The 57671-nt window shown below is 61.6% G+C and carries 39 protein-coding genes and 5 pseudogenes (1 of these 44 running past the window's edge); 21 read left to right on the forward strand and 23 right to left on the reverse strand.

Features of this window, described 5'->3' with window-relative positions; all coding sequences use genetic code 11:
• The coding region (locus tag CV770_RS10305) for an ABC transporter permease (protein ID WP_104462239.1) at positions 1-765 on the reverse strand (765 nt) is incomplete at its 3' end.
• Between the two features lie 242 nt (positions 766-1007).
• On the opposite strand from CV770_RS10305, the gene CV770_RS10310 reads away from it, so the two are divergent.
• Positions 1008-1970: a helix-turn-helix domain-containing protein gene (locus tag CV770_RS10310; RefSeq protein WP_091956284.1), complete on the forward strand. Its 963-nt coding sequence runs from the start codon at positions 1008-1010 to the stop codon at positions 1968-1970.
• Positions 1971-2042: 72 nt separating this feature from the next.
• On the opposite strand, the gene CV770_RS10315 is transcribed toward CV770_RS10310, so the two are convergent.
• The 3 genes from CV770_RS10315 to CV770_RS10325 all read right to left on the reverse strand — a co-directional run bounded on the left by CV770_RS10315 (position 2043) and on the right by CV770_RS10325 (position 3969).
• Positions 2043-2411 (reverse strand): rhodanese-like domain-containing protein, encoded by a 369-nt coding sequence (locus CV770_RS10315; protein WP_091956283.1) that lies wholly within the window; start codon positions 2409-2411, stop codon positions 2043-2045.
• A 95-nt stretch (positions 2412-2506) separates the two neighbouring features.
• Positions 2507-3358 (reverse strand): alpha/beta fold hydrolase, encoded by an 852-nt coding sequence (locus CV770_RS10320; RefSeq protein ID WP_091956282.1) that lies wholly within the window; start codon positions 3356-3358, stop codon positions 2507-2509.
• 32 nt (positions 3359-3390) lie between these two features.
• A complete protein-coding gene (locus CV770_RS10325; protein WP_091956281.1) occupies positions 3391-3969 on the reverse strand; it encodes a TetR/AcrR family transcriptional regulator in 579 nt (192 codons plus the stop codon).
• 192 nt (positions 3970-4161) lie between these two features.
• Here CV770_RS10325 and CV770_RS10330 point away from each other — a divergent pair, with 192 nt between their 5' ends.
• The 4 genes from CV770_RS10330 to CV770_RS10345 all read left to right on the forward strand — a co-directional run bounded on the left by CV770_RS10330 (position 4162) and on the right by CV770_RS10345 (position 11440).
• Entirely contained in the window at positions 4162-5268 is a 1107-nt protein-coding gene (locus tag CV770_RS10330; RefSeq protein WP_104462240.1) for an efflux RND transporter periplasmic adaptor subunit, read from the forward strand.
• Positions 5265-8375 (forward strand): efflux RND transporter permease subunit, encoded by a 3111-nt coding sequence (locus tag CV770_RS10335; RefSeq protein ID WP_104462241.1) that lies wholly within the window; start codon positions 5265-5267, stop codon positions 8373-8375. Before CV770_RS10330 ends, CV770_RS10335 begins: the two co-directional genes overlap by 4 nt.
• Positions 8376-9028: 653 nt before the next feature.
• Positions 9029-10594, forward strand: a complete 1566-nt coding sequence (locus CV770_RS10340; protein WP_146101265.1) for an amidase — start codon at positions 9029-9031, stop codon at positions 10592-10594.
• Positions 10595-10630: 36 nt separating this feature from the next.
• Positions 10631-11440: a helix-turn-helix transcriptional regulator gene (locus CV770_RS10345; RefSeq protein ID WP_104462243.1), complete on the forward strand. Its 810-nt coding sequence runs from the start codon at positions 10631-10633 to the stop codon at positions 11438-11440.
• Positions 11441-11477: 37 nt separating this feature from the next.
• Here CV770_RS10345 and CV770_RS10350 read toward each other — a convergent pair whose 3' ends face one another.
• A complete protein-coding gene (locus tag CV770_RS10350) occupies positions 11478-12416 on the reverse strand; it encodes a LysR family transcriptional regulator (RefSeq protein WP_091956276.1) in 939 nt (312 codons plus the stop codon).
• Between the two features lie 211 nt (positions 12417-12627).
• On the opposite strand from CV770_RS10350, the gene CV770_RS10355 reads away from it, so the two are divergent.
• From CV770_RS10355 to CV770_RS10380, 6 genes are all read left to right on the forward strand, one after another.
• Positions 12628-13710, forward strand: coding sequence for an ABC transporter ATP-binding protein (locus tag CV770_RS10355; protein ID WP_201759785.1), 1083 nt, complete (start codon positions 12628-12630; stop codon positions 13708-13710).
• 35 nt (positions 13711-13745) lie between these two features.
• A complete protein-coding gene (locus CV770_RS10360) occupies positions 13746-14462 on the forward strand; it encodes an HAD family hydrolase (RefSeq protein ID WP_091956274.1) in 717 nt (238 codons plus the stop codon).
• A 3-nt stretch (positions 14463-14465) separates the two neighbouring features.
• Positions 14466-15785 (forward strand): NAD(P)/FAD-dependent oxidoreductase, encoded by a 1320-nt coding sequence (locus CV770_RS10365; RefSeq protein WP_091956273.1) that lies wholly within the window; start codon positions 14466-14468, stop codon positions 15783-15785.
• A 29-nt stretch (positions 15786-15814) separates the two neighbouring features.
• Positions 15815-16876, forward strand: a complete 1062-nt coding sequence (locus CV770_RS10370) for an ABC transporter substrate-binding protein (RefSeq protein ID WP_104462245.1) — start codon at positions 15815-15817, stop codon at positions 16874-16876.
• A gap of 68 nt (positions 16877-16944) precedes the next feature.
• Complete coding sequence (locus CV770_RS10375) at positions 16945-17757, forward strand: ABC transporter permease (RefSeq protein WP_165637281.1); 813 nt, start codon at positions 16945-16947, stop codon at positions 17755-17757.
• Positions 17754-18539, forward strand: coding sequence for an ABC transporter permease (locus CV770_RS10380; protein WP_104462247.1), 786 nt, complete (start codon positions 17754-17756; stop codon positions 18537-18539). Before CV770_RS10375 ends, CV770_RS10380 begins: the two co-directional genes overlap by 4 nt.
• Before the next feature lie 798 nt (positions 18540-19337).
• Here the strand turns inward: CV770_RS10380 and CV770_RS10385 are convergent.
• Positions 19338-21212 (reverse strand): phospholipase D-like domain-containing protein, encoded by a 1875-nt coding sequence (locus tag CV770_RS10385; protein ID WP_104462248.1) that lies wholly within the window; start codon positions 21210-21212, stop codon positions 19338-19340.
• Positions 21209-24781: an AAA domain-containing protein gene (locus CV770_RS10390; protein WP_104462249.1), complete on the reverse strand. Its 3573-nt coding sequence runs from the start codon at positions 24779-24781 to the stop codon at positions 21209-21211. The genes CV770_RS10385 and CV770_RS10390 overlap by 4 nt, the downstream gene beginning before the upstream one ends.
• 269 nt (positions 24782-25050) lie before the next feature.
• Between CV770_RS10390 and CV770_RS10395 the strand changes: the two genes are divergently transcribed.
• From CV770_RS10395 to CV770_RS10410, 4 genes are all read left to right on the forward strand, one after another.
• Positions 25051-25386, forward strand: coding sequence for a helix-turn-helix domain-containing protein (locus CV770_RS10395; protein WP_104462250.1), 336 nt, complete (start codon positions 25051-25053; stop codon positions 25384-25386).
• The gene (locus CV770_RS10400) at positions 25379-26626 is read left to right on the forward strand and encodes a type II toxin-antitoxin system HipA family toxin (RefSeq protein WP_104462251.1); all 1248 of its coding nucleotides are present in this window, start codon (positions 25379-25381) and stop codon (positions 26624-26626) included. Before CV770_RS10395 ends, CV770_RS10400 begins: the two co-directional genes overlap by 8 nt.
• A gap of 104 nt (positions 26627-26730) precedes the next feature.
• Positions 26731-27747, forward strand: coding sequence for a hypothetical protein (locus tag CV770_RS10405; protein WP_245453716.1), 1017 nt, complete (start codon positions 26731-26733; stop codon positions 27745-27747).
• A gap of 67 nt (positions 27748-27814) precedes the next feature.
• Positions 27815-30439, forward strand: a complete 2625-nt coding sequence (locus CV770_RS10410; protein WP_104462252.1) for an AAA family ATPase — start codon at positions 27815-27817, stop codon at positions 30437-30439.
• Positions 30440-30625: 186 nt separating this feature from the next.
• On the opposite strand, the gene CV770_RS10415 is transcribed toward CV770_RS10410, so the two are convergent.
• From CV770_RS10415 to CV770_RS10465, 13 genes and pseudogenes are all read right to left on the reverse strand, one after another.
• Positions 30626-31744, reverse strand: coding sequence for a GIY-YIG nuclease family protein (locus tag CV770_RS10415; protein WP_104462253.1), 1119 nt, complete (start codon positions 31742-31744; stop codon positions 30626-30628).
• Positions 31677-35081, reverse strand: a complete 3405-nt coding sequence (locus CV770_RS10420) for a UvrD-helicase domain-containing protein (RefSeq protein ID WP_104462254.1) — start codon at positions 35079-35081, stop codon at positions 31677-31679. The genes CV770_RS10415 and CV770_RS10420 overlap by 68 nt, the downstream gene beginning before the upstream one ends.
• Positions 35078-37681: a PD-(D/E)XK nuclease family protein gene (locus CV770_RS10425; protein ID WP_161499982.1), complete on the reverse strand. Its 2604-nt coding sequence runs from the start codon at positions 37679-37681 to the stop codon at positions 35078-35080. The genes CV770_RS10420 and CV770_RS10425 overlap by 4 nt, the downstream gene beginning before the upstream one ends.
• A 44-nt stretch (positions 37682-37725) precedes the next feature.
• Entirely contained in the window at positions 37726-38982 is a 1257-nt protein-coding gene (locus CV770_RS10430; protein ID WP_104462256.1) for a TIGR02679 family protein, read from the reverse strand.
• Entirely contained in the window at positions 38979-39395 is a 417-nt protein-coding gene (locus CV770_RS43205) for an SbcC/MukB-like Walker B domain-containing protein (RefSeq protein ID WP_245453717.1), read from the reverse strand. Before CV770_RS43205 ends, CV770_RS10430 begins: the two co-directional genes overlap by 4 nt.
• Complete coding sequence (locus tag CV770_RS10435; protein ID WP_245453718.1) at positions 39361-43107, reverse strand: TIGR02680 family protein; 3747 nt, start codon at positions 43105-43107, stop codon at positions 39361-39363. The genes CV770_RS43205 and CV770_RS10435 overlap by 35 nt, the downstream gene beginning before the upstream one ends.
• Positions 43097-44443, reverse strand: coding sequence for a TIGR02678 family protein (locus CV770_RS10440; protein WP_104462257.1), 1347 nt, complete (start codon positions 44441-44443; stop codon positions 43097-43099). Before CV770_RS10440 ends, CV770_RS10435 begins: the two co-directional genes overlap by 11 nt.
• Positions 44436-45617 (reverse strand): annotated as a pseudogene (locus CV770_RS10445) (TIGR02677 family protein); the annotation flags it as partial. The pseudogene CV770_RS10445 and the gene CV770_RS10440, both read right to left, overlap by 8 nt.
• Positions 45608-45949 (reverse strand): DUF2397 family protein, encoded by a 342-nt coding sequence (locus tag CV770_RS44200; protein WP_502693593.1) that lies wholly within the window; start codon positions 45947-45949, stop codon positions 45608-45610. The pseudogene CV770_RS10445 and the gene CV770_RS44200, both read right to left, overlap by 10 nt.
• A gap of 318 nt (positions 45950-46267) precedes the next feature.
• A pseudogene (locus CV770_RS43210) lies at positions 46268-46390 on the reverse strand (DNA polymerase IV); the annotation flags it as partial.
• Positions 46387-47112, reverse strand: a complete 726-nt coding sequence (locus CV770_RS10455) for an SOS response-associated peptidase (protein ID WP_104462258.1) — start codon at positions 47110-47112, stop codon at positions 46387-46389. The gene CV770_RS10455 and the pseudogene CV770_RS43210, both read right to left, overlap by 4 nt.
• A 3-nt stretch (positions 47113-47115) precedes the next feature.
• Positions 47116-47565, reverse strand: a complete 450-nt coding sequence (locus CV770_RS10460; protein ID WP_104462259.1) for a hypothetical protein — start codon at positions 47563-47565, stop codon at positions 47116-47118.
• 45 nt (positions 47566-47610) lie between these two features.
• Positions 47611-48006: a hypothetical protein gene (locus CV770_RS10465; RefSeq protein ID WP_201759787.1), complete on the reverse strand. Its 396-nt coding sequence runs from the start codon at positions 48004-48006 to the stop codon at positions 47611-47613.
• 145 nt (positions 48007-48151) lie between these two features.
• Here CV770_RS10465 and ku point away from each other — a divergent pair, with 145 nt between their 5' ends.
• Both ku and CV770_RS10475 read left to right on the forward strand, forming a co-directional pair.
• Complete coding sequence (ku, locus tag CV770_RS10470; RefSeq protein ID WP_104462260.1) at positions 48152-49084, forward strand: non-homologous end joining protein Ku; 933 nt, start codon at positions 48152-48154, stop codon at positions 49082-49084.
• A gap of 147 nt (positions 49085-49231) precedes the next feature.
• Positions 49232-49849: a cell envelope biogenesis protein TolA gene (locus CV770_RS10475; RefSeq protein ID WP_104462261.1), complete on the forward strand. Its 618-nt coding sequence runs from the start codon at positions 49232-49234 to the stop codon at positions 49847-49849.
• Between the two features lie 52 nt (positions 49850-49901).
• On the opposite strand, the gene CV770_RS42530 is transcribed toward CV770_RS10475, so the two are convergent.
• Together CV770_RS42530 and ligD are read right to left on the reverse strand one after the other, a co-directional pair.
• Entirely contained in the window at positions 49902-50069 is a 168-nt protein-coding gene (locus CV770_RS42530) for a hypothetical protein (protein ID WP_201759788.1), read from the reverse strand.
• A pseudogene (ligD, locus tag CV770_RS10480) lies at positions 50069-50971 on the reverse strand (non-homologous end-joining DNA ligase). Before ligD ends, CV770_RS42530 begins: the two are co-directional and overlap by 1 nt.
• Positions 50972-51070: 99 nt before the next feature.
• Between ligD and CV770_RS10485 the strand changes: the two are divergent.
• Positions 51071-51259: a DUF3606 domain-containing protein gene (locus CV770_RS10485; protein WP_104462262.1), complete on the forward strand. Its 189-nt coding sequence runs from the start codon at positions 51071-51073 to the stop codon at positions 51257-51259.
• Between the two features lie 32 nt (positions 51260-51291).
• Here CV770_RS10485 and CV770_RS43215 read toward each other — a convergent pair.
• Positions 51292-51554: pseudogene (locus tag CV770_RS43215) on the reverse strand (hypothetical protein).
• Between the two features lie 1382 nt (positions 51555-52936).
• Between CV770_RS43215 and CV770_RS10495 the strand changes: the two are divergent.
• The 3 genes and pseudogenes from CV770_RS10495 to CV770_RS10505 all read left to right on the forward strand — a co-directional run.
• Positions 52937-53899: an ArdC family protein gene (locus tag CV770_RS10495; RefSeq protein WP_104462263.1), complete on the forward strand. Its 963-nt coding sequence runs from the start codon at positions 52937-52939 to the stop codon at positions 53897-53899.
• 103 nt (positions 53900-54002) lie between these two features.
• A pseudogene (locus tag CV770_RS41985) lies at positions 54003-56110 on the forward strand (ParB/RepB/Spo0J family partition protein).
• A 185-nt stretch (positions 56111-56295) separates the two neighbouring features.
• A protein-coding gene (locus CV770_RS10505) for a strawberry notch-like NTP hydrolase domain-containing protein (protein ID WP_104462264.1) crosses the window boundary here: on the forward strand, positions 56296-57671 show its start. 2947 nt of this gene lie beyond the right edge of the window; only the first 1376 of its 4323 coding nucleotides appear in the window; the start codon lies at positions 56296-56298; the stop codon falls past the right edge of the window.

Raw genomic sequence — 57671 nt, forward strand, 5'->3', positions numbered from 1 at the left:
GTCGCCGATCACGACGACGAGGATGACGTCGTAGATCAGCGTCGAATTGAAGATTCGGGTCGGCATGGAGTTGACGGACGCCGCCAGCACGAGGCCGGCAAAGCAGCCGATCAGCGCCGCGAGGACATATTGCAGCACGATGATGGGCCGCGACGGGATGCCGGTCACGCGCGAGGCGAACGGGTTGTCGCCGATCGCGTGGATGTAGGCGCCCCAGCGCGTCTTGCGCAGCAGGATGAAAACCACGACGCAGGCGATCGCGAACATGACGATCGAGGTGGGGATGCCGAGGATGCTGCCCTGGCCGAGCCGCTCGAACCCGGCCATGCCCTCGCTCCATTGCACGACGTCGAGCTGGAAGAGGGCGGCCTGGCCGAGACCGGCGACGAACAGGCCGGTCGCCAGCGTCGCGAACAAGGGCGGCACTTCCGCATAGGCGATGAGCCAGCCGTTGACGAGACCGATCGCGATCGACAGCAGGCCGGCGGCGAGCAGCGAGGCAGGCAGCGAATGCCCATTCTGCACCATCTGCAGCACGAGGCCGCCGGGGACCGCGAGTGCCGCGATCAGCGACAGGTCGATGCCGCGGCCGATCACGACGATCGCCATGGCGAGGCCAAGGATGCCGAGCACCGCCACGTTCTGCAGCAATGTCAGCATGTTGTCGGCGGAGAGAAAGCCGCTTAGGAAGACCGAGAAGGTCAGGAAGAGTGCCGCGAAGACCGCAAACACGATCTCCTGTTGGCTGATCCGAACGCGCTTCATCGCTTGCCTTCCCTGGGATCGGCATCGCGCGTGCGGGATCGCCGTCTCCGCGCGCGCTTGCCTCCCCCCGTCCCAAATTTCGTTTTGCGCTTGATAGGCGAGAGACCTCAGGGTGGCTTGCGTCAACGCGCAAACCTTTTGCGTTGGCGCGCAAAGAGTCTTGCGCGAAGCTGACAGGAACCTAAGATCGGCCGGCAGTTTTTGTGCGCTGCACAGATATATCTCGACGTAACGGGCCGCCGATGGATCTCGTGTTTACGACCGAGGAGCTAGACCCCGCCAAGCGCTTCGCGGCCTGGCAAGATGCGATCTGCGACCACTACGTCCATGTCGACGTGAACGCGGTGAAGCCGGCCGACTATCAGGGCTTTATCCGCGAGGCGCAATTTGGCCCTGTTACGATGAGCGACGTCTTCCTGTCGGAGCAGCGCATATCGCGGCGCGACCGGCACATCGCAAAGCTCGACAAGGATTGTTACTACGTCCAGTTTCTGCAGCAGGGCAGCATGGACGTGCTCCAGGCCGGCCAGACCCTGGTGACCAGCCCGGGCACTGGTGCGATCTTTTCAGCCTCCGACGCCTACGATCTGGAGTGCTCGGATCGATTCCGGTCGTTGTATCTGGAGATCCCGCGCAAGGAGTTTTCGTCGCGCTTCGCCGAAGGAAAGATGCCGTCGGCGGCGACGATCGCGACCGGGCGGGGTCTGGGCCGGATCGCTGCCGAATTCTGCGCGCTGCTCGCCTCGGAGGCATCAAGCCTGGAGGAGACGGCGCGAGGCCGGCTCGGTCATGAGCTGATGGACGTTCTGGCGCTCGCGCTGGACATGGGCGACAAGGACGAATTCTCGGAGGACGCGACAGCGCGGAACGCGCGCCTGCGCTCGGTCAAGGCCTGGATCGAGGAGCACCTGACCGATCCGGATCTGTCGCTGGAGAAGATCGCCAGGAGCAACGGCGTCTCGCTCCGCCATCTGCACTACCTGTTTCGATCGACTGAGATGTCGGTGTCCGAATGGATCCTGAACCGCCGCCTGCAACGTTGCCACGACGCGCTGATGCGCCCGGAGTTGCGCGCGTTGTCGGTGACCGAGATCGCCTATCGCCTGGGCTTCAGCAGCTCATCGCATTTCAGCACGGTGTTTCGCAGGAAGTTCGGCCACAGCCCGTCCGAGCTGCGCCGGCGGCAGATGACGTCGATTGATTAGGGCGGCGCGCGCCGAGCGCCGGTGATGACGTTCGGCGGCAACCAGGCCCGGCAGGCGGCCGGCCCGCGTGTTCTATTTCTCCACCGCTCCCGACCAGTCCTTGAAGCCGCCGACGTTATAGACCTTCTCGTAGCCCATATCCTTCAGCACCTTGCCCGCCAGCGCCGACCGGCCGCCGGACGCGCAGTAGAGAATGACGGACTTGCTCTTGTCGAACGCCTTGTCGTGATAGGGCGACTCCGGATCCGCGCGAAACTCCAGCATCCCGCGCGAGACATGCACGGCGCCCGCGATCTTGCCGCTGGCCGCAACCTCCGGCGCATCGCGAACGTCGACGACCAGCGTGTTGCCGTTCTTGATCATGTCAGTGGCCTGTTCCGATGTGATCTTGGGGACCGCCGCATTGGCGGCTTCGAGCATTTGCTTGACGCTGGTGGGCATGGGTTGTCTCCGTTGGTGGCCTCGCCGCGAGGATAGCATATCGGTCGCGCTTCGCCTCCTTCTGTTGGAGGAGCATGCCCTGCTTGATCATGCGCTCATTCCGCGCCCAATATCGCGCGAGCCAGCTCCGACGGATTCTCGACAGCCGAGAAGTGGCCGGTATTCCTGAGCGTCACCACCTGCGCGTTGGGAATGAGAGACCGTGTGCGCTCGCGCTCGTCGGGCCGGGACCAATCGCTGTCGCCATAGATGAGCGTCACCGGCGCCGAGATCTGCCGATAGTAGTCGCGGGCCTGGCTCCAGGATCGCCATCCCGCCAACACCTTGCGTGCGGCCCGCTTGTAGCCTGGGCGGTGGGCCACCTTGTCGAACTCGGCGAGCAGATCGGCCGGCAGCTTGCGCGGGTCGTGATATCCGCCGCCCATGATCTTGCCGAGAACGATCTTGTTTTCGAGCGACGCGTTGATCGCGCCGAGCACCGGGATCTGCAGACTTCCGATGATGAAGTTCGCGAGCCAGTTGCCACGTCGAATTCCGTCCCCGTAGCGGGTTTCGTAGTCATAGGGGTTGATTGCATAGACCCGCTTCACGCGGTGTGGGAGGGAGGCCGCCACCGTGAGAGCCAATGCACCTCCGATCGACTCGCCGACGAGCGTTACATCCGAGAGGTCCAGCGCCTCGATGAAGCGTATGACCGCCTGCCTGAAATAGGGCTCGTTGAAGCTTGCGTCCGGATCGATCGGTGAGTGTCCGTGGCCGGGCAGATCGATGGCGTACACCGTGTGCGATCGGGCGAGGAGAGGCGCAAGACTGCGGAAATACTCGAGCTGCGTCCGGATCGTATGCAGGAGGAGCAGCGGAGGCCCGCTGCCGGTCTTGTGAAAACGCACACTGAGCTTCTCCGATAATTTGAGCAAACTCGGCCCGGCTTCGCTCACGTCAAGCATCCGATCTCTCCATGTTTCGCGGGGGTCGTCGTTCAAGCGGTGGCGGCTTCACGGACCAGCGCGGCCGCGGCATCCAGAAGGGCCCGTGCGAGGTCTGTGTCGTTGACCGCGCGCGCCAGCGTCACTGCGCCCACCATCGTCGCGAGAATGGCCATGGCCTTGTCTCTCGACCCCTTGCCGCCGTCCTTGGCGATGAAGCGGCCGAGCACGTCGAGATGGGCCTTGATGCCCGCTTCGAACTCGGCCTTGACGTCGGGACCCTGCCGGGCGGCATCCGAGCCGAGGGCCACGATCGGACAGCCCTCCATTCTCTCTTCGCGATGATCTGCGCTGAGATAGAATCCGATCACCGCGCTGAGCGGATCGTCAGGATTGCGCGCGGCCGCGTCCGACCATCGGCCGGAAGCGCTCTCCAACGCTCGCTTGGACGCCTCGACAGCCAAGTCCTCCTTGGACGCGAACTGCTTGTAGAAGGCGCCCTGGGTGAGCCCGGCCCCCTCCATCAGATCCTTGAGCCCAATTCCGTCGAAGCCGCGCTCCCTGAAGAGGCGACTCGCCACATTGATCACGGTTTGGCGGTTCTCCGCGGCTTGAACGCGACTGACGCGCATCGTGCTCCTCCATTTGGATTTCAGTCGAAATCTATGCTTAACATAGATTTCGAACGACATCTATCAAGTTACCCTCGAACGGCGCCGTGGCTTCCTGAGATCACGTTTCCGTCAGGAGGCGAATTTAGATTGCGATTGAGCTCTAAGTCAATATAGATTTCGATCGAAATCTAAATCCTAGAGGAGACCGTCATGAAAAGGGGTGTTGCCGTTTTGGCCGGTATTTTGATCCCGGCGGGGGTGGCCACGTTCGTCAGTCTTGGCATTTTCGCCCCCAACGCCTCTGCCGTTAGCGACCCAAGACAGGAGCCGCCGATGGTCAGCCTGGCGATGGCCACGCGGGTGAGCGGATCCGACCGTGGGTTCACGGGCACCATCGGCGCGCGGGTGGAGAGCAATCTCGGCTTTCGCGTTGCCGGCAAGATCGTCGAGCGGCTGGTGAATGTCGGTGAGCAGGTCAAGGCCGGGCAGCCGCTGATGCGGATCGACGAGACCGACCTCCGCCTTGCGCTTGCGGCGAAGCGCAACGCTGTCGCCGCAGCGCGCGCAGCCGTCGTGCAGACCGATGCGGATGAGCGTCGATACGCCAATCTGGTCAACGACGGATGGACGTCCAAACAGCGCTACGAGCAGGCGAAGGCCGCCTCGGATACGGCCAAGGCGCAGCTCGCCGCGGCCGAAGCCGAGGCAGGGGTCGCCGAGAACCAGGCGACCTATTCCGTGCTGGTGGCAGACGCGGACGGCACGGTCACCCAAACGCTTGGCGAGCCCGGCCAGGTGGTCTCGGCCGGCCAGACGGTCGTTCGGCTTGCGCAGTCCGGGCCTCGCGAAGCCGTGGTGGCGCTTCCCGAAACGATCCGGCCGGCGATCGGCTCGCTCGCCGAGGCCAGCCTGTATGGCAGCGATGGACGCCGTTACGCGGCGCATCTGCGCCAATTGTCGAACTCTGCCGACGCGCAGACCCGGACTTACGAGGCCCGCTACGTGCTCGGCGGCGAGGCGGCAGCAGCACCGCTTGGCGCGACAGTCACCATTCGGCTCGCAAGTCAGGACAGTCAGTCGGAAGTCCAGGTGCCGCTGGGCGCCGTGCTCGATGATGGCAGGACCACCGGCGTCTGGGTGTTCGACAGCGCCAGCTCGACCGTACACTTTCGCCCCATCAAGCTTCTGCGTGTGACCAGCGAAGCGGCCGTCATCTCTGGATCGAGCTCCAGTGATCCGATTGTGTCCCTCGGCGCTCACCTCCTGCACGAGGGCGCCCGCGTCAGGACCGTCACTGACGGCGGGAGCAAATCATGAGCTTCAATCTCTCCGCGGTCGCCGTTCGCGAGCGGGCCGTGAGCCTGTTCTTCATCATCCTGCTGGCGGCCGCAGGCGCCTACGCCTTCTTCATGCTCGGACGGGCCGAGGACCCGTCCTTCACCATCAAGACCCTGACGGTCACGACGGTATGGCCGGGTGCGACGGCACGCGAGATGCAGGATCAGGTCGCCGAACCCCTGGAGAAGCGGATTCAGGAGCTGACCTGGTACGACCGGGTGGAGACGACCACGCGGCCGGGTTATGCCTACATGACGGTGACGCTGAAGGACAGCACGCCGCCATCGAGCGTGCAGGAAGAGTTTTATCAGGCGCGCAAGAAACTCGGAGATGAAGCGCGCAAGCTGCCGACCGGCGTGCTCGGCCCCTTCGTCAACGACGAATATTCGGACGTGAGCTTCGCACTCTATGCCCTCAAGGCGAAGGGCATGCCGATGCGTGAGCTCGCCAGGAAGGCGGAGGTGATCCGCCAGGACCTGCTGCATGTGCCCGGCGTCAAGAAGATCAATATTTTCGGCGAACGTCCCGAGCAGATCTTCGTGGAGTTCTCCTATCCCAAGCTGGCAACGCTCGGCGTGTCGGCACAGGATATCGTTGCCGCCTTGCAGCGGCAGAATACGGTGACCCCGGCAGGGTCGATCGACACGAGCGGGCCGCAGGTCTTCATCCGGGTCGACGGCGGTTATGACAGCGTGCAGGCGATTGCCGACACGCCGATCGTTGCTGCGGGACGAACCTTGAAGCTGTCCGATATCGCCGAGGTCCGTCGCGGCTACGAGGATCCTCCCACCTACATCATCCGGCACCAGGGCGAGCCCACGATCATGCTCGCGGCAGTGATGCAGGAGGGCTGGAACGGTCTGGCGCTCGGCAAGGCGTTGGAAGAGAGATCCGCGGCCATGGCGAGGACGCTGCCGCTCGGGATGACGCTCGACAAGGTGACCGATCAGGCCGTGAACATCACCTCCGCGGTCGACGAGTTCATGATCAAATTCGCAATGGCGCTCGCTGTGGTGCTGCTGGTCAGCCTGCTCAGCCTGGGCTGGCGCGTGGGAATCGTCGTGGCCGCCGCAGTCCCTCTGACGCTCGCCGTCGTGTTCCTCATCATGCTCGAATCCGGCCGGTTCTTCGACCGCATCACGCTCGGCGCTCTCATCCTCGCGCTCGGCCTGCTCGTGGACGACGCCATCATCGCCATCGAGGTGATGGTGGTGAAAATGGAAGAGGGGATGGACCGCCTCAGTGCGGCGGCCTACGCATGGAGCCACACTGCGGCGCCGATGCTCTCGGGCACGCTGGTGACGATCGCGGGATTCCTGCCGGTGGGTTTCGCGCGCTCGACGGCCGGCGAATATGCCGGCAACATCTTCTGGGTCGTCGGGTTCGCTCTCATCGTCTCCTGGATCGTTGCGGTGATTTTCACGCCGTATCTTGGCGTCAAGATGCTGCCCGCGATCGAGCCCGTCGAGGGCGGCCACCACGCGATCTACGACACGCCGAACTACCGGCGTTTGCGGCGGCTCATCACCTTCGCCGTGCGCCACAAATTCCTGACCTGCAGCTTCGTCGTGATCGCTTTCGCGCTGTCCGGCCTCGGCATGGGCGCGGTCAAGCAGCAGTTTTTCCCGACGTCGGATCGCCCCGAGGTTCTCGTCGAGGTTCGCCTGCCGGAAGGCACCAGCATCGAGACGACGACCGCTGCCGTCGAAAAGCTCGAACGCTGGCTGCATGATCAGCCCGAGGCGAAGATCGTCACCAGCTATGTCGGTCAGGGCGCGCCCCGCTTCTTCTTCGCGATGGCGCCGGAGCTCCCCGATCCGGCCTTTGCCAAGCTCGTCGTACTGACGCCTGACGCCGAGGCGCGCGAGGCTTTGAAGCAGCGGCTCCGGGAGGCGGTATCACACGGCCTTGCCCGGGAAGCGCGCGTGCGCGTCACCCAGCTCGTCTTCGGACCCTACACGCCGTTCCCGGTGGAGTTTCGGGTGATGGGCCCCGATCCCGCAAAATTGTACGCGCTCTCTGAGAAAGCCGTCGAAATCATGCGTGGCGTTCCCGACGTGCGACAAGCCAATCGCGATTGGGGCAATCGCACACCCGTGCTCCGCTTCATTCCAGATCAGGATCGGCTGAACCTCATCGGCCTCTCGCCGGCGGAAGTAGGGCGGCAGCTTCAGTTCCTCCTGACCGGCATCGCCGTCACGCAGGTCCGCGAGGACATTCGCAATGTCCCGATCGTGGCGCGCAGCGCCGGCGGCGAGCGGCTGGATCCGGCACGGTTGGCCGACTTCTCGCTGACGAGCCGGGACGGCCGTCTGATTCCGCTCGACCAGATCGGCCATTCGGAAGTCCAGCTCGAAGAGCCGATCCTGAAGCGCCGCGATCGCACCCCGGTCGTCACGATTCGGTCGGACATCAATGAGGCGACCCAGCCTCCCGAGGTCTCCAAGGACATCGTGAAAGCGCTTCAGCCGCTGATCGCATCGCTTCCGGCCGGCTATCGCATCGAGACCGGCGGCTCGATCGAGGAGGCCACGAAGGCCAATGACGCGCTGGCGACCGTCTTTCCCGCCATGATCGCCGCAACGCTGATCGTCATCATGCTTCAGGTCAGATCCTTCTCGATGATGGCCCTCGTCATGCTGACCGCACCGCTTGGTCTCGTCGGCGTCGTGCCTGCGTTGCTGATCTTCAACCAGCCCTTCGGATTCAACGCGATTCTGGGACTGATCGGACTGGCCGGGATCCTGATGCGCAATACCCTGATCCTGACCGAACAGATCAAGGAGAACCGTGCGGCAGGCCTCGACGACTACCACGCCGTCATCGAAGCCACCGTGCAACGCACGAGGCCCGTGATCCTGACCGCACTTGCCGCCGTGCTGGCGTTCATCCCCCTCACACACTCCGTATTCTGGGGATCGATGGCCTATACCCTGATCGGCGGCACGGCAGTCGGCACGGTGTTGATCCTGCTCTTCCTGCCTGCGCTCTATGCCGCCTGGTTCCGCATCAAGCCGACGGCGGATGAGATCCCTGAGAGTTCGACGGACAAACCGGAGTTGCGAACGGCAATGGCTGCCGAGTAGGGCGATCCGATCAGCCGGCCGACGAGCCTGGCGTCTTCCGATCGCAGCAAGAGAGCTTCTATTCGAGCGGTGTCTTGAACGTTCAAGGCGGCGTAGCGCGCCCGCCTTCGCCCTCAGGGCTTCGGCGCGGCAGCCTTCATTCGCTTCGCTCTTGATGTGTGGCGCCGGCTTGCCAAGCCGAAGCTCGCGGCGGAAGTCCGTCTTCGCTTCCGCTGCGCTCCAGCTACGCCGGACACGCTTCGCTCCTCGGCCTTGCATGGCTGCGCCACGCGTAGCCCGAAGGGTGAAGCGTGGTGGGCCCGGCAGGACTCGAACCTGCAACCAGACCGTTATGAGCGACGGGATAATGGTCGGGTTCGTTGATTTTCCTGCGGATTTGTTGGATTCCGACCGCGTTCGTTGCATTTCGTTCAGGCCGTTTCTGTTGCGAAACTGGTGCGGTCAGTGCATTGGGCACGCATCGCGCGACTAGTCGCGATCGTCCGAGGTGCTGAATGGAGCTTCGTTGCTTTCTGTGACGACGCAGCACTATTTCCGTCTCGTTCTCATCTCGATTCACCCTTTCGGGGAATTGCGACTTGGAATCGCGCGGCGTCGAATTGGCGCAAGCTGTCCGGTCGCTCACCAGCTCCACCAACGGGAGACGAGACATCATGAGCCAAGCCCTCTACGAGAATTCTGAAGGCGAGCCGAACCTGGAGCGCCGCCGTCTCCTGGGCATCGCCCTTGCAGGCGTCGCGGGGGCGGTCCTGCCAGCAGCGTCGAGCTCGGCCGCCGCCGGGCCGTCCGAAAAGGTCGATGTCGACGGCATTGCCTACCTGACGGCCGGCGAGGCGCTCGCGAGATTCAAGGCCAAGACGCTATCGCCGGTCGAACTGTTGCGGGCGCAGATCAAACAGGTCGAAGCATGGGAGCCGACGCTCAAGGCAACGACGTACACCTATTTCGACGAGGCGCTGGAACAGGCACGGATTGCGGAGGGCAAGTACGCGCGCGGCGAACCGGTCCGCCCGCTGGAAGGCATCACGTGTTCCATCAAGGACTATCACTCCGTCAAGGGCAAGATCACCACCTACGGCTCGCGGCTCTACAAGGATTTCGTTCCGGACCAATCCGCCCCGACCGTGGAGCGCCTTCTCGCCGCCGGGGCGATCATGCATTGCCGCACGACGACACCGGAGTTCGCGCATTCAGGTGTGACGGCATCCCTGCTTTGGGGCGTCACGCACAACCCGTGGAACCCAGCCTATACCCCCGGCGGCTCGACAGGCGGAGGCGGCGCGGCCCTGGCCGCCGGCTACACGACCTTGCAGGACGGCACGGATGGTGGCGGGTCCATTCGCATCCCGGCCGCGATGAACGGCGTGTTCGGCTACAAGCCGCCATGGGGACGCAACCCCGACGACCGCGAGCACCCGAATGAATGGCTGATCCATTATGGCGGACTGGCCCGCAGCGTCGTTGATTGTGGGCTGATGCAGAACGTCACGTCCGGCCAGCATCCGGCCGACATGTCGTCCCTGCGGGACAAGGTGGTCATCCCGCCGACCTTCGACGGCATCGCCGGCATGAGGATCGCGCTGTCGATGGACCTCAGCTATTTCGCGGTCGACCCCGAGGTCGAGAAGAACACGCGCAATGCCGTGTCGGTCCTGCGTTCGCTCGGCGCCGTGGTCGATGAAGTCGACATCGGCTGGACCAAGGAAATCGAAGAGACGTGGAACACCCGGTGGCAAGGCGTGTTCTACGCGCTGGCGGGCAGTCTTCTGACCAAGTCCCGCAACGACGTGGACCCGTATGTCATCAAGATCCTTGAAGAGGGCAAGAAGCACGACGTCACGAAGTTCTACAACCTCAATACCGTGCGGCAGAAGATGTACGCATCGATGACGAAGATCTTCGAGACCCACGACGCGCTGATCTGCCCGACGACGGCAACGACGAAGATCGTCGCAGGGCGAAGCAGCGAAGAGCCGCTCACCATCAACGGTAAGTCGGTGAACCCGTTTATCGGCTGGTTCATGACGTATCCCTTTAACCTGGTCGGCACGCTCCCCGTGATGTCCGTGCCCACCGGTTTCGATGCTGAAACAAGCGTGCCCACCGGGATGCAGATTGTCGGTCCAGCCTATGACGACCTGAGGGTGTTCCGCATTGCGTCCGCGTTCGAAGGCGCGACGCACCCCTGGCAGCATCGGCGACCGAAACTGGCCGCCTAGCGTGGCTTGACACATGCGGGCCGCAGGAGGACCATTATGGCCCATGATGAGAGATGGACCTTAATGTCTCTCCCAGCGGCTCACGCATTTTCCACCGCCGACCGCGAAGCTCTGATGGGAAGCTTCGCGGCCGACCTCGAACGGGCGGGTGATCTCGAGTCCGCCCTGGATGCGTTGCATCAAACCCTGTCGGGCCTGGGTTTTTCCTCCTTCGCCTATGGCATGGCCAGCACGCCGAGAGCGCAAGACGGCAGCTTCGCGTCACCCATCGTGAAGACGCGAGCCTTTCCAAGTCGATGGGATCGGCACTGGAGCCACCTTTGCGACCCCTACTACCGGTTCTGCTTCACGACGACTTTGCCCGTCAGGTGGGTCGACGTGCAGGCCCACGAACGCCTGAGCGCTGGCGAGCGTGCGTGCGTGGACCACCTGAACGACAAGAACCTGCACTACGGCATCACCGTTCCGATGCACATGCCGAACGGGTCATTTGCGTTCGTCAGTGCGATTTCGGAAAGCGCGACCAGGTACGAGACCGGTTCTTCACCGACGATCGTCAATGCGCTTTTCGCTTTGTGTCATCAATTTCAGAACATTTCTCTGCGGAGATGGTTGTGGCACCAGGCCGCCGACACCAAGGCATGGCTCAGCACGCGTGAGAAGGAGTGCCTGTCCCTTGCCGCACAAGGGAAGACCTCGGATGACATCGCCCTGATCCTCGGCTTGTCCTGCGAGACGGTACGTTCGCACATGAAGCGCGCGATCGTGCACCTCAATGCGTCGAACAGGCCGCATGCGATAGCGAAGGCGATCCAACTTCGGCTCATCGACATGCCATTCGCCTAGATTTTGCAAGTTGGGGCGTCACTAACCTGCCTTCGGTTCAGTAGCACGCAGCCATCAATCCAAGTGGTGGGTACTGCCGATCGATTGCCACTAGCTCATCCCGCATCTGTACGATGATCCAATCCCGGATCTCAGCAGCGATCGGGCGCATCGGCCGGTTGCGCGGCGGCAGGAATTCGCAGACGCGGCGCGTGGTGGTCAGCCGGTCGGAGGCTGGCACCAGCGCGCCGGTCAGCAGCCAGTGCGAAGTCACCGTCAGCCAGCCGAGCGCGATGCCCTGGCCGAGCAGGGCGGCCTGCATCACGACGGCATAGTCGGTGAAGCTCAGCGCCTTGGCTGCGCCGCGGCGCCCCGTGAGAAGCGATGCATAATCCGCAGCCCAGTCGCCCGGCGTCTCGGCGAGGCGGATGATGGTGTTGCCCTCAGTGGGATCGGTCTCGCCGAGATAGCCGGGGCTGCACATCGGCAGCATGACTTCCTTCATGATCAGCGTGCCGCCGGAGGACGGCTCCTCGCGGTCGCGGAAGCGCATGCCGAGATCGACGTTCTCCACCGGCCCGCGCAGCGCGCCGGAGATCAGCTGGAAGCGCAGATCGACCTTGGGAAATTGCTTCTGGAGCTTGTCGATCCGCGGCATCAGCCAATGCGTGGTGAAGGCGGAGGAGACCGACAGCGTCACCGTCTCGGTGCCCTTGCGCCGCCGCTCGATCTCGACGAGACCGCTCTCGATGCTGCGAAAGCCTTCGAGCACGCGGCGATAGAGCAGTTCGCCTTCCTCGGTGAGCACCGCGCGTCCCGCCTTGCGGTCGAACAGGCGAACGCCGAGATGCTCCTCGAACTGTCCGAGCATCCGGCTCACCGCAGGCTGCGTGACGTTCAGTTCGGCGGCAGCGGCCGTGAAGCTGCCGTTGCGCGCGGCTGCGTCGAAGACGAACAGGGCGTTACTAGACGGCAGCATGCGGCGAAGCTCTGGCATAACGTCATGTTATGAGCGCGGTGAGAATTTGGCAATTGCCGGATTTTGCCAAGTCTGGTGTCATTGGCACGACAGCCTAAAGACAGGGCTTGCGAGAGAAGATTAGGTGCGGTGCACCACTTCAATCGTAAAGGGTCAGAATCCCTGTCTATAAAGCAGGCTTATGGCGCGCAGTGAGGCACGCCGTTGCAGGGACAGGCGAGGTCGATCGTTGGACAAACGAGCGGAAAGCGTCGAGATCAGGTCCGCGAGCAAGGCGTATGGCCCCGTCCGCGCCCTCGACGACGTGTCTCTCAATGTCGGCGCCGGTGAGTTCGTCTCGCTGCTCGGCCCGTCCGGTTCCGGCAAGACCACGCTGCTCGGCATCCTGGGCGGCTTCATCCTGCCCTCGAGCGGAACGATCCTGTTCGGCGGCCGCGACGTCACCTGGATGCCGCCGCACCAGCGCGACATCGGCGTGGTCTTCCAGAACTACGCGCTGTTCCCGCATATGAGCGTCGGCGAGAACGTCGCCTTTCCCCTGCGCGCGCGGCGCTTGCCGAAAGCGAGCTGGCCCGACAAGGTGCGCGCGGCGCTCGCGATGGTCGGCCTTGCCTGCTATGAAGAGCGCGGCATCGCGCAGCTCTCCGGCGGCCAGCGCCAGCGCGTGGCGCTGGCGCGCGCCATGATCTTCGAGCCGCGCCTGATCCTGATGGACGAGCCGCTCTCCGCGCTCGACAAGCAGCTTCGCGAATCCATGCAGATCGAGCTGCGCGCGCTGCATCGGCGCATCGGTGCCACCATCATCTATGTCACCCATGACCAGCGCGAGGCGCTGACCATGAGCGACCGTGTCGCCGTGATGCGGGACGGCAGGCTGATCCAGATCGACGAGCCCGCGCGCTTGCACGACCATCCCGCGGATTCCTTCGTCGCGAGCTTCATAGGCGAAGCGACGATGCTGCCGGTGCGCCGTGTCGATGCCTCCAGCGTCGCGCTCGGCAACGCGCTGCTGCGCAGCGCCCGCGCCATTCCCAACGGCGACGCGCTGATGCTCGCCGTGCACAGCGAAAAACTGTTGATCGACGACGGCGCGCAGGATGCCGCCTGCAACCGGCTGAGCGGCACGGTCACCGACATCGTCTATCAGGGCGAGAGCCTGCGCATCTTCCTGGCGCTCGAAGGCGGCATCGCGCTCAGCCTCCGCCAACCGAGCTACCACCAGGCCTATAGCCGCATCCCGCCGCTCGGCGGCAGTCTCACCGTCACCCTTCACCCCGAGGACACCATCGTCGTGCCCAGGGTGGGGGACTGAACCAAAGCCTTGTTCAACCGAGAGAAGAAGCCAAAATGTCGTCAGCAGCCTCGTTCAGCAATTTCAAGGTTCTCACCTTCGATGTCGTCGGTACCTTGATCGATTTCGAGACCGGCGTGCTCTCGGCGGTGCGCAGGATCTCGGGCAAGTCGCCGGCCGAACTCAGCGACGACAAGATCTTCGAGTCCTACAAGCGCGGCCGCGACAAGCACTATGAGCGCTCGAGCGAGGTGATGTTCCACGTCTATCGCTATCTCGCCAAGGAGCTCGGACTGCCGGCTGACGATGCGTCCTGCGATGTGTTCCAGCTCGCCGTGCTGCGCTGGGGGCCGTTCTCCGATTCCGTCGAAGCACTCAAGCGCCTGCGCACCAAGTTCCGCCTGGTCGCAATGACCAACGCCGACCGCGTCGCGCTCTCCTGTTACGCGCACGCGCTCGGCGATCCCTTCGACGACACCGTCTGCGCCGACGACACCGGCGTGGCAAAACCCAATCCGGAGTTCTTCGCCTACAACAAGGGTCGCCAGTCGGCCTTCGGCTACAAGCAGTCCGATATCCTGCACGTCGCGCAGAGCCAGTATCACGACATCGGGATCGCGCGGAAACTCGGCTACAAGGTGTGCTGGATCGAGCGCCGCCAGGGCATCGGCGGGTTCGGCGGCACGCCGGCCGTGGAGACGCTGACCAAGCCGGACTTCCATTTCCCGACCTTGAAGGCGCTCGCCGACGCGGCGATCGGGCCGGCGGCGTAAGGCATGAGCGGCGGCGTGACACGGGACTGGAGCGCATTGCCATCGGCCAATTCGCTGTGGGAAGCCACGGCGCAGCCGGCGCGCGACTTCCCCGTGCTGTCGGGCGAGAGCCAAGCGGATGTGGTGATTATCGGCGCGGGCTATACCGGCCTGTCTGCTGCGCACCACATCGCCAAGAGCGGTTTGTCGCCGGTCGTGCTGGAGGCCAACCGCCCCGGCTGGGGCGCGAGCGGCCGCAATGGCGGCGTGATCACCGCAAAGTTCCGGCTGTCGTTTCGCGAGATCGACGCCGCGCACGGCCGCGCCATGGCGCAGCGCATGTACGGGATCGCGCATGAATCGACCGATATCGTCGAGGAGCTGGTGTCCGAGTTCGGCATCGCCAGCGCGGCGCTGACCCGCACCGGCCAGGTCAAGGCCGCGCACAACGAGACCACGCTGAAGGCCGCGATCGACGAAGCCAATTGGATGAAGCGCGAGATGGGCGATGCGGAGGTCCGCATCCTCGACAAGCGCGAAGTGCGCGACGAGACCGGCTCCGACATCTTCGTCGGCGGCGTGCTCAATCCCGGCTCCGGCGGAATTCATCCGCTGAACTATCTGCGCGGCCTCGCCGATGGCGTGGCGCGCCGCGGCGTGCCCATTTTCCAGGACTCGCCCGTCGTCAAGCTCAGGCGTGAGAATGGCGGCATCATTGCGGAGACGCCGCGAGGCGCAGTACGCGCAAAACAGGCGATCATCGCGACCAACAGTTATTCCGACCTCACCGGCGCGACTGCGAACATGCAGCGCACGCTGATCCCGTTCCGCAGCGCCCTCATTGCGACCGGACAACTGCCGCGCAACCTCGCCGGGCGCCTGATGCCGACGGGGCGCACCTACACCGAGACCAAGCGCATGATGCGCTGGTTCCGCATGGTCGACAACCGCGTGATTTTTGGCGGCCGCGGCGCGTTCGGCAAGCAGGACTCCCAAGCTGCCTTCGACGCCTTGCGCAAGGCGATGGTCGGGATCTTCCCGGATCTTGCCGAGGTGCCGCTCGCCTACAAATGGTCGGGCCTCGTCGGCATGACGCTGGACTCGGTGCCGCATATCGGCCGGCTCGACGAGCGCACGCTGTTCTCGATGGGTTACAACGGCGCCGGCGTTGCGATGTCGAGCCTGATGGGCCGCTATCTCGCAGCCTTCGTGCGCGGCGAGACGCCCGATGTCGGGCTGCTCGATGCGCGCCGGCTGAAGACCATTCCGTTCTATCCGCTACGCGAGCCCGCCGTGCGCATGGTCGCCGGCTGGTACCAGTTTCTCGATGCGATCGGTCAGTGAGATCTAGTTTGGTGACAGAGGAGGCGAGGATGACGACGAAACGCGACTTCAGATTTGGCTACGCTTTGTTGGGTGCTTCGCTCAGTGCGATCGGGCTTGCCGGCACCGCGGCCAACGCCGCCGAGCAGATCACCTTCGTCTCGCAAGGTGGCGCCTATCAGCAGGCGCAGACGGTGGCGATCCTCGATCCCGCCGCCAAGAAGCTCGGCATCACCATCAACCAGGATTCCATTCCCGACGCCTGGCCCGCGATCAAGACGCAGGTCGGCAGCGGCAAGCCGATCTGGGACGTCGTCGACACGCCGACCGGCAACTGCCTGCGCGGCGGCGAGCAGGGGCTGATCGAGAAGCTCGACTTCTCGAAGATTCCAAACGGCGCGGCGATGCCGGAGGCCTATCGCAGTCCCTATTCGGTCTCCTATGAGTTCTATTCCAGCGTGCTGTCCTACAGCCAGAAGACGTTCCCGAAGGATGCGCCGAATAGCTGGGCCGATTTCTGGAACGTCAAGAAATTTCCCGGCCGCCGCGCGCTGCGCAACCACCCGTTCGCAACGCTCGAGGCCGCGCTGATGGCCGACGGCGTCGCGCCCGACAAGCTCTATCCGCTCGATGTCGACCGCGCCTTCAAGAAGCTGGAGGAGATTAAGCCGCACATCACGGTGTGGTGGACCTCGGGTGCGCAGTCGGCGCAGTTGCTCAACGACGGCGAGGTCGACATGGAGATGGCCTGGAACGGCCGCGTCAGCGCGGTCGCGAAGGAAGGTGCGAAGGTGTCATTCACCTACAATCAGGGCATCCTGCAGAGCACCTCGCTTTGCATCCTCAAGGGCGCGCCGAATCTCGAGACGGCGGTGAAGTTCCTCAACGAGGCCGTCGATCCCGTGAACCAGGCCAATCTGCCGCTCAACATCGACTACGGCCCGGGCAATCCAAAAGCGTTCGACACCGGCGTGATCAAGCCGGAGCGCGCCGCGCAATTACCGAGCGAGCCCGCGAACGCGGCCAAGCAGGCGCTGATGTCCTACGCTTGGTGGTCCTCGCCGGCGGGCGAAGCCGCCGAGAAGGGTTGGGCATCCTTCATGCAGAAGTAAGCGAGGCAGCGTTGTCGACATCAGTGCTAGATCCATCGCAAAAGCATCAGCGCCGTGAGCACGGGCTGATGTTGGCATTGGCGTCGCCGGCGCTGCTCGTGATTCTTCTCCTGATCGTGCTGCCGGTCGGCTGGCTCGCCTGGCAGTCGATCTACCATGACGGCTTCACGCTGGAGAATTATCGCCGCGTCTTCACCGAAGACATCTACTGGCGCAGCTTTGCGCTGACTTTCGAGATCAGCCTCGCGGTCACTGTGATCGCGCTGCTGCTCGGCTATCCCGTGGCCTACCTCGCCAACGCGCTGCCGAAAGGGTGGAGCATCCTCATCCTGTCGCTGGTCGTGCTGCCGTTCTGGACCAGCGTGCTGGTGCGCGCCTATGCCTGGCTGGCGCTGCTCCAGCGCACCGGCGTGATCAACCAGCTTTTGCGTTACCTCGAGGTGACAAGCGAGCCGCTCGCGCTCGTTCACAACACGTTCGGCACGGTGGTTGCGACGGTTCACATCCTGCTGCCGTTCATGGTGCTGCCGCTCTACGCCACCATGCAGAAGATCCCGGGCGATCTGATGCAGGCCGGCGCCAGCCTGGGTGCGAGTCCGTCGCTGACGTTCTTCCGCGTGTTCCTGCCGCTGTCGCTACCGGGCGTCCTCGCCGGCTGCACCATGGTGTTCGTGCTCTGCCTCGGCTTCTACATCACGCCGGAGCTGCTCGGCGGCGGCCGCACCGTGATGGTGTCGATGCTGGTGAGCCGCAATGTCGAGCTCTACAACCAGTTCGGGGCTGCGAGCGCCGTCGCCGTGGTGCTGCTCCTAAGCGTGCTCGCGATCTTCTTCGTCGTCAGCCGCTTCATTTCACTCGATCGCATATTGGGGCAGAAATGATGCGCGCCTCACCCGCACGGATTGCCCTCTACGTGGTCAGCGCGCTGGTGCTGGTCTATCTGATCCTGCCGGTGCTGATCATCGCCCCGATCTCCTTCTCCAGCGCGCGCTTCCTGACCTTCCCGCCGCCGTCCTTCTCGCTGCGCTGGTACCAGCAATATTTCGCCAATTCGGCCTGGATGCAGGCGACGCGGGTGACGCTGACGGTCGCGCTGCTGACCGTCGTGATCGCAACACCGCTCGGCGTCTCCGCCGCCTATGCCATCAGCCAGTCGAAGCTGCGGATCATGCGCGTCATCCACATGGCGCTGCTGCTGCCGCTGGTGGTGCCGATCATCATCACCGCGGTCGGCATCTTCTTCGTCTATGCCAAGGTCGGCCTGGTCGCGACCTTGCCGGGCCTCGTGCTGGCCAATGTGATGCTCGGCCTGCCCTACGTGATCATTTCCGTGCTGGCCGGCCTGCAGAGCTTCGATCCCGCGCAGGAGATGGTGGCGCGCAGCCTCGGCATGAACCGCCTGCGCAGCTTCTTCGCGGTGACCTTGCCGCAGATCAAGTCCAGCGTGGTCGCCGGCGGCATCTTCGCCTTCATCTCGGCGATGGACGAGACCATCGTCGCGCTGTTCATCTCTGGCGGCCAGTATCAGCCCTTGACCAAGCGCATGTTCACCGCGCTCCGCGACGAGATCGATCCGACCATTGCCGCGATCTCGACGCTGATGACGGCGGCTTCCTTCGTGCTGGTGCTGCTCGCAACTGGACGACGCCGTAGGAATGCCTGATGTATCGCGAATATGGCATCAGAGCTAACGCATGGCGAAATGCCCGAAGCCAACGACTTCAGCAGCCTGTTGCTGGAGTAGGAATTACGCCATCCACAAATTTGCGGCTGCGGGGCATCGGTATCGAGGGGCGTCCAGGTGCCGTGCGTCCTGGCCGGTTTGCCGAGTCCAAAAGGATTGGACATCGCCAATCTGCACGTTCCGCTTGCAGGTTCGCAACCATCGAGTGGCCGTTCCGCCCACAGAAGTGCAACCTGCCGCCAGATCTCCTCTTGCGAAAATTCCGCCGAATCTACGATCGCGAGGAAGATCGTAGCCATATCGAAGCCAGCGAAGTAGCTTGAGGATAGCCGAAGCATCACTCGATGCCCGGAAGCGCAGCATTTCTGGTGCTGTGGCCAACAGCTATGAAGTGAAACCATTGATTCGCTGGTGGGCCCGGCAGGACTCGAACCTGCAACCAGACCGTTATGAGCGGCAGACCGTCAATAAGCTTCGTTGATTTTGCTGCATTTTCGTTTGAGTTTGATCGCGTTCGTCGTGGTTTGTTCACGTCGTTTCTGGTGCGAAACTGGTGCGGTCAGTGAGCTTCGGTAGGCACTTTACGCCGTTGGCGACACAGGTCCATAGAAACACGCGATCCATGATATCCAAGACGACCCGGAGCTTGTTCGATGATCTCTGTCAGAAGGTCATCAATTCATTGAACGCGAGCATGAAACGACCGGGCGCGGCCTTCGTATTCCTACCGAATTTTGGGCGAGGCGCACCGAACGTCGTCATCCCAGACTTCGTCAGTCATTTTGTGGCATTCTGGTGCTCACCCTTTGCACCTCTGCCACGACGTCGTCGTCTGCGGCGTTTCGGTAGCGTCAGCTCCTGATGAGGCGCGTTCGTGGGGGCATCGAGAGTCGGCCACCCGTCGGTTAGCCGGCGCCGGACGTTCGCTGCAAGACCAGGGCTCTTGATGTAGAGGCCGATTTCGCCCAATGGAGCATCGGCGCTTGTATCGGCCGACGACCAATTCAAGCTGGTGATGACGAGATGGTCGTCGTCCCAAAGAAGAAACTTGCCGTGAAGTTCACGGTCCTGAATTTGAACAAGCCTGACGCCAGCCGAGCCAGCAAGTGCAGCTAAGTCCTTGGCATCTTGCTTTGTGACTGGTCCTGAGGGCTTCGAGTAGCAGAGAATTCCCTGCACCGAGCGCTTCGCGGCCGCCATCATGGGAATGATCGTTCGGGCTTCTGCCGCCAATCCGAGACGATCACCGCCGACCATAATCGATTTGGTGGCCGCTTCGCGAGCCAGCCGCATGAGATCCGCGTGTTCATCTCCTCTGACAAGCTGTAACTCCGCTTCACCGTCTGGAGCCGCATGGGTGCGCAGTGTTCGGGCCAGCGAAGTCAGGTCGGAGGCTGCGTCAGAGCTCGTCGCTATGTCAAAGATCAGTTCGGCGAATTCCTGCGCGACCCGTGCCACAGCGTGGGGATGTCGCAAGACGGCCGACGTTTCCACGCGATTGAACCCGCTATAGAGCCAGTTGCACGATCCGACTACAGCGACAAACTCTCCGGTGCCACGGCCAGTGGCGTCCGCGATTAGGAGCTTGGCGTGGGAGCGCGTCGTGTAGAGATGAACTCTCGCACGTCCCCGCAGATTCTGGTCTGCTGTGACTCGGTGATTGATCGCAATGGCCGCCTCGAGGTTGGCTTTGCGATCGGTCTCATTGCTGTCCGCACCCCAGAAAATGTCAATCTGAACACCGCGTTTTGCCGCTTTGCCAAATTCCTCCTGCAACTCAACGAATGCGTTCTCGCGTAGAAACGTCGAGTGCATGATCAATCTGGAACGGGCTTGGCGGAGAATCTCGATCAAACGGTCGCGATGATCTTGTCCGCTGAGCACAATATCGTCGGGTCGAATCGGGGCCGCACGCACGCTGTTTCCGGCCATCTCGAAAGCCGCCGACCGACGCGGCGCCTTGATCGTCATCGGCGTGCCCGGCTTCCGGTCCTTGGCTGCCTGACGTATCGCGGCAACGAGTTGTTCAGCGGAATCTTGCGGCAGACCTTTGATGTTGTTGCCAATCACCGTGAACAAGGCGAATTGATCTACCGTGTCGGAAGCGCTGTAGTCGACGCTGGAAAGCTCCTCGTCATCCGCCAGCACCTGATCTGCGGCAGCGTAGAGGTCAAGGCTGGACAAGCGACCCCATCCGCCATCGATGACGAGCCGACGGACGTCATGCTCACGCTCGATCGCCTCGATTTCCGAGGGGCGATATGGTTTCAGATCGCGCAGACCATAGGCTCGCCAAGCGAAAGGCTCCATCGCGAACGATATTCTGCGCGCGACCCGTCGAGTGACGGGCGGTAAGGTCTCGAATGTCTCAACAACCTCGCGACCGGCCTCGGTGGTGCGGAACGAGGCGCCCTTTGGGGCGGCGGCAAGTTCGACCCAACCAAACCGCATCATACGCAGGATGATTTCCGTGATCAGGCGGGCCGGAATCCGTGCAACCTTCGCCAATTCACCGGCGGTGCTGGGCTCAACAGCCAAAGCCCACAGGATCAGGCGATCGACTCCGCTCCAATGGCGTCCCTTGTCGACCCAGACCCGCAGACGCGCCAGCTTGACTGGCACAGCGACACGCACCGCATTCTGGCCGCTCATGATTTTGTGTCCGTCATGAGCGAAGCCGCCGGCACCAACTTGAACTTCGGCGTCGTTCCATCGGGGAGCGTCTCTTTCGCCAACTGATCGAACACCTCCGACATCTTCGCGAGGAATGCCGGCACGCTGCGGTTATCCGTGTTGTGACGACGATATCGCCGGCCCTGGACACGCAGGAAGTCCATGCTGCCAACGATAATGAGTTTCCATTTGGCTCGGCTCAACAGCACGTTCATGCGTCGCCGATCGCGCAAAATACCAAGCGCTCGTCGCCCGACATGGTCATTGTTTCGCACCAGCGAGGCAACCACTACATCGGCCTCACTGCCTTGGAACGAGTCGACCGTGCTTTCGAATCCCGGCGCATTCGTCCCACGCTTGAAATCCACGATATTGGCGAGTTTGCCTTGCAGCGCATCTTCGATCGCACGGCCCAGACGCTCGACCTGCTCGTTGTATGGGGATAGAACAGCTAGCGTTGACGGTTCCTCCGGCTTTTTCGGAGCGGCTTTCAACATTCCGAGGACGGACAGTACAGCCTGCAATTCCGCCGGATTGTGATAGGTGGGGCGTTGTTCGCCAGCGTTGCCCTCACGCTGCACATACGGGAGATCAATGAAAACGATCGGCGACGAGGGCAGGCGCGCGTCCGTGATCGTGAATGGTGGCTGCTCGGTATCGAATTCTGCTTGGCGTTCTTTCGGCGTATCGAGCGTTCCGTCGTAGAAACACTCGGAAATCACGGTGGCGATCGCAGGGTGCATCCGGTGCTGCTGCAGGAGTTCGGTCGCCACACGCCGCCGGCGCTGGTCAGATCGTTTCTGCCGGTCGAGCTCGCTGGTGACCAGGCTCTCGAACAGCAACAACATGCGGCGCGCCGACGCACAAATCTCGCTCAAGACACCATCATCTTCGATCGCTTCCTTGAGATCATCCAGTCCGAAATCACGAAAGATGTTGCCTATGAGTGGATCACTTTCGGCCAGCGCATCCTTGACTCGCGTTTGGTCTTCTAGGAATTCCGCGATCCGGTCGGTGTCAAACGGCGGCAACTGGTTATGATCTCCGATCAGAAGACGTCGCATCGATAGCAGTTGAGGGGCGAGCAGTTCCGATCCGGTTGCCTTCGCGGCCTCCTCGACGATCGTCCAGTCGAACAGCGCGCCGTCGTCGATCAAGCGCTCCAGGTCGCCGGAGTTGGTCGTCGAGAACAGAACATTGGCCGATTGCAGCACGAGCGCTTCGAAAGAACGCCGCTGACGCAGGGTTGTCAGGGAAAGTCTTGCGCGCAGATTTCCGGTCACGTCTGCAGCCGTCGTCATGTCGCGCAGGGATTGCTGTATGGCCCTCGGTGCCCGGCGATAGAGCGAGCTGTCCTTGAGTTCTTTGAGATAGGCCTTTGCCCGGTCTGGGGTCTGTGCGCCGGAAAGGTCGGCGCCATTGTCCGCCTTGGATCGGACCAGGATGACATCGTCGTCCAGCCCAGTTTTCTTCAGCATTTGCTGAACGGACGCCGCGAGATGATCCAGGGCCTGATGCGCCTGCGCGCTAAGTAGAAGCCGGATCGTTGAGTCCCCTTCCAGCGCTCTGCGCACCACCTCGGTCACCAGTTTGGTCTTGCCAACCCCGGGCGGCCCGACAACGAACTGACCGGGACCAGTCGACCAAATCGAGCGCAACGCCTCCTGCTTGGACTCGTCAAGCTTGCCGAAATGATCATCCTCAACAAGCGGGTCGTCCTGGTAGGTGCGCAGTCGTCCCCGCGGATCGGCCAGCATGAGGGCGAGTTCGGACTGGGTGGACAACGTCGTCAGCATGCGAAGTCGTCGCCGGAGGACCTGCTCCGTCCCTGTTTCGTCGACCTTGCGTAAATGAAGCTGTGCCTGTGGCGGGACGACGCCGTCCAGAACCTCGAATTCGTAAAGCCGCCGATTGTTCTTTTGAATCGGACGAATAAAACGCACGCTGGCTGCGGCCCGGACTGTCATGCCGAGCCCGGCAGCTTCGGTGAGTTGCCATTCCGCGTCGACATCGGCTTCTTCGCGGTCGAAAAGTCTCCGCATCAGTTGGTGCGGCTCGCCCACGCCCAGCGCCTGCGAGAGCCGTATCCGATGCTCGGACTCGCTTGCCGCGATTTCAACGATCCGTTTGTCTCCTTGACGCCGCTGGTTGACCAACTCCACTGGCGCGATCTCGGCTGCCTTGAAGAGCGCTTCGGCAATCTGCGCAAGAAGAAGGCCGCGCCGAACGGTGAGCGTCGGATCGTCATCCGGCGTCATGTCAAAGGCCGCGCTCCAATCCAGTGCATCCGACCGTAATTCATTCAAGCGCCGCGACGCGGCAGCAAAACGGATGATCTCGATCCGGTGCGCGGGAAGGTCGGTTGTTTCCCGTCGTCCCAGGTGGACGTCGCCCCTGAAACGGGCGTTGTTGCAGGAGGCGACATTCCAGGTTTCATCGGACCCCGCGACACGCAGGGGCTGGAGATCATAGACCAGGCTTTCGGTCATCAGCAGGAGATCGCCCCTTGCTGTACGGGTAAGACTTGCCCCTGTTTCCAGATCCGCGCGAATGAAGTCGAGCTGGCTTTCGGCGTCGTCGGTGTCGAACGTGTCGCCCGAGGCCTCGTTCAGGATTGCAGAAAGACGGCTTGTCTGCCCGAGTCGAAATGCCAATACATAACGGCCGTTATCGGCGAATGCTTCCGCATCCAGCTCGTTGAGAATAGCGTCAACTCGGTTGGTGACCGTTGCGGCATCGAGGATACGATTGCGTTCCGGTTCAAATAGCAGCCGGATCAGGTCAATTTCTGAGGCACGCAAATCGATTTTCGCACGTCCTTCAATGAACGGAATGTCCTCTTCGTCGAGCTTGTTTGCATCAAGGCCGATGAGATGGGCGATGACCTTGCCCAGCGCGCGCCAGTCGTCGAGGAAGGAAAAGATGACCGAGCCGACCGGACGGCTCTTGGCGATGACATGCAGTGGAGCCTTGTTGAGTTCTGCGACCCGCAGGCAAAACTCGAACCCGCCCAAGCGAAAATCCGGGGTTGTCGCGGCTCCAGTAGAATAGACGGCGCGGCCATCGATCCGGCCATGGACCAACCCCTGGCCGTGAACGGCACCGAGAGCTTCCGCTAAACGGCGCAAATTCTTCCAGAGGAGAACGCGCTGACGCGGTCCGTGTAGGCTGCGGAGCCAATGATCGGGGCGCACAAATCGGGAGGCGTGTTCCAGCGGAGCGACGTCGCTTGGCATGGCAATGTAAAATGCATCGTCACTTTCTCCCGAGGCCAGAACCTCGACAACGACTTCATTCCCCCGCGGGAAAGCACGCACGCGCTCGCTCTGGCGCATTTCATGCCGCCACAGCTCTCGGAAGTCCGCGTCGACCACGGTTCCGGTCTTTGCCCAGTATTTAAGGACCACCGGATCGCCAGTACGACGGTCGGTCGCACGGATCACTGCAGATTTCAGCGCGGCCGTATTTGGGGATGACAGGAAGGTTTCATCGAGCTCGAAGCGTTGCTCAAGCGTATCGAGTTGCCGTTTGGCATTCCTTGATTGCATCAATCTCCCCAACGCCACTTTGAATGCAGACGTCGATATGGCGCTTGCGCGTTGTTCGAATCAGTCACGGCGGAACCCTCACGATCCGTGTTTCTTGTTTTGTTCGCAAGGAGGGTCATGGTAGCCAGCTGCCCGAGTGCGACGAGGCCTCGCTGGCTGTCTCCATTGGGTTAGCGCCATTCCGGCGTAGCGCGGGTAGCCCCGAAGGATTGGCGAAACTGTTAGCTTCGTGCTACATATATTCCAATTTTGTAGTGCGAAGGTGTCAAATGCCGACTCCTCACAATCCTCCCGCCGCTGTGCGGCGCGCCCTGCGCAAGCTGGGCGCGGACATCCATGACGCCCGCCGCCGCCGACGGCTGCCCATGGCGGTCGTGGCCGAACGCGCCTTCACGTCCCGCTCCACCCTCCAGAGAGTCGAAGCCGGCGACACCAACGTCAGCATCGGCATCTATGCCGGTGTCCTTCAAGCGCTCGGTCTCCTCGACGGCCTGAGCCAGATTGCCGACATCAGCAACGATAGCGTCGGGCGGGCCCTCGCCAGCGCCGAGCTGCCCAAGCGCGTCCATCTCAAACGGCCGGCTGGACCGCCCCGTAATGGCTGATTTCGAGGTCCATATCGATCTCGAAGGTCGCACGCGCCAGATCGGGCTGGCGCGGAGCAATCGCGTTCGCGGCGCCGAGACGATTCTCTTCGAATATGACGGCGCGTGGCTGGAAGATCCCGACGCCTTCTCGCTTGAACCCGCCCTCGCTCTGGGCCGCGGCGCCTTCGCGCCGCCCGCCGGCCTTGCAACTTTCGGTTCCATTGGCGATTCGGCTCCTGACACCTGGGGCCGTCGCCTCATGCAGCGTGCCGCGCGCCGCCTCGCCGAACGCGAAGGCCGTGCGGTCCGTACGCTCGCGGAGAGCGATTATCTCCTCGGCGTCGCCGACGAGACCCGATTGGGCGCGCTGCGCTTTCGCTGGGCTGGCGACGATACCTTCCAGGCGCCGATTCGCACGGGCGTGCCTGCCCTGGTCGAGCTTGGCCGCCTGCTTCAGATCACCGAACGTATCCTTCGCGACGAGGAAACCGACGAAGATATGCAACTTATCTTCGCTCCTGGTTCCTCCTTGGGCGGGGCGCGGCCCAAGGCGTCGGTGATCGACCAACACGGGCAACTCTCCATCGCCAAGTTCCCCAAGGAAACTGACGACTACAGCATGGAGACATGGGAGGAGATCGCGCTGCGCCTTGCGGGCCAGGCCGGCATCGTCACCCCCAGACATGAATTGATCGATGTCGTCGGTAAGAAGGTCATGCTGTCGCGGCGCTTCGATCGGCGTGGCGCAATCCGCATTCCGTTCTTGTCAGCCATGGCGATGATGGGCGTCCGGGACGGCGAACGCGGCAGCTATCCCGAAATCGTCGATGCCCTGGCTGAATATGGCGCGCAGAGCAAGACCGACGCCCATGCTCTTTATCGGCGCGTCGTCTTCAATGTGCTGATCTCCAATGTCGACGATCATCTGCGCAACCACGGTTTCCTGTGGCTCGGCAAAGCAGGATGGTCGCTCTCTCCGGCCTACGATCTCAATCCTGTCCCGACGGATCTCAAGGCGCGGGTTCTGACAACCAACATCGATCTCGACGAGGGCACCTGTTCGCTCGATCTGCTGGAGGCTGCTTCCGAGTTCTTCGCGCTGACGCTGGTGCAGGCTCGCGCGATCATCAAGGAAGTCGCCACTGTCACCGCGACCTGGCGCCACACCGCGAAGGCGGTGGGCGTGCGCGGGGCCGAGATCAACCGCATGGCCAGCGCATTCGAGCACGACGACCTGAACCGAGCGCTCGCCTTATGACGAGAACCTTTCTTCACAGCTTCGACCCGCAGACCGCCAATCCCGTCACTGGTCCCACCGTCGACCTTGATGTCGCAGCCATCGAGGACGCCGGTATTCGGGAAGTGCTGCAAACGCCGGGCGCTGCCTATGGCGCATGGTCCATTCTGGATGCGCTGCTCACCCCAACCGGCTCTGGAACGCCCTTCATTTTCAAGGAGCCACTTGGTCAGGCCCGCGAGGTGAAGGTGGCCCTATCTGGTCTGTTCGGGCGCTTCATCGCGCGCGCCTACCTTGAGCGGTACTTCAGCCTGTCGATCTTCGCGCATCTCGGCAGCCGCGTCATCGATCTCGACGGGCGCCGAAAGGTGAAGATCAAGCGCTTGTCCCGAGGTGATCTGCCTGACTGGGTCGCTTGTGCCTCCGACTTGGCCTCCCTGACCGTCGCAGAGGCCAAGGGCTGCCATGATGCAGGAGGTCCGGCAGCGGCATTGGCCCGCGCCTGGAAGCAGGCTGCGCGAATTGATGTGACGGCCCGAGGCCGCAAAGTTACCGTGAAGCGCATCGCCGTCGCGACACGTTGGGGCATGGCCGTCTCAGGCCCGGCTAATGCCCATCTCTCGGTCAAGGACCCCGTGGACGAGGGCGAGCCCATCAAGCCAGAGGAGAAGGACGCACTCTTCATTGGGCTGCTCCGCCTCCACATCGCCAATCTGATTCGGCCACTTGGTCATGTCGAACTGTCAGATGCCCTGAAGCGCATGACCCATCAGCCCTTCGCCAACCGGCTCCAGGCTGACCTCCAGACGGCACGATCGCTGCTCGACGCCGCCAAGGTGGGCGATGTTGAAAAGGCAAGCGCGATCGGCGGGCTTGTCGGTGGAATCGTCACACGCGCCGGACCTGTAAACGATGCCGATGTTTCCGGTGCCGATCAGGAAGCGCTCGCCCGCCTCAATCTCCGGCCGATCTTCGTTGGGATAGATCGGGATCTCATCCGCGCCGCCATCGACGCCGAGCCCGACGCAGTGCGCGTCCGGCTGACCGAGACCGCGCAGCCGGATGACTTTGCACGGTCTGACCGTGCGGGGGGCTGGATCGTGCCGCTCGGCCAGGAACGCCGCATCATCAGAGGGACCTGAGATGGTGATTGCGAGAACGAAACATCAGAAAAGTGCCTGTGGCAGCAGGTAAAGGTCGGGGGAAACTATGGACGGACAGGACGAGGATCTTTCGAACGAAGCAGCAGCTCTTGCCGACATTCTCAAATGGTCGGCGGATTTGCCGGCTTGGCAGCGCGATGCGCTGCGGCGGCTATGCAGTCAGCCCCTGCTCGAAAGCGCCGATTTCATAACACTTGTCGCCATCTGCAAGGCCGCCGAACAGGGAGTGCCCCTCGACGCCAGCCACGTCCGCGACCCGTCGGCCAGCCATGCCGTCGTCAGCCTTGGCGCCCTTCATGGCCTCTCGCACGTCAACGCCCTCGCGCCCGGCGAGCGGCTATCCTTTGGCAAAGCCGGCCTCACGGTCATCTATGGTGACAATGGCGCAGGTAAGTCCGGATATGCTCGCGTTCTCAAGCAGCTTTGCCGCGCGCGTTCGCCGAAAGGCGATGCGATCCTGTCTAACATCTACGCGGCCAGCCCCGGTACTCCCGCCGCCTGCATCGACTTCTTCATCGGCGCACAGAAGCGAAGCGCGTCGTGGACCCAGGGCAGCGCGCCGGACGCCATGCTTTCCGCCGTGAGCGTGTTCGATTCCCGAACCGCCAACGTCCATGTCGAGAACACCAACGATCTCGCCTACACGCCGCTTCCGCTCCGCATTCTCGCCGGCCTCGCGCAGGCCTGTCAGGACGTAAAGGCCAAGCTGACCGCGGAGATTAAGGCGCTCCAGGAGCAGACGCCGGCTGTCCTTTCCAGACCCGAATGCAAGCAGGACACTGCGGTCGGCAAGCTGATCACCGGGCTGTCGGGCAAGACCAAACCGGAAGACATCGAGAACCTCGCCGGCCTATCGCCCGACGAGGAAGCACGCCTGCAGACGCTCACAACAGATCTCTCATGTGATCCGACCCGGACCGTTCGTCAGCTCCAGGGCCAGGAAAGCCGCATCAAGACTATTGTCAGCCAGCTCCATCACCTGGCTGCGGTCGCCACGGATGAAACGTGGACAGAGCTCAGCGAAGCCCACACGCAATTGTCGAACGCGCGCTCCGCCGCAGCATCCGCATCCGCAAATCTCTTCGCCGATGAACCGCTGCCCGACATTGGTTCTGACGTTTGGAAGGTCTTGTGGGAGGCCGCCCGCGATTATTCGCGCGCATCTGCCTACCCGGATCGGCCATTTCCGGTAACGGAAGGCGGCGCCCATTGCGTTCTCTGCCAACAGCCGCTCAGCGAGGAGGGCGCGCAGCGGCTCCGCAGTTTTGAGACCTTTGTTCAGGACGAGAGCAAGCGCCGCGAGCAGGAAGCCGCTGACGCCTATAGTGAGAAGTGCGAGGAGGTCTCGTCGAAAGCCATCTCGATGACGGATCTGCTGGCAATCGTCACCCTGATGCGGGATGACATCGGCCAGGAAAAACTGGCGGCCACTCTTCGCTGCGAAATCCTGCAACTAGCCTGGCGGCTGCGCGCGCTTCTCAGAACTCACCGCTTGGCGGCGATGCCGGCCCTTCCGCCCGCAGCAGTCCCTTCCGTCGCCCCTTTGCGCAAGGTGCTCGATGATATCGCCACCCGCATTGCCGGCCTCCAGGCGGAGGCCAATTCTCCACAGCGGGCAGCGCTCATCGCGGAGCGTGATGGCCTCACCGACCGCAAATGGCTCGGTGTGGTGAAAGCCGATGTGCTGGCCCAGATCGAACGCCTCAAGGCGATCGAGGCGATCGAGAAGGCCAACAAGGACACGGCAACGAATAAGATCACGACCCAGAGCGCCCGTATTGCGCAGGCGCTCGTCACCAACCGCTTGCGTAGCCAGTTCGCCATCGAGGTAAACAAGCTCGGCGTCGCCGGTCTTGCCATCGAGCTTCAGCAGGCGAAAACCAGCGCGGGCGTTCCCTTCTTCCAGGTCCGGCTTATCAACAGGCCGAGTGAGTCGGTCGGTAAAGTCCTGAGTGAAGGCGAGCATCGCTGCGTGGCGCTCGCCGCTTTCATGGCGGAGCTTTCGACCATCGACGCCCAGTCGGCGATCGTGTTCGACGACCCCGTCTCCTCACTCGACCATCTACACCGCGACAAGGTTGCCGCCCGACTGGCCGAGGCCGGGCAGACCCGGCAGGTGATCGTCTTCACCCACGATATGGCCTTCCTGCTCCTTCTTGATGAAGCCTGCCGGGCGACCAAAGAGCGGGAGGCTACACCGGTGGCCTATCGGCTGATCAGTCGCGGCTCCGACAATGCCGGCTATTGTCACCAGGAGCCGCCGGCCAGCGTCATGCCGATCGACAAAGTGATCGAGGGGATGAAAGCGCATCTCGGGAATGTGAAAATCCATCACGAGCGCGGCGGTCAGGCAAAGTGGCTCCGCGAGGTGACGTCCTTCCAAGATCAACTTCGTACCACCTGGGAGCGCGCCGTCGAAGAAGTGGTGGGGCCGGTGATCAGACGCTTGTCGCGCAAGGTCGACACGACGGGGCTCATCAAATTGACGGTGCTTACTGGCGCTGATTGCATGGCGATGCGAGAGGCATTTGGCCGCTGTTCAGCACTCCTCCATAGCCAGCCTGGTGAGATCAATCCGCAGTTGCCGGCCCCTGCGCTCATCGAGAGCGAGATCGATGTGCTGGAAAAATGGATCGCCGACGTGCGGACCCGCCAGGAGAAAGCGGCATGAAATGGTCCGAGCTGAAGCGGGCGGCCAATATCATCCTCGCCGTCTGGTCCCGTTACCGTTCTGTCGTAATCCGCTACGACGGATCCTTTCGATCCTGGCATTCGCGGAACTGATGACAGCTCTCGATCACCATGGCCAACTCCAAGGCTAAACCACGTTGGGAAGAACCTCTGAACACTCCAGTGTTCAAACCACACGAGTGTAGGTTTCACCGGCGACCACGCGCTGAACCTGTTCTTTATTTCTCGCTCCGATTCTCTCGGCTATGGTCTCCGGTGAGTAGAGAGCCGCGAGCTCACGAATGGCGCGCACTTGCTCAACTGAAAGGCGGTCATCCCGCCCGCAGATCTGCGCGATGGCCCAAGCGTCGTCTTTCCATTTATCCGACACCCACGGTGCCGGGAGACCCTTACGCGGGTTATCCCGTAACCAGGCCTCTAACAGCCGATCGCGTTCGTCGGGCATCGGCACAACGCGCTCGGCCAGCATGCCGTTCTCTCGAAGATATTTCAGCCCAGACTTTCCGCCGGGGATCATGTTCAAGCGCCGTGCGTCAGACCAGTGTCCTTTGACGAGCCATTCCTCCGTCGCGTAAAGAGCCTCGAGATCGTCTGTAATCCCCATGATCTTATGGTGGATATAGGTGACGCGTCCTTCGCGTAGTTCCTCGCGGAGTTTGCGATGAAACAGCAGTGGGCTTCCGGCATCAACAGCCCGACGATGCTCTGACCAGCGTTTCTGCCAGCTTCGCGTCGTAACGCCAACGTAAAAGAAGCCATCGTCCGGGTAGGATGGCCCCTCACCAAATATATGCTGATAAAGAACGTAGGATTTCTTCAGCCAGGCCTCCGGTGCAATCAGCAGGTGGGCCGGCGCGGAGAACACTTGGCTAGGCTGTGTGACGCCAAATAGTCGCGGAGAGGTCTCAAGGCGATCCGCCGCCGCCAACAGGACTGGATCCAGCACGACATCAAACCGGACCTCCGTTCCTAACGCCAGTTCACCCGCTTCGAGAGTATGCCCTGACCTAAATTGGTCAGGACCAACCGTTCGAAGCCCCTCCTTTACGCGATTCTGAGGCGCTATGAAGATGGGCCTATCACCCAGTGCAACGAGGTGCACGACCGGTATGAAATCCCCCGGCTTCGCGCGAATAACGCCTCCCTTTTGCCTGGCGACACTTAGCCAATGGGCGCCGTATCCGGTCCTGCACCACTGGCGGAGCAGGGTCTCAATCTCACTCCGCCGCCGGTGCATGACCTTGGGCGCGAGATGTTCCCACCAGTCGCGGCTGATAGTGATCATTAGAGCCTCGTTCGTGAATTATCCCGTCTTCTTCGGGCCGGCGAGCCAATGAGGAGGCCGGATTCTCGACCCACACTATCTCGCCCAGACTCAGAAATACGAGCATTCCGCGCTTGGCGCCTGTCGCCTTCAGATAATCGCTGAGCTGCGCGGCGTAGCGGTTTCGTACTGTAGAACTCGGGGTGATATCCGACTTCCAATCAATGGCCACCTCCACGTGGCCCTCTCTGATCGCAAGCGCATCCGCTCGGCCTGCAATCAGGACACCGTCCTCGGAACCCCAAATCGTCACTTCAGGCTGAAGAAAGGGACGCATCTCCGCTATCTCCGGCAGGCCTAAAGTTCGCAACGCGCACCTCGCCATCTCCGTCGCATCAGGGCGGATCTCCCTCTCGTCTGCGTCCGTTAGCAACTGGGCGAGCAACTCGTCCGCACGTGAAGCCACCAGTCTCTCCTGGGCCTCCAACCCGCCCGTCAGGAACTCCTCCATCAACTTGTGAAGGACAATCCCGCGTAATGCTCCGCCGCCGACCACTTCCATCTGTTCGGCAAGCGAGTCAGTCACGACAACTGTGTCGATAGGATCAGCTAGGCGATCTCGATCGTGGTCGCTCGGACGGCGCCAGACAACGGTCGGTGCGCTCTCGCTCACCCTTCCTTGCTCTGCCGCGAAAATGTCAGAAGATTGCTTGTTCTCGTGTGCTGCCGCTTGCCTCTGGTACGATTCCGGAAGGCCGGAAACATCTAATTCTGGGAGCTCCCCTTGTCGGAGATCGATTGAACTAAACCATGAGTCTTTCGCAGCTTGTGGGATATGCGGAAGGACTAGAAGATCCCGCGCTCGAGTACAGGCTACGTACCAAATTCGCTCGCGTTGATTGGCGTCTTCCCGACTTTCCTCCGCGCGAGCCGCGGCCAAGTCTGGTGGCGCGACGCCTCCAACCATCCAGTGGAGGGTATTGTCGGACTGCCGATGCACGAACTGATCCGGTCGATAGAGCTCAGTCGTTGAATTGATCGGTATCACGACCGGCCATTCCAGACCCTTCGCTTTGTGTATGGTGACAATTTCAATCGCGTGCTCGGCAGCATCGACCCGTCCCTCTGGCGCCCTCACTTTGCGTTCCCACTCCGCCTGCAGGTCTCGAACGAATGGGCGTAGCCCTGCTATTCCATAGCCACGCGCGCGCTCGATGAGGGCGTCCAGGTTAGCGAGCGCACGTGCATTACGATTGCGGTGGCGAGCCGCCATAATCACCCGTACGTTCAGACGTTCAATCGCTTCAGCCAGGATCAGGCTCGGCGTCGAGATGGCTGCGCGCCGCCGGAGGTCTTGCAGGCTGATAAGGATTGCTTTCGCGACGGCATGTTGGATCGCCGAAGGATTGGTCCTTACGCTGAAGAAGTGCGGGCGTCCGTTCATCTCCGGCAGCCCCGCGGTGATGTCCAAGAGTTCCTGGTCGCTCAGCCCGACCAATGGTCCGCGCATGAGCGCACCGAAGGCGAGGGTGTCGGAGGAATCCGCCAGTACACGAAGGAGTGCGAGGATATCCTGAGTCTCCTGCCGACGCATGAGCGACTGACCGGCTTGCGACGATACGGCAAGGTTTCGCTGCTCCAGCGCGCGTTCGTAGCGCCAGAGTTCGGTGTGCCCTGGCGATACAAGTGCAATGTCCCCGGGCTGAAGAGGAGACAATGAGTCATCTGCGCGCCGGATCAACACGTTGCCGATTAGGCGAGAACAGATGTCCGCAACCTTTTCGGCTTCGGCCTCGCGGAACATCTCCGCATAAATACGTCCTTCAGTCGCAACTTGGATCGTAAACCGAGCCACGCACGGAACGGGGTAGGAGCCGTCAGCGACGGTTGGCGCAAGCGCGACGTATCTGGGCTGACCGGTCTTGCCGAAGACCGTCTCAAAACACGAATTAACGTGTCGAATTATCGCCTTTTGAGATCTAAAGTTGGCCGTTACTTCGATGATGGCCCCGCCGTCTTGTGCGCCGATGAGCCGGCGACAAAGTTCATAGATCTCGATATCCGCGCCTCGGAACCGATAGATTGCCTGCTTGGGATCACCTACCAGGAATAGAGAGCCGGGCCGCAGCCGACGATCTTCCCAGCGTTCCACTCGGTCGTCAGTTGCTGCAATGGAGAAGAGGATTTCGCTCTGAATGCGGTCCGTATCCTGAAATTCGTCGACCAATATATACTTGTAACGTCGTCCAATCGCGCGACGGACTTCTTCGTGACGGCGGACAAGGGACCGTACATGCAAGAGGAGGTCATCGAAGTCGAGCACCGCGGCTGCCCGTTTTCGACCCTCGTAGCTTTCCAGCAGCAGATCGAGCGATGACGACAAAATGCAGACCAGCAAGCTCGCGATATGTCCGATCAACTCGTTCCAAGCGTCAGCGGCTATCTGATAGTGCCGGATCGCGGCCTCGCTGCCCGACTCGCCGGGGTGCGCGCCAAAGAGATCCGCTGCATCAACATAAGACTTGAGCTGAAGTCCCTTGGCGAACAATCGACATGGACCGGCATCGCACAGCCGCCACAGGGTCGCGAAATCCGGTGCGCTATCGAAAACGCGTTCATATCGCGCCGAGAGCCGACGCAGCTCATGAGCGATTCCCCGCAAACAGTTGTCGCTGTCGATGCTTGTCTGCCATCGAAAAAAGTCGTCGACGGCCTGAGCAAACACGATGTCGGGTCGAACACTCTGTAACGGAGGTATCGGAGCCGCTTCCGGATGCTCCCGACGGAGCATGGCAAGTTCGCGAATGAGATCGACGACCTTCAATGGGATTTCTTCCGCCAGCACGACAATCGGGTCGTTCTCAATGGCGTCCTCGGCGAGCCTGCGGGAAAACCACGCGGAAAGCTCGCTGCGAAAAAGCGATTCCGCCACCGTTTCATCGACGATGCGTGCGCCCGGATCGAGTCCGGCCTGCACACCGTGGCTATGGATGACGGCCTGACAAAAGCCGTGGATCGTCGTGGCTGTCAGTTCGTCCAGCCTCGGGGCCGCCGCAGAGAGTGCCGCGTGCTGCGCCACGGTGAGGCCGGTAGGGAGCACGGGCTTGACGAAATCGGGTATGTCGCCTGCAAGCAGGGATTCTACGGTCTCCCTGATGCGGCGAGCGAGCTGGCCCGCAGCCAAGTCGGTAAAGGTGATGGCGGCAATGTCTCCGGGCGGGAAGCCGGCCGCCAACATCATTGCGACGCGGCCGGCCATGAGTGAGGTTTTTCCCGTTCCAGCGGCGGCCTCGACAAGAAGGACCGACGTGAAGTCGGTCATGGCGCGAATGCGATTGTCCTGATCGACCAGTGTCATTTTGACGAATTCCACAGCTTGCCCAGCTTCTGGTTGGCGGCGCGAAAGTCGCCCCCTTTGCGTCGGAGGTAGCTTTCACGATCCGCAGGAAGGGCGAGGCGCATATCATCGTAGTGCGCGTCCTGCTCCCACCGCGGCGCGATCCGTCCACTCCGCAGGATCTCTACTGCTGCCACTAGGAAATTGGTGGCCTCGACAATCGCATTGTCCAGTTCGTCGCCTCTCAATTCGAACTTGGCAGGCTCATCAGCGAGGTAGATCAACCTTGCGACAACCGTTCTGACCTCCGGAAGAAGCGTGCGGACCGTCAGTGCGTAGAGCACCCGCTGAAGCTCGCGCCCCTGGCCGAGTACGATCTGCTGACTTTTTGGTGGCGGCTTGGTGCTCTTGTAGTCGGTAATCTGCGCGCCATCGCCCGAAGCGCGGATATCGAGACGATCGATCCTACCGCCGTAGATAAGGTCCGCCTGAACAATGGGAATTTTGATCGTCTCATTCCATGGCAATTCTCTGCCTATTGATGCTTCCTGGCCGAACGGGACCTCGCTCCAGCTTCGTGTGTCGGCCCTCGTCGGCTCGTCAGATGCAAGCCCCTTGGCCGTGCGCCGGGCTGCTTCTTTCACTGTATGCTGCCAAAGTGTAGCTGGCGGTACGGAGCGTTGTAGGGGCCAAGAAGCCATAATCCTCGACGAGGCCGCAGCGATTGCGGCCTCGATCTCATCGGGGTTTGCGCGAGCGAACCCTGGGCTCGGTTCAAGCCGTGCGATCGCGCCACTAACAAGCTCGTGCACGAGTTCGCCAAAAGCCATTGGATCAAGCTGAAGGGGCTCGGGCTCCAAGCGTGTGGAGTGCCATCCCAGAGCGTAACGCCAGACGAAGCCAAGCGGATCTCGCAGAAGGCGCTGCAGCGATGTCGTTGATTGAGTGCGGGCGAGGGCGGCCAGAACCGCGGGATGGTCGGACGCGATCAAGCCGTCGTGGCGAGTCAGAGTTGATTCTCGTTGCCAATTTCGCCAGCAAAGCTGGCTCTGGCGGACGTGTTCGAGCTGCCCTGCCTCGCGAGGCCGGGCCAATAGTCGGTCGGCTTCACTGAATGCGTGTGGAGGAATGCGGTCCCGCTTATGAATGGCCTCGTCCTTTGGCCACAGCGAGCTCGGGGAGAGGACGCTCCCCTTCGCGTTACGCTCCGGTCGAGACAGCACCAATATCTCGCGCGTTGCACTGCGGATGACGTCAAAATGTAAACGGTCGCGGTCTACCGTCGTGAGTCCATGCAATGTACGCCGGTCGAGAAGATGGTCGGGGATGAGAGGATCATCATTCTCAAAGCGAGGCCACAATCGATTTGTCATGCCCAGCAAACGGACAAATGGTCGCGGGCTCGCAGCCAGGTGCGACGCGGGACACCAAACAACACTGTTGGCCGGATCTCGCCCATCACGTACCCGCAATGCCTGCAGCGATAGCGCTACAGCGTGGGGAGGCGCGCTCCGTGATGCTTCCTCCCACATGGCCAAGCTGGCCCCGCTGAGTAGCAGGCGGCCGGCCTCTCGCCCGATGTTGGGTCCCCGTGCAAGGAGGTCGAGAACCGGAAGGAGGACGGTCTCAGCTAGGTCGCCAGCTGCACGATACGATCGGCCCACGATGAGTGCTTCCCGCCACTGATTCAGAGTCCTCAGGCCGGCATTCCGAGGTATCGACGAGAACCAATCTTCTGGAAGAGTACTTAAGAAGGGACGCGCCGGCAGGCGTCTGAAAAGCCGCCAAACGCGTTCCTGGCTCAGGCCGTTCGTCAAGATGTCTGCTAAGGCAGCACAGGCCTGTCCTTCAGGCGTGCTGAGTGCCGGAACGCCATGCGAGAAGTGGAGCGGGAGTCCGGCATTGTTTGCGTAGGCGAGAAAGTGATCGTCCCAGCCCGGCGTCGACGTCGCCGCTATCGCGATCTCCTCAGCCTTTGCTTGGCCCGACGACAGGAGCTGACGCACCCATCGAAGTGCCTCGACGACCTCGGATTTCGGATCGGCACTGGCCTCAGCTAAAAAATTTGCGGGAGCAACCGCCGTGCGTCGGCGAAGCGTGCCCTTGAACCATGCAATCTCGGCTTGGACAGGTGAATCCCAGGAAAGCTCGGTGAAGTGAGCGATTCCATTCAGCAAGGGACGCCACACGGCATCGATCTCCACTATCCCGCCAAGCGTAACCGGCCCGAGCAAGATCTTCGACTGCGATACCCTTGACATCGCGGCGCCGCGAAGATCGCGAGGCAGCCTCCTGGAGGGAGGAAGAAGCTCCCTTATGCGTGTCTCAAGCAGATGTAGATCTGCAAAGCGCCCAACGTGCTGGGGAAGGGATGATAGGTCAATATCTGCACGCCATACTGCGTCGAGCGCCTGAAGCACGGCTCGAGGCATGCCCGGTAGGTTCGAAACGCTGCCAAGATCTTGGAAGCCGCCGGCGGCCAAAGCCGCTTGAATGGCAGGATAAAGAACGTCGGTAGTGACGGGGGCGATAAACCCGCCGGCCAGCCGCGCGGCAACAAGCGGAAGGGTGAGGATTTCACGACCGATGTTTCCTTGCCGTGCAGCCGCTAGCCGCTGCATGCGTATCGCCAATGGCCCGTCTACGACGAGGGTGGAGCGGGCGATCATCGAGCCAAATCCTGTAGCAGTTCATCGGCCAGACTTTCTTCGGCTATCGCAAGACCGTGGGTTCGCATCGCTGCCGTCAGAGCTTCGTCCCAAGAGGCGTGGACCTCAAGGCCAGTCAATGAAAAGCCGGGACGTGGCGCGCGTGCTACTACCGCCAGATATTCCTTTACGTCGAACCGCCACGGGACGGCTCCAAATTCGCGCATCACATGATTGCCGATGCGCAACCCTGGCCAATCGAAGTCGCCATGATAGAGGAGGCGGCCGCCGGCGGTTACCAGTTGTTGCAGGATAACGCGTTGCGCGGCAGCAGGCATTCCCTCGGTGCATACCATCGGCGCACAGTTTGCGCCGAGTTTGTCGGCCGCGATAGCCAACAAATTGGGGTTCTCACAAACGTAGACATTTCGCGATCTCACGTCCCAGAGCGGATTGGAACGTAACAGAAAGCGAAGTGAGGCGTAATTCGGCTCCCCGGACGACGGCGTCTGACTGCTGTCGATGTTTAGGTTCAGAAACAGTGCAGGCCGTGCTAGTTCGTTGACCAGAATCCCTGCTCTAGCCCAAATGTCCCGAATCCGATCTTCACCGATGCCGCGAATGTCGTCGCTCTCAAGCAGCCGATTCTCGTCATCAGTGCGTTCGTCGCGACCCTTCTTGCGCCAGACAGCGAGTACCAGGGTCGCCACGGATTCGCCCATGTCGAGCGCATGCGCGTCGCCTAGCGTTCCGGCGGCCAACTGTGCACGGGTCATGCCCTTGGCTGGCAGAAGCTTGAGAACCGTATCCGCCTGCGCGCAAAGCCGCGCAGCGACGTCCGGGTTACTATTTGATAACCGCTTGAGCAGGCCTGTGCCCGAGGGAACTTGAAGAAAGCTCGAGAAATCCAGATGAGTTGCGAAAGATATCGCCTTCGACCATCTCGCGTTCAATTCGGTCTGAGCAGTTTCTGCGTGGATGATAGGGCCGTCGATCGACTCCAATGCTTCGCGCAACGAGCTTGCCACGCCTGCTCGGCTTAGGGCCGCATCGATCACTTGTACATCGATTTGCATGGAGCCCGAGAAACGTGCGGGCCGACCCATGAGCCCGGCAAGCGCGGAATGCTCGTCCCTGTTGAGGTTTGAAATGCGAAGGCGCTCTATTTTCCCATCAACCGGACCTCGCTCAAAGCGCTGTCGAAGACGCATTCTCAGCGATGCAAGTGCATCGCCGCCGAGCAGACGTCGGAGACGGCCGTCCCCCTCAATCATGCGTCTGCAAACCTTCGATTCGGATCATCTTCACGCTGCTTCGCACGGCCGTCCCACGTCCAACGAGAGACGTGTACTGCGTCGATATTCTCAAGCCTCTGAAGGTGGCAAATGGATACGCCCGGTAATTCGGCATAGCATCCCCACTCGCGTTCGCTTGTTACGACGAAGTCGAGGTCGAATTCACGAATTAGCGCCATGCAGTGAGCTCGCGCAGAATCGTCGATGCCTGCAAAGACTTCGTCGAGTAACACAAGCCGCGGAGAGTGCGGCGAGCCGCTCTGGCTATAAAAGCTTGCGACCGCTGCGAACAACGGAACCGTTAGGCCTAGCGCTCGTTCACCACTCGATGCTGGCCCGGAGAGCTTGCGCCACTGTTTATCCTGCCAACGTTGGACTGTGAATTGATGCATGCCAATGACGATAGTCGAGGGCTCTGCTCAATTGATCGAGGAGACTGCCGCCCGTAGTCGCGTCGGCGTTCGTACGTTCGATGTTGATTCGATCTTGCAGCATGGCACCGACCACGCTGCGATCCTCGGAACTCCAAAGGTCCGTACTCGTGTTCAGCAGTCGTTTTCGGGCGGCATCCAGTCCAACGGGCGCCCCGTCGGCCCCCTCGGCCAGCGGCAGCCATTGCAACCGGAAGCGAACTCCGGTGGATGTTGGTCGCTTGTATAGCTCCTCGTTGATAGCATCGACCTTCCGATCAGCGTCCTGCATTAGCCTTTTAATCGCGGCGGCAATCTCGGCTTGAAGGTGATTTTCGAGTATCTCTCGTTCTCGTGCCGTCAGAAGCTCATGACGTTGAGCAATCTCGCCCTCGAGTCGCTCCTTAAGCCGATCAGGCCGCTCCGGTCGATTTTGGTAGACGACAGTCACGACCAGTCCATAGTCGGCCGTCTGGTCCATTTGGGCCTGGTGGCCAAGCGCGCTAAGTGCGCGGCTGAGTTCGGTATAATCCGTAGAAAGATGACTTTGGATTCGCTTCCATGCTTCGTCGTCATGGGGAACGTCCGAAAGGGCTTGTTCAGCCCGACGTGCGAGCGTCAGTGCCGGTTCGATCGTCCACACACCTCGAGGATCAGGTAGGTCAATCTCCGGAAGCGCGATGGACAGAAGGTCGGTTGCAGCGAATCCCTGCAATCGAGTGATAGCTTGTTGACGCGCGGCGGCTCGCTCCTGCAATAGCTCGTCTGCCGAGATTACCTTTTGATCCGCACGTGCACGTTCTTCGCCTGCGCTGCGCGCAATTTTTCCCTTTTCCTTTGAATCGGCTTCGCTGAGTTCGAGCGCGGTCCGAGCTGCCTCGAGCTTGGCTTGTAGTTCGGCAACCTTCGTGCCCACCGTTTCTTGAAGTGTCTCTAACCGTATCCTCGCCTCGATAGCCTTGCGCCCCTGCTCGACTGCGTACGCAATATTTGCGTTAGCCTCTTGTTTGGCGTCTTGTTCACGGTTCTGTTGCTTCTGCAACTCCGATTGGGCCTGACGCAACTCGCGGGCCGTATGAGCAAGCGTCAGAACCTTTTCTGTCAGCTGCGCAAGCGTCGTATCGACCGCATTCAATTGGACATGATCCTCAGGAAGATGCAGGTCGTGAGCATCCTTCTGAAGGACTGATCGCGCATTGTTAAGGCGTTCGACGGAATCCGCTAGTCTTTGAGCGGCTTGCTCGAGCCGGCTGGAAGCCGCGATAAAGTCGCGGGCAGCTGATGTTGCTTGGGCATGGCAGGCTCGCAATAGGTCGTCTCCAGGAGAAACGCGCCACTCTGTCGCGGCGCGCTCTTGGTCGCGCGCCTGCTCCGCAAAGCGATCTTCCAGTGAAGTGCGTGCTTGCGCGAGCTCGTCGAGTCTGATCGAGATAGCCGCAAGCCTGCGCGTTCTAGCCGCGGCTCGGGCGGCGTAGCCTATGTAGATTGCAACCGGTTTGGACCAAGCGCCGGAAAGTGCTCCAATTCGGAAGCATCCCGTCGGCGATAGCCAGGTCTCCGCCTGGCCGCTATCTAACTCCGTGCAACTCATGCCGAGAAGCAGGTTCGTGACAACGCCCGCCGAGACCTGATCTCCCGAAGGCTGCAGCCAGTGAGCCAACGTTTCCGGCTGACGCGGCCGTTCAATCAGTTCCGTATCATGGAGCCGTCGGACTCCACTCGGGGCATGCATGGTTCCGTCAGGCTCCACCCATGCATCGAGTAGGCCCGATGCTTCGAGCGCCGCTTCGAGCCCGGCACGCTGAGATGCATCAAGACGCTCGTGGAAATCGACAAGCTGCCACAGCGGAGCGCCGGCACGGTCAACTCGGACCCCCGCCGCGCGGAATGGCGGAACGGGCGGTACAGCGTCCACGCCTTTCTCAAGACGCTCGCGCTCGGTCGTTAGGTCCGCCTCTTCGGTCTCGATAGCGCGTCGCTCGGCGATTAATGCCGACCGTCGGGTAGCGAGGCGCTCGCTGGCCACCTGCTGCGCTTCTTGCAACGAAGTGCGCGCGGGGTTCTCCCCCTCCAGGGTGACAACCCACGTTGCGAGCAAGTTCAGAGATCCTTGTGCATCTCGCAGCGTCAATTGTTGAAGAGCGCTGAAGTGCGTCTCCCAAGCACCAAGATGCGCATGTCCCTCAGCTTCAATGGCCTGATCCGCTGCATCGCGTCGCGTCTCAGCCGCCTTCGCTTCTTCCTGCTGCTCCTGATGCGACCGATTCTTCGCGTCACGGTCTCGCTCTCCTTCGTCGACGGTTCCGCGAAGGTTCCTCATGTGCGCAACTTGCCCACGCCGGCGTTCAATCGTCTGCCGCAGATCGTCTTTTGAAGATTCGCAGGCCTGTTCGTTCGATGCAGCGAGTTCGAAGAGCTCTGACCCGGTAAGAAATTCCCGTTTCCAGTGTTGCTCGATGCCGCTGAGCTCTGCGAGCGGGAATGCGGCCTTTCTGATCTCGAGCACTTGGTGGCCTATGCTGGCAACGCGCTCACCCCGCTCAGATGTGGCATTTTGTTCGCTGACAAAGCGGCTCTTCGATGCCTGCGACCTGGCGTCAGCCTGTTCGGCCTCGCGTTTGCGGTCATTGGCTTCTCTTGCGGCAGAATCTAGTCGATTCGCGTCCTTGTTCACCGGGTCAGATAATAAGACCTCTCGGCGTGTTCGGTTCGTGGCCACTATCTCTTCCGCGACGCGATGAGCTCCGTTCGCCTCTTCCTCTGCCGCTTGCAGCGTTTCTAGCTCTGACCGAGCCTCGTTAGCCGCACGACTAGCATTGTCGAAACCCGTTTGCGCGCTACGCAAGCCTCGTGCCTGCCGCCGTGTCTGTGTCCTGGCGTAGGTCCGGTATCGTTCCGTAAATTGGCCGACGTGACGAGCGAGCGCTTGGTAGTCGTGCAACTGCCGACGATCTTCCTCCAGTTGATTGAACGCATCGGCCACGTCCGTGAGAAGGTCGGTGGACAGCGGAGGCAATGCTTCCGTCAGCGCGGCCGACAAATTGGCTTCATCCGGTTTCTTCGACAACTGAGGTTGCCGAAGTTGAATTAGTGTGTCCATCAGCGCGGAATAGCGGGCATTACCCAGCTGGAAAAGATGCTCATCCACGGCACGGCGATAGCTCGCCGCCGTGTCATAGACTTGCCCATGATCGGCTAACGTCTCTCTCAACTTCTCCTTTGTCAGCACAACCCGCTGCGGGCTCGTCAGCCACACGTCCTGACCAACGCGCGAGCCATCGAGAATAAAGAACCAGCTATCGACGTTGGGTCGAGCCGCTACCGCCAACAAACCACTACCCAGAGTTAGGTAGCGTGGCAGTCCGTCTTCCGACAAGCGCCCAAATTCGATCCAGGTGTATCCCATTCGGCGGTCGTGCTTCCCAAGCAGCAGATTCCACGCCATCTTCTTCGTCGCGTCACCGTCTGGTTCGACTCGCGACGACTTCAGCTGGGCGTCAAACAGAAATGGAAGCGACAACGAGAGTACCTTGGACTTCCCGGTCCCGTTGTTCCCACGAAGCAGCAGGTGACCATCCCGAAACCAGAACTCCTCACTATCGTAGTGAAAGAGATCGACCAATCCGAGGCGAAGCGGCTGCCACCGCTCGCGAGCGGGAATGGGCAAGTCCGGCTTGGATCCATTATTGCGCATCGGAATTTCGTTGGCCTGCAGATTTGCGCGAAGTACCGGTTTCCCGGATCTCCGCCTGCCCGACGGCGAAGCGACTGATTGCAGGTAACGGACGGACACCGTTCGCCGAGATTGAGATCAGACGAAGCTTGCGCAACCGCTCTAAAGCGATACGAGCTAATTCGCGTTGCGTGCCTGGTTCCCGTGCCGATTTGCGCCAGTAACGACCATAACGTTCACGAGCTTTCTCAATAAAATTCGTGACGTCGACCTCAGTCGGGATCTGATGTTCTGGCTCATTTCCTTCGCGGAGCCTTCCAGCAAGATGCTCGGCCACCAGGAGCGTGACGTGCGCCTCGGTACCCTCTGCCGGCATTGAAAGATCGGTGAGTGCTCCCGTTTCGTCAGCAAGTGCCAAACCTTCCGCGCGCTGCTCGGCAATGAGACCAGCGGCTTCCGAGAGCCGGGCGCCCATCGCGCCGCGCTGATTTAAGAAATAAGCGCGCGTATTTGCATCGAGTGAGTCGGTGTAAACGACCGGATCATCAAGGAGACGACGCGACAGATCACGCCGTGTGGCGGTCCTACGGCCTTCGTCGCTATCCGGCACATGTTCATTGGTAAGGGCCTGCAAGCGCTGCTCTAGATCTTGGGGCGCTTCTTCCGCAGCCCACGTCGAAGGACCGCGCACCGCTGCAAGAATCCCGGCCAGCACGCGACGCTGGATGTCATAAAGCGCATCGTGCAGGTGTTCGGGAGTCTCGGAAACGTGATGCACAAAGCCCTCTTCCTCACCCGCGACGCGAACAAGAACACCAATGTCCAAGAGGTGGCGGCACACGGCCACGAGCTCGCGTCGTTCATGGTGTGTCTGCAGAGTGAAGCTGAAACCAACGTCATTCAAGGAAGGCTCTGCAGCGAACGCAAGCAATCGATCGCCAAGCACTCGTAGCGTGATTTGCGGATCAGCGCGCTCAAGTACGGCACACGCAAGGCAGAATAGGATATAGCGGCGTTTATCGTAATCCGGGAAGCCACGTGTGGGATCGAGGAGATCGGCAGGACGCTTGAAGAGACGAGCGCAATCACGTTCGACATTGAGGATCCAACCGGTCTCGCGTGCGAACCACTCTCTGAGAGTTTCAGAGTGGCGACGCACAGCCGCAAAATCTGGATGCGCCGAGGTCATTAAAGGCGTCATCAAGAGTGCGCGGAGTGCGGTTGAAACCTCCTCTCGTACATAGCGCGCTTGGTGCAGCCCGATGTTTTGACTCTCGGCGCGGGCCGCCCTGCCGTCCGAGCGTCCGCCGTCGCCACGCCGTGGTTGACCGTCCTGCTGTTCGCTCCCGCTACTCATGTCTCACCTCCATGGAAGTCACGGTGAGAAGGTGGTCGCGACCGGTGAACAACCCTGTTTCGGTTGCGATCTCAGCAGTCGAGTCTGCGTCGAGCGGCTCTAGGCGTACCCGCAACAGGCCATCGCCGGTTTGTCGTTCGACAGTCTCGTCGGGGTGCGTCTGCGCAGGAAGCGTTTCACCCAGAAGGTTGAGGAAAAGCTGAAACCCGTGACGATCGAGCTCGCCGAACTCAGACAGGCGAATGGGCTCCCCGCTCGCAAGACGTGCACGAGCCTCTTGGATTTCAAGATCTTCCTCGGTTAACTGCGCTTGTAACCGTTCTCGCTCGGCCTGACGGTCCTGCACGCGCGGCAGCGGACCACGTGGGGCCATCTCACCATATTCGCGTAAGCGCGGGTGAATACGTACGGGCGGAGCATCATTCCAAGGCGTCGTAGCTGGCAGGTCAGCGATTTCCGCGCCAATCAGGAAGTGCCGTGCCGGATTGAGTGCGAATGCAGCGCGGGCAAGCCGATGTGCCCCGTCCTCGCTGCCACAATCTGCAAACCAATGGGCAAGGACGCGAAAGTCTGCGGATCGATCGCTGCGTCCGCTGCGGCGTTCGTTCAATGCAGCGATAACCGCGAGCAGATGCGGAATGGCCGATCGCGCCCTGGATCTTAGCACCTCGCCCTGCGGCGGATCATTTCCTGGGCTAACGAACCAGCCTCGCAGACCCTTCCATCGCTCCGTCCAAGCATCAAGCGACCGAGCTAGCGCATCCTGTTGTTCGTTGTCTTGCCCGGGAGCCGCATCTCGGGCTTCGCGTTGCGACGCTTGCCGCAAAAGCTCACGAATGACTGGATCAAGCGCGATAAGATGCTGTGCGATGCCGCCCGAGCGGCTGACAAGGTCGCCGATGAATCGATCGAGATAATCGATCAGCCTCTTCTTATAGGCGATAATTGCAGTTGTATCCGAATGCTGAAGCTCGATGCTGCGTCCGATGCTCGCCATGAATGCCTGGGCGTTTTCGGCGAGACCTTCGAACACTCGAACCAAATCACGCAGGGTCTCATGAATTTTTGCATCGTCGAAGATGGGATCTTGCGAGAGGTTACGCAGAACCTGTAACTGCTTTGCAATGTCTTCGAGCGCAACGCTCTGCAGTTCGGCTCGCCGCCTTAGTGCTTGGCTGAATACAGTAAGGGCTGACTCGACGGCCTCTCCACCCTCAGTAAGACGAACAAAAAACGGGCACGGTAGAAGTCACTGATACTAGCAACACGAGCTGTGTCGGGCTGCGACTCGAGATTGCCCCATTCAGTTAGCTGCGCCAAAGCACCTTGAAGATCTTCGATCTTCGGAGGTGCGGTATCCCACTGCGCATCGGCAAGAACTTCGTCTGGTCTCAGATGGAGGCGGAACTGTCGCTTAGCCGCAGCGAATGCATCCATGATTTTCCGATAAAGTTCTGACTTCTCGGCGGTGACATGTCGGAAGAGCTCACGTGCATCAACTCTCATGGAATGGCGCTGCAAATAGAGGGACTTTAAGAGACTTATGTTCGCCAAGTGAACATGCTGCAACTTTAGAGCGCAGAGGTCAACCGGGATAAAGGGAGGTTGGATAACGTGGGGACATCGCCATTTTGTGCGGTGCCAAAAATACTGACCATACTGTTATTTTAGACCACGCAACCGCCGCACTATCGGAATCGGGAGCTAAGTCGAGGCTAATCCCCGAACGCAATGTCGTCGCTCAAAGTCTGCGTCTCTGGCGGCGCTCGGCGGAGAAGAGCTAAATTCTTCAGAGCGCGCCCCTCGTCTTGGAGTTGGTTCTCGCTTGCCGCGCAAGTCCAGATTATCACGCTGCCCGACGGACGCGTAGAAGGCGTACATGTCGATGTGGATTATTTTGCGCTGACGGGGTGAGGCCTCTGTCTGGTCGTCGTCCTCGCCAGTCACGTTGTCTGCCCGGCCGGGTCTTCCTTGACGCCGCGGGCGATGATCCTGAGCGATCCATTCGGAAGCGGTCGCTGCAAGTTCAAGACTTCGTCGGTTGGAGCCGTCATCCAGGTCTCGACTTCTTCCGGTGTTGTCAGGATGACCGGCATCGCCTTGGGGTGGATGGCGCCAACCTCGGCATTCGGCTCCGTTGTGAGAAACGCGTAGAGGTCGTTGGTCGTCTCGCCTTCCTTGACCTTCCGGACGGACGTCCAGTTGGTCCAGATGCCGGCGAAGCAGGCGAGGGGGCGGCTCTCATCTAGTGCGAACCAGATGTCGCCGCCCTCGGCCTTGTTAAATTCGCTGAAGGAGTTGAACGGCACCACGCAGCGATTTTCGGTCCCCAGCCACCTCGTCCAGTGCTTGCTCTTCACGTTGCGGATGTTGGTCGTGCCGCTGTCCGGCTCCATCCGCAGCAGTTCCTTGAAATCAACGGTCTTGCCTTTGGCCTGCAGCTTCTCGGCTCGTTTCTTCGTGGCGTCCATGAGCGCTTTTGACGACGATGGCATTCCCCAACGCGCCGTAGTGAGTTCGCGGCCCTCGAGCCCGTTGCGCACGATCGGTGCCTTGTAGTCCGGAAACACGCCAGGCATCGGCGCCAAATTTCCAACGTATCGATTCACGACACGAAATAGCGCGCTGATCGCGGCTTGGTTTGTCGTGATCGAATAAAGATTGCACATCGGTCAGGAATCGGTTCGAGGGTGGCGCGGCTGCCACGTCAATTGTAGCAGAGTCGCGGATGGACGCCGGCCCGCCTTGGCGCATTTGCGGCAGCGCAGCCTGCTGGCGAGATCGTGCACGAAAGTAGTCGGTGGGTGCTTCATCGCCGCGAGGTCCACGTCGCTCGGCGTCTTGCAGCGCGCGCACCTGATCTCCAGCCAGGGGAAGCCTCCATTCACGGCCTGATCGATGGTCGGCGACGGATCGATCGGTTCGCCGTCACTCCACATCCGCTCGTTCCAGCTTTCGCAAAGCAGCCTGTCGGCTTGCTGGATCATCGCCTCGCCTTTGGCCCGCATCTCCGCCGATTGGGTAGCCAGGATGTTAGCCATCGCGCGTGCCTTGCCGAGCTCTTTCGCCAGAGCCTTGCGATCGCCGCCCGACAAGGGCGTAGGGTGATACTTCGGCGCCATCCGGACATCCAGGTGCAACGAGATCGGATCGGCAAAACCTGAGCACTACGGCGTCTCGAACGCTGGCCAGCACCCGTCTTCTTCATGCCTGCCGGTACGCTGCTGGCAGGTGTTGTCGAACAACCGCTGCGCCACGTCCTTCCAGAGCGCATTATCGCCATACAAGCGGACGGCATCAGCGGTCTGGATTTCCACAGTCCGCTCGCAGCGGCGACAGGAGACGCCCAGCACGTGGGCCTTAATTTCCGAGAGGCGTTGCTGTCGGGCCTGGACCACGGTCGCGCCGGCGCGAGGGTCTTTGAGGACCGATTCCCAATATTCGGCCGGGAGCGGGGCATCTGGGCCCGCCGCGGACGGCGCTCGTCTAGGGTCGGCTTCAGCGGCCAATTTTTCCATCTGTTTCGGGGTCGGCATGCGCCAGCTCGCGGGTCGGTCGGTCATGCCCGAATTAGAACATAACAAGAACAAATGTCGAGTCCGACCAGGCAGCCGCTGAGAAAAATCCTCCTGTGGGACCGGTCGCGGTGTCGGAACCAAGCCGGATCGTTCGTCTTGAATCCGGTATCAGTATCGGAGTTCCCTCGGCATGGCCCCCCGCGCTAACTGGAAAGGCTTCCTGCGTCTTTCCCTCGTCACCTGTCCGGTTGCGCTCTATCCGGCCACGTCGGAATCCGAGAAGGTCTCCTTCAACCAGCTGAACCGAAAGACCGGCCACCGGATCAAGTACGCCAAGGTGGATGCCGATACCGGCGTGGAGGTCGACAACGAGGACATCGTCAAAGGCTACAAGGTCGATACCGATACCTACATCGAGGTGACGAAGGAGGAGCTTGAGAACGTTGCGCTGGAATCAACGCGAACTATCGAGATCGATGAGTTCGTCGATCGGAGCGAGATCGACCCGCGGTATCTGATCCGTCCCTACTACCTGGTGCCGGACGGGAAAGTTGGCCACGACGCCTTCGCCGTCATCCGCGAAACGATCCGCGAGATGAACAAGGTCGCGATCGGTCGCGTGGTCCTGACCAATCGGGAGCACATCATCGCGCTCGATCCGCTCGACAAGGGGTTGATGGGGACGCTGCTGCGCTATCCCTACGAAGTCCGCTCCGAAAAGGAGTATTTCGACGAGATCCAGGATGTCAAAGTCACCAAGGACATGCTTGATCTCGCAAAACACATCGTCAATCAGAAGGCGGGCCATTTCGAGCCGGACAAGTTCGAAGACCAGTACGAAACCGCGCTCATCGATCTCATCAATCAAAAGCGCGCCGGCAAGCCCATCACCGCGAAAGCGCGTCCTCGAGGTGAGAACGTCGTGGACCTGATGGACGCGCTGCGCAAGAGCATCGGAAGAGAGGGGGCGGCCGCGACAGAGCCGCCGAAGAAACCAGGCAAGAAGCCGCGCAAGGCGGCTGCGGGGCAAAAGGAAATGCTGATGCCGATCGCGGGCAAGAAGCCGGCGAAAGAGGCCGCGGCGAAGAAGCCTGCCCCAAAGCCGCAACGAAAGTCGGCCTAGCCTATCGTGAAGCATCCGGTGGCGCCGGAGCGGTCGGTACCTATATCCCGTACCGCCCGCGCTGTGCGCCCGCTTCGAAGAATCCCCGCTCACGAGGTAGACTGAACGACGCATCAAATGATTGCGTCGCGAGCGGGAAAGCGTGTCATGGCGAGAAAACTCAAGACCTACCAGGCGTCGCTGGGCTTCTTCGATCTGGCGATCGCCGCTCCCTCCATGAAGGCAGCTCTCGAAGCCTGGGGCGCCGACAGCAATCTCTTCCACCAGGGAGCGGCGAAGGAAAGCGAGGACCCAGACATCATCGCTGTGGCCATGAAGAAGCCTGGCGTCGTTCTCAAGCGCCCCGTCGGATCCGGCGGATCGTTCAGCGAGCATGCCGAACTGCCCACCGATCTTGACGGCGGCGGAAGACCGACGAAAGCCGCCCGCAAATCAAAGCGCCCTGTATCGAAGGAGCCTTCCTCGCGTCCTGTCGACAAGGTGGCGGAGCGGAAGGCCGCCCTCGCCTACGAACGGGAGGAGAGGCGCCGCGCAGATGAACGGGCGAGGGAAGAGGCCGCCAGGCAGAAGGAGCGTGAGCGCCGTCAGCGGGCCGTCGACAAGGCGCAGGCTGCGTTGGACAGGGCGGAGCAGGAGCACGCGAAGTGGGCCGGCGCCATCCAGGCCGAGGTTGAGGCTCTCGCGAAGAGATCGCAAACTGAAGACGCACGCTGGAGTAAGGAGAAGGAGCGATTGGAAGCTGCGCTGCAGCGTGCGCGGAGTTAATTTCTTGACGGGTTCTTGCTTTGCGGCATTGAGTGAAAGCCAGAGGGAGCGTTCATCGTTCGGGATCTGGTACGCGCGCTGCGGCTCGGTTCACCGCGGTGCGGTCCCGTCGGTCTTCAGGAGCAAGCTCCATGACCGCCCGATGCAGCTCGGCCGGAATCGTCAGCGGACTTTCCAGGGGCTTGTTCGCCCATTGCCAGAAGCGATCGAACGCATCCATCACAGGTCCTCCCGCAGGCCCCGGAAGAACGGGTGACGGACCTTTCCCTCGGCTGACTTCGCGCGATACTCTATCTCGGCCAGAAGCTTGGGTTCGACCCAGATGCCCTTGTGAGCGATACGCCTGGTATAAGGCTGGGTCTTTCGGATGTGGGGTTTAAGCCGTTTCTGCAGATCGGCGGCCGAGACCTTGTCGAAGCCGTGATCGACTTTGCCGGCATAGACCAGATCGTCGCCCTTGCGCCGGCCGACGTAGATCCCGTCCCACTTCGTCCCATCGAGTGCGAAACCGGCAATGGTCAGCGTCTCCCGCTGCACGCAGGTCTTCTTGACCCAGTCGTTCGTGCGTCCCTTTGGATAGAGGCTGCCCCGGACCTTCGAGACGACGCCTTCGAGGCCGAGCTTGCAGGCATGCGCGAACATCTCGCGGCCGTCTATCTCGAAGCTTTCGCTGAACTGGATGTCGGTGCCGCCTAGGATCTTCTTGAGTTCGGCTTTGCGCTGAAAAAGCGGTAACTTCCTTATATCTCGGCCGTTCAGATAGAGCAGATCGAACGCTACAAGCACGATGCTCTTCGATTTGCCCTTGAGCTCGTTCTGTAGAACCGAGAAGTCGGTAGTGCCGTCGGCGGCCGGTACCACGATCTCGCCGTCCACCACCGCCGAGTTCGCCTTGATCCGCTAGGCGTCATGAGCGACCTTTTTGAAGCGATGCGTCCAATCGTGGCCGCGCCGGGTGAAGATCTTCGCCGTCTCGTTGGCCAGATGGACCTGAACACGGTAGCCGTCGAACTTGATTTCGTGAATCCAGCGCTCGCCGGATGGCACCTTCTCGATTGAGGATGCGAGGGCCGGTTCGATGAAGCCGGGCAAAGGCGCCTTGACGCCGATAGCCGCCGGCATTTTACGCTGAGACGCCACTGAAGTACTCCACGCTACAGCCGATTCAAATTGGCACAGTTGGAATCGTTCCGGAACCTGCGAATCCCATAGGAGGCACCCATGGCGGTAGCGAAGAAGAGCAAAACGGCGCGCGGACGAAAGCAGGACCGGGCGCGGGTGGCAGGCGGGCAGGATTACGAAGTGCAGTACGAGGCAAAGAAGACCGGAAGGCCGGCGCCAGCAGTGAAGAAGGCCGTCAAAAAGGTCGGCAACGCGCGCAAGCGGGTGGAGAAACGGCTGGGCCGCTGAGTTCGGAGAGACGGGCTGGCGTCCGAGGGTGCCTAGTCAGACGGGCATTCAGGGCAGGTATCACCGATCGAGTCCAGCACGTCGGAACCGCGGCCTCCGCTGCGCGAGGGGAGACGGCTGCTGGCGGGTCTTGACGGGCGATGTCGAAGGCCCGCTCTCGTGCAAGCGGATCGGCGCGGTCCTGCATCCAACCGTGCTCCTCGCACTCGTGGATGGCGCCGGCTTCGTTCAGCACATGGATTGCCCAACCGCGCAGGGTGCGGATCGCAGGCCGTCTCTGCTTGGTCATCAGCATTGAAAGAGTTCTCCCACGCTGAAACGAATCGTTTAGTCCCGCAGACGTTCCCCATCGCTAACACACGACTGGGATTCGGGATCGTGGGATCTCGTGGTCTTTCGAAGGCCGAATTTTCCGCCGGCCAGATGCTAGGGTGGGCAAGAACGAGCCGAAGAAACCAGACGTCCGAACTCTGGTGGTCGCTCCTTGTCCGTTTTGCGCGTGCGGCTGTCGCCGCACCGGGCTCTCGTGAACCGAGCCGCGCAGCGTCTCGGCCTTGCGGCTTCGATCCCTCGCGCACGAGCAGATCACGCCCTCGCGGGGCAGAAACGAAAAACCGGACCTTTATGCAGCAGCCACCTGCACAAAGGTCCGGCCTTATCTTAGCTTGCCGCGATACCAAACGGCTGCAAAGGACGCTTCATATCCTTTGGGAGGTCTCGCTTTTCATGCGGGTTGCGACCCGAAGGCGGCAATAGATCAGTAGCCGATACGACTACTTCTTTTTCTTTGAAGTCTTCTTTGCCACCTTCTTGGTGGCTGCCTTCGCGGTCTTCTTTGCCTTCTTCGCTTTCTTGGCCATGTCGTCCTCTGTAAGAATTGGCTCTGAGTGAACATGCCCATGCCGTGCATAGACATGCGCACGCGTGAGACGATATCACAAAAGCAAAATTGATACCAACGAGACGTGCATCCGTATTGAGTCGTTCGCCGGAGGCACTGGCTCTCGGGTTTCGCCGTCATTGCATTCCGGCGTCGCTATCACTGCCCTTCGGGTCGGGTGCCTTCTTAACCGGTCTCGCGACTGCACTCGGTCCCGGGTCCCGCCGCTACGCGTCGGCCGCTATGCTGACCCTCCTGCGGGTGCCTCTTTTGCTGCGTCCCGCGAATGGTTTTCGCTTTCGCTCCGCAGGCCCTTTCTTCCATAATTGTGAGACTCTGAAAATGCCGGGCGGTTCTCGTATCATTGCCTGCATCACTTTCGCTCAGGTCTTGGCGCGTGCGGCAAGAGCCGCACCGGGCTCTCGTGAACCGAGCCGCGCAGCGTCTCGGCCTTGCGGCTTCGATCCCTCGCGCTAGAGCTTTGGTGCTCCTCGCCGGGGGCACTCGGGAAAGGGGCTCGCCTGCGGCGATCGCTATCACTGCCCCGTTCCCGGGTGCCGCTATTGAACCGGTCTCGTCGCTGCACTCGGACCCGCGTGCCCCTTCGGGTCGCTATGCTCACGCTCTCCGGGTGCCATTTTCCGTTGAGGCGATGCGCCCTTGGGCGCACGCCTGATCGGGCCTGCGGCCCCTCAAGCAGATTGCGAAGAGGCTGAGAGTAAGAGTGCAGGCTGTTTTTTCCGTGACGGGTTACAAGCTGCGAGAGAGGCTCGCGGTGCCCGTCGCGGAGACCCGCGATGTCAAACCCTAATGCTTGCGCGCGCGCCGGCCAGGACCGGGCGAACCTCTATAACGAAATCACCGACAGGATCATTGCCGAGCTTGAGGCCGGCCGCGTGCCCTGGGTCCAGCCTTGGGGTACGGCCGCGGCGAAAGCGCCGCTGGCCATGCCGAAAAACGCGTCGACCAACCGGCAATACAGCGGTGTGAACATCCTGATCCTCTGGGGAGCCGTGATCGAACGCGGATTTACAGGTCAAAGTTGGCTCACCTTTCGTCAGGCGCTCTCGCTTGGCGGCCACGTTCGCAAGGGAGAGCGCGGCACCAGCATTGTCTACGCGGATCGTTTCGTTCCGAACGACGAGAAGCGACGCGCCGCCGAGACCGGCGAAGACGCGCAGGCAATTCCATTCCTCAAACGATTTACCGTCTTCAACACCAATCAGTGCGAGGAACTGCCCGACGGCATTGCTACCCCTGCGCCGCCACCGCCGGCTGGCCTCATCGAACCCACGGTCGACGCCCTGATCAAGGCCAGCGGAATCCCATTTCGGATTGGTGGAGATCGCGCGTTCTATGCAACAGCCGAAGACTTCGTTCAGGTCCCGCCGCCACAGGCCTATTTCGAACCCATCAATTGGCACCGCACGGCCTTGCATGAGCTCGGTCATGCGACAGGGCATCCCACGCGGCTTAACCGCGACCAGAGCGGATCCTACGGCACGAAGAAATATGCCTTCGAAGAACTGGTCGCCGAGTTGAGTTCCGCGTTCAGCTGCGCGTCGCTCGGGATCGTCCCGACCGTGCGCCATGCCGACTATATCGGCTCCTGGCTTGAAGTCTTGCGCGAAGACAATCGGACCATCGTGCGTGCCGCCTCGCAGGCGAGCAAGGCCGCGGACTATTTGCTCGGCTTCGTTCCCGGGTCCATTGAGCCCGCGTCGCTGGATTCGGTTGTCGCCGATCACGAGGTGGCGTGATGCTTGGCCTCGTGGCCGCGCGAGAGTGAGAGGAGGGGAGGCTGTTTGCGACGGGTTGGAAGCCGAGAGAGAGTCTCACGGCCGCCCGTCATGGAGAGCCAAAATGACGAAAGCCGTACAAAAGATCACGCTGTCGCCTTCCCGGGACATCCCCTTCAACAAGCTTGTGCTCAGCCAGTCGAACGTTCGCCGCGTCAAGACCGGTGTCTCGATCGAGCAGCTGGCCGAAAGCATCGCGCAGCGTACGCTTCTGCAAAGTCTGAGTGTCCGGGCCGTCGTCGACGGAGACGGCAACGAAACCGGCATGTTCGAGGTGCCGGCGGGCGGCAGGCGCTATCGTGCTCTGGAGCTCCTGGTGAAACAGAAACGCATGTCAAAGACGCAGGCGGTGCCGTGTGTCGTTCGCGAAGGGGGCATCGCCGCGGACGATTCGGTGGCGGAGAACGATGAGCGGGTCGGTCTGCATCCGCTCGATCAGTTTCGGGCTTTCCAGCTCCTCCGCGATCTCGGGATGAGCGAGGAAGACATCGCCGCGCGCCATTTCGTGAACCCTGCGATCGTCAAGCAGCGCCTGCGCCTGGCGTCGATCTCGCCGAAGTTGCACGACGTCTACGCCGAAGACGGCATGACGCTCGAGCAGCTCATGGCGTTTTCAGTCACTGGGGATCACGTCCGCCAGGAGCAAGTCTGGGAGAACGTCAGCCGTTCCGGTTATGACGAGCCTTACCAGATCCGCCGGCTGCTCACTGAGAACACCGTGCGCGGGTCCGATCGCCGGGCGCAGTTTGTGGGCCTCGATGCCTATCAGCACGCGGGTGGCGGCGTTCTGCGGGATCTGTTCGAGTACGACGACGGCGGCTGGCTTCAGGACGTCGTGTTGCTCGACCGCCTCGTAGCCGAAAAGCTCAAAGCCGAAGCTGAGACGATTGCTGCCGAAGGCTGGAAGTGGATCTCAATCGCCGTAGAGTTCTCCTACGGTCACACTCAAGGCCTACGAGAAATCGAGGGTAAACCTGTCGATCTCTCGCCTGAGGAGCAGGCCACTATCGATGCCCTGAACGCCGAGCAGGCCAAGCTGGAAAGGATGCCGACGAATTGCCCGAAGAGGTCGATCAGCGTCTCGGCGAAATCGAGGTGGCACTGGCGGCATTCGAAGATCGGCCGATGCTTTACGAACCGACGGAGATCGCCCGAGCGGGTGTCTTCATCAGCATCGATTCCGAAGGACGCCCCTCGGTTGACCGGGGTTACGTCCGGCCAGAGGATGAGGTGCCGGCAACTGATGCTGATGTCGGGCGGGGCGTCGATGCGTCGTCGACCGAAGGTCAAGAAGAGGGCCCTTCCGTCCAGCGTACGGTGATCGCGGTTGCGGGTGATGCTCCTGATGCTGAAGAAGATGATGAGGACGCGGCGAAGCCTCTGCCGGATCGGCTGATCACCGAGCTGACGGCGCATCGGACGCTTGCCTTACGCGATGCGCTCGCAGAAAATCCCGCGGTCGCGTTCCAGGCGGTGCTACATAACTTCGTCCTGACGGCCTTTTACCGGTTCGCATCGTCCGGGAGCTGTCTTGAGATCGGCCTTCGGACGCCGACCTTTCCGGCCCAAGCTCCGGGGCTGAGGGAAAGCGTCTCCGCCAAGGCTGTCGAGCTGCGGCATGAGGCTTGGAAGGCGCGCTTGCCGAAGAGCGAGAACGATCTCTGGGATGCGCTGACGGCTCTCGATGGTGGCGCACAGGCATCGCTGTTCGCCCACTGTGCGTCATTTGCGGTCAATGCCGTCTATGAGCCGGCCAATCGTTACAACCAGGGTCGCGTCTCAGCCCACGGCGTCCGCACGCGTCTCGACCAGGCGGATGTGCTGGCGCGGGCGGTCGGGCTCGACATGGTTCAGGCAGGGTGGAAGCCCTCCATCGACAACTATCTCGGCCGGGTCACCAAGCCGCGAATTCTGGAGGCCGTGCGGGAGGCCAAGGGCGAGTCGTCAGCGCAACTGATCGACCATCTGAAGAAGGCCGACATGGCCAAGGAGGCCGAGCGCCTGCTGGATGGCTCGGGCTGGTTGCCGGAGCCGCTGCGTCTCGTCGATCCCGATGCGGCGCCACTGGGGCAGGATGGCGAAGCGGGCCCGCTACCCGAATTCCTCACCGACGAGCAGGATCAGGAGAACGCCGGCGACGAAGATCCGCAACAGCTCGACGCGGCTGAGTGACATCACAGAGCGGGACGGCTCCGGCCGTCCCGCGGTTGCTTGGGGACCGGTGCTCAGCGCCGGTCCCCATTCTTATGGGCGAGGGCTCAGAGGGAGAGGCAGGCTGGGAAGGGTTTGAGCCATCGGGATCAGAGGAGAGCGCCTGATGGTTCGACCCGTTCCTGCTCTCCGAAAGAAATCCTGCCATGACCGAATCTCTTGCCGGCGGTGCCGCCACGCCGCTCTCCATGCATGCCGCTGCAAATCTCACCTCTGCCGCTGTCAGGGCCGCGCGACAGGTCCTGACCGAGCTCGAACGCGGCCGTCGCATCGATGCCGCTGTTCTGCGTAGCGCTATGGAGTCTGCCTTCGGCGCCTCGGACACGGCCGGCGTTTGGAATTGGAAGACCGCCTATGACGTCTGCGAGGCGGCAACCGTTCTGTTCCTTCGCAAGTTCGGTCCGGCCATGCGCGCCAAGGCCGGCTCGACCGTCGCCATGCTGCCGATGCTTGCGCGAGTGACTGGTCTTCTCCCGACCCACACGCGACGTTCCGAAGATAGTCAGGCGCTTCAGCAGTTCTCGACACCGATCCCGCTGGGGCTGGCCGCATGCACCGCAGCCGGCATTACACAGGCCGATCGCGTTCTGGAGCCCTCCGCGGGGACTGGTTTGCTTGCCGTCTTTGCCGAGCTTGACGGCGGCGTCTTGCTATTGAACGAGTTGGCCGAGACCCGGGCGGGGCTGCTCGAGCAGCTATTCGCGGGCGTTAATGTCACGCGGTTCGACGCCGCGCTGATCGATGACCACCTTGACGATGGTGTCGCACCGAGCGTCGTCCTGATGAACCCGCCGTTCTCGGCACTGGCGAATGTCGATCGACGGATGGCGGATGCGGCCCTCCGGCACATCGGTTCAGGACTCGCGCGTCTTTGCGATGGTGGGCGCCTCGTCGCCATCACTGGCGCAAGCTTCGCACCGGATAACCCGGCATGGCGAGATGCCTTTGTGCGGCTCCAGGAACGCGGGCGGGTGGTGTTTTCCGCCGCCGTCGATGGCGCCGTTTACGCCAAGCACGGTACTCAGACGGACACAAGGCTGCTTGTGATCGACAAGCTGCCTGCTGCCGATCCGATTGCTTTTCCCGCCTCGCCAGGCATGGCGGGTGATGTCGCTACCTTGCTTGGCTGGGTGAATCTGCATGTGCCTCGAAGGCTGCCCGTCGCCACGCCATCGGAGATCGTTGTTATCGGGCGGCCAAGGATGTCGCAGTTGGTTGGCGCCGCCGTTGCACCACGCATATCGTCCACTTCAAGAGACGCCGCGCCAGGAGGCGTCGAACTAGCGTACGAGACGGTCGAATGGTCGCCGCCGGAAGGTGCCCGACTAACCGATGCGCTCTACGAGGAGTACGGATTGCAGTCGATCTGCATTCCCGGATCGTGCGCACATCCGACCAAGCTCGTGCAGTCTGCCGCGATGGCGTCCGTTGCGCCACCGAAGCCATCCTATCGTCCGCACCTGCCGGCCAATGTGATGGCCGACGGAGTTCTGTCGGATGCTCAGCTGGAGAGCGCCATCTA

It is taken from the genome of Bradyrhizobium sp. AC87j1 (assembly GCF_002936975.1).
Taxonomy (GTDB): domain Bacteria; phylum Pseudomonadota; class Alphaproteobacteria; order Rhizobiales; family Xanthobacteraceae; genus Bradyrhizobium; species Bradyrhizobium shewense.

What these genes read in the sequence shown, in the direction of transcription:
- CV770_RS10430 (WP_104462256.1), bottom strand. Translation starts at nt 38,982, where the DNA reads ATGATTGAGGGGGACGGCCGTCTCCGACGTCTGCTCGGCGGCGATGCA.
- CV770_RS10400 (WP_104462251.1), top strand. Translation starts at nt 25,379, where the DNA reads ATGGCTGATTTCGAGGTCCATATCGATCTCGAAGGTCGCACGCGCCAG.
- CV770_RS10385 (WP_104462248.1), bottom strand. Translation starts at nt 21,212, where the DNA reads ATGAGCGGCCAGAATGCGGTGCGTGTCGCTGTGCCAGTCAAGCTGGCG.
- CV770_RS10380 (WP_104462247.1), top strand. Translation starts at nt 17,754, where the DNA reads ATGATGCGCGCCTCACCCGCACGGATTGCCCTCTACGTGGTCAGCGCG.
- CV770_RS10325 (WP_091956281.1), bottom strand. Translation starts at nt 3,969, where the DNA reads ATGCGCGTCAGTCGCGTTCAAGCCGCGGAGAACCGCCAAACCGTGATC.
- CV770_RS10390 (WP_104462249.1), bottom strand. Translation starts at nt 24,781, where the DNA reads ATGCAATCAAGGAATGCCAAACGGCAACTCGATACGCTTGAGCAACGC.
- CV770_RS10330 (WP_104462240.1), top strand. Translation starts at nt 4,162, where the DNA reads ATGAAAAGGGGTGTTGCCGTTTTGGCCGGTATTTTGATCCCGGCGGGG.
- CV770_RS10340 (WP_146101265.1), top strand. Translation starts at nt 9,029, where the DNA reads ATGAGCCAAGCCCTCTACGAGAATTCTGAAGGCGAGCCGAACCTGGAG.
- CV770_RS10320 (WP_091956282.1), bottom strand. Translation starts at nt 3,358, where the DNA reads ATGCTTGACGTGAGCGAAGCCGGGCCGAGTTTGCTCAAATTATCGGAG.
- CV770_RS44200 (WP_502693593.1), bottom strand. Translation starts at nt 45,949, where the DNA reads ATGAGAGTTGATGCACGTGAGCTCTTCCGACATGTCACCGCCGAGAAG.
- CV770_RS10410 (WP_104462252.1), top strand. Translation starts at nt 27,815, where the DNA reads ATGGACGGACAGGACGAGGATCTTTCGAACGAAGCAGCAGCTCTTGCC.
- CV770_RS10440 (WP_104462257.1), bottom strand. Translation starts at nt 44,443, where the DNA reads ATGAGTAGCGGGAGCGAACAGCAGGACGGTCAACCACGGCGTGGCGAC.
- CV770_RS10485 (WP_104462262.1), top strand. Translation starts at nt 51,071, where the DNA reads ATGGCGGTAGCGAAGAAGAGCAAAACGGCGCGCGGACGAAAGCAGGAC.
- CV770_RS10465 (WP_201759787.1), bottom strand. Translation starts at nt 48,006, where the DNA reads ATGACCGACCGACCCGCGAGCTGGCGCATGCCGACCCCGAAACAGATG.
- CV770_RS10335 (WP_104462241.1), top strand. Translation starts at nt 5,265, where the DNA reads ATGAGCTTCAATCTCTCCGCGGTCGCCGTTCGCGAGCGGGCCGTGAGC.
- CV770_RS10395 (WP_104462250.1), top strand. Translation starts at nt 25,051, where the DNA reads ATGCCGACTCCTCACAATCCTCCCGCCGCTGTGCGGCGCGCCCTGCGC.
- CV770_RS10420 (WP_104462254.1), bottom strand. Translation starts at nt 35,081, where the DNA reads ATGACACTGGTCGATCAGGACAATCGCATTCGCGCCATGACCGACTTC.
- CV770_RS10370 (WP_104462245.1), top strand. Translation starts at nt 15,815, where the DNA reads ATGACGACGAAACGCGACTTCAGATTTGGCTACGCTTTGTTGGGTGCT.
- CV770_RS10310 (WP_091956284.1), top strand. Translation starts at nt 1,008, where the DNA reads ATGGATCTCGTGTTTACGACCGAGGAGCTAGACCCCGCCAAGCGCTTC.
- CV770_RS10365 (WP_091956273.1), top strand. Translation starts at nt 14,466, where the DNA reads ATGAGCGGCGGCGTGACACGGGACTGGAGCGCATTGCCATCGGCCAAT.
- CV770_RS10475 (WP_104462261.1), top strand. Translation starts at nt 49,232, where the DNA reads ATGGCGAGAAAACTCAAGACCTACCAGGCGTCGCTGGGCTTCTTCGAT.
- CV770_RS10435 (WP_245453718.1), bottom strand. Translation starts at nt 43,107, where the DNA reads ATGCGCAATAATGGATCCAAGCCGGACTTGCCCATTCCCGCTCGCGAG.
- CV770_RS10425 (WP_161499982.1), bottom strand. Translation starts at nt 37,681, where the DNA reads ATGCAGCGGCTAGCGGCTGCACGGCAAGGAAACATCGGTCGTGAAATC.
- CV770_RS10460 (WP_104462259.1), bottom strand. Translation starts at nt 47,565, where the DNA reads ATGGCGCCGAAGTATCACCCTACGCCCTTGTCGGGCGGCGATCGCAAG.
- CV770_RS10375 (WP_165637281.1), top strand. Translation starts at nt 16,945, where the DNA reads ATGTTGGCATTGGCGTCGCCGGCGCTGCTCGTGATTCTTCTCCTGATC.
- CV770_RS10360 (WP_091956274.1), top strand. Translation starts at nt 13,746, where the DNA reads ATGTCGTCAGCAGCCTCGTTCAGCAATTTCAAGGTTCTCACCTTCGAT.
- CV770_RS10350 (WP_091956276.1), bottom strand. Translation starts at nt 12,416, where the DNA reads ATGCCAGAGCTTCGCCGCATGCTGCCGTCTAGTAACGCCCTGTTCGTC.
- CV770_RS10415 (WP_104462253.1), bottom strand. Translation starts at nt 31,744, where the DNA reads ATGATCACTATCAGCCGCGACTGGTGGGAACATCTCGCGCCCAAGGTC.
- CV770_RS10315 (WP_091956283.1), bottom strand. Translation starts at nt 2,411, where the DNA reads ATGCCCACCAGCGTCAAGCAAATGCTCGAAGCCGCCAATGCGGCGGTC.
- CV770_RS10495 (WP_104462263.1), top strand. Translation starts at nt 52,937, where the DNA reads ATGTCAAACCCTAATGCTTGCGCGCGCGCCGGCCAGGACCGGGCGAAC.
- CV770_RS43205 (WP_245453717.1), bottom strand. Translation starts at nt 39,395, where the DNA reads ATGCATCAATTCACAGTCCAACGTTGGCAGGATAAACAGTGGCGCAAG.
- CV770_RS10345 (WP_104462243.1), top strand. Translation starts at nt 10,631, where the DNA reads ATGGCCCATGATGAGAGATGGACCTTAATGTCTCTCCCAGCGGCTCAC.
- CV770_RS42530 (WP_201759788.1), bottom strand. Translation starts at nt 50,069, where the DNA reads ATGGATGCGTTCGATCGCTTCTGGCAATGGGCGAACAAGCCCCTGGAA.
- CV770_RS10455 (WP_104462258.1), bottom strand. Translation starts at nt 47,112, where the DNA reads ATGTGCAATCTTTATTCGATCACGACAAACCAAGCCGCGATCAGCGCG.
- ku (WP_104462260.1), top strand. Translation starts at nt 48,152, where the DNA reads ATGGCCCCCCGCGCTAACTGGAAAGGCTTCCTGCGTCTTTCCCTCGTC.